This is a genomic window from Microbacterium sp. AG157 (assembly GCF_003385695.1).
Classification (GTDB): domain Bacteria; phylum Actinomycetota; class Actinomycetes; order Actinomycetales; family Microbacteriaceae; genus Microbacterium; species Microbacterium testaceum.
Map to the genome: position 1 here is coordinate 227,954 of NZ_QRDK01000004.1, position 55,643 is coordinate 283,596.

Annotated in this window: 53 protein-coding genes and 3 tRNA genes (2 of these 56 running past the window's edge); 17 read left to right on the plus strand and 39 right to left on the minus strand. The window is 69.5% G+C overall.

Going from position 1 to position 55,643, the window contains the following annotated elements; all coding sequences use genetic code 11:
- Together DEU35_RS13840 and DEU35_RS13845 are read right to left on the minus strand one after the other, a co-directional pair.
- Positions 1–1,677 carry the 5' portion of a ComEC/Rec2 family competence protein gene (locus tag DEU35_RS13840; RefSeq protein WP_116239845.1) on the minus strand. 591 nt of this gene lie to the left of the window's left edge, so the window shows 1,677 of its 2,268 coding nt (coding positions 1–1,677); it begins with the start codon at positions 1,675–1,677; its stop codon lies off the left edge, out of view.
- An 83-nt stretch (positions 1,678–1,760) separates the two neighbouring features.
- A complete protein-coding gene (locus tag DEU35_RS13845; RefSeq protein WP_309545569.1) occupies positions 1,761–2,456 on the minus strand; it encodes a helix-hairpin-helix domain-containing protein in 696 nt (231 codons plus the stop codon).
- Positions 2,457–2,564: 108 nt separating this feature from the next.
- Here DEU35_RS13845 and DEU35_RS13850 point away from each other — a divergent pair, with 108 nt between their 5' ends.
- Entirely contained in the window at positions 2,565–3,062 is a 498-nt protein-coding gene (locus DEU35_RS13850) for a DUF2087 domain-containing protein (protein WP_116239846.1), read from the plus strand.
- A 172-nt stretch (positions 3,063–3,234) separates the two neighbouring features.
- On the opposite strand, the gene leuS is transcribed toward DEU35_RS13850, so the two are convergent.
- Positions 3,235–5,808: a leucine--tRNA ligase gene (gene leuS / locus DEU35_RS13855; protein WP_220340857.1), complete on the minus strand. Its 2,574-nt coding sequence runs from the start codon at positions 5,806–5,808 to the stop codon at positions 3,235–3,237.
- Positions 5,809–5,873: 65 nt separating this feature from the next.
- Positions 5,874–7,112: an anthranilate synthase component I family protein gene (locus DEU35_RS13860; protein WP_258873568.1), complete on the minus strand. Its 1,239-nt coding sequence runs from the start codon at positions 7,110–7,112 to the stop codon at positions 5,874–5,876.
- 42 nt (positions 7,113–7,154) lie between these two features.
- Here DEU35_RS13860 and DEU35_RS13865 point away from each other — a divergent pair, with 42 nt between their 5' ends.
- The 5 genes from DEU35_RS13865 (at position 7,155) to DEU35_RS13885 (ending at position 10,758) form a co-directional block, all read left to right on the plus strand.
- Positions 7,155–7,835 (plus strand): DedA family protein, encoded by a 681-nt coding sequence (locus tag DEU35_RS13865; protein WP_103209189.1) that lies wholly within the window; start codon positions 7,155–7,157, stop codon positions 7,833–7,835.
- Positions 7,836–7,840: 5 nt separating this feature from the next.
- Positions 7,841–8,872, plus strand: a complete 1,032-nt coding sequence (locus tag DEU35_RS13870) for an App1 family protein (RefSeq protein WP_103209186.1) — start codon at positions 7,841–7,843, stop codon at positions 8,870–8,872.
- 154 nt (positions 8,873–9,026) lie between these two features.
- Positions 9,027–9,737: an SOS response-associated peptidase gene (locus DEU35_RS13875; protein WP_116239849.1), complete on the plus strand. Its 711-nt coding sequence runs from the start codon at positions 9,027–9,029 to the stop codon at positions 9,735–9,737.
- Positions 9,734–10,642 (plus strand): 3-methyladenine DNA glycosylase, encoded by a 909-nt coding sequence (locus tag DEU35_RS13880; protein WP_116239850.1) that lies wholly within the window; start codon positions 9,734–9,736, stop codon positions 10,640–10,642. Before DEU35_RS13875 ends, DEU35_RS13880 begins: the two co-directional genes overlap by 4 nt.
- Positions 10,643–10,682: 40 nt before the next feature.
- Positions 10,683–10,758: transfer RNA gene (locus DEU35_RS13885), tRNA-Ala, on the plus strand.
- A gap of 284 nt (positions 10,759–11,042) precedes the next feature.
- On the opposite strand, the gene DEU35_RS13890 is transcribed toward DEU35_RS13885, so the two are convergent.
- Positions 11,043–12,407, minus strand: coding sequence for an MFS transporter (locus tag DEU35_RS13890; protein ID WP_116239851.1), 1,365 nt, complete (start codon positions 12,405–12,407; stop codon positions 11,043–11,045).
- A 179-nt stretch (positions 12,408–12,586) separates the two neighbouring features.
- On the opposite strand from DEU35_RS13890, the gene DEU35_RS13895 reads away from it, so the two are divergent.
- From DEU35_RS13895 to DEU35_RS13905, 3 genes are read left to right on the plus strand one after another with little or no spacing between them, the layout of a single operon-like run.
- Positions 12,587–13,243, plus strand: a complete 657-nt coding sequence (locus DEU35_RS13895; RefSeq protein ID WP_103209175.1) for a response regulator transcription factor — start codon at positions 12,587–12,589, stop codon at positions 13,241–13,243.
- On the plus strand, positions 13,240–14,628 hold the full coding sequence (locus DEU35_RS13900; RefSeq protein WP_116239852.1) for a HAMP domain-containing sensor histidine kinase: 1,389 nt from the start codon (positions 13,240–13,242) through the stop codon (positions 14,626–14,628). Before DEU35_RS13895 ends, DEU35_RS13900 begins: the two co-directional genes overlap by 4 nt.
- Entirely contained in the window at positions 14,625–15,557 is a 933-nt protein-coding gene (locus DEU35_RS13905; protein ID WP_147301880.1) for a TAXI family TRAP transporter solute-binding subunit, read from the plus strand. Before DEU35_RS13900 ends, DEU35_RS13905 begins: the two co-directional genes overlap by 4 nt.
- A 6-nt stretch (positions 15,558–15,563) precedes the next feature.
- Here DEU35_RS13905 and DEU35_RS13910 read toward each other — a convergent pair whose 3' ends face one another.
- From DEU35_RS13910 to rplU, 10 genes are all read right to left on the minus strand, one after another.
- Complete coding sequence (locus tag DEU35_RS13910) at positions 15,564–16,811, minus strand: LCP family protein (protein ID WP_103209166.1); 1,248 nt, start codon at positions 16,809–16,811, stop codon at positions 15,564–15,566.
- 89 nt (positions 16,812–16,900) lie between these two features.
- Positions 16,901–17,281 carry a ribosome silencing factor gene (gene rsfS, locus DEU35_RS13915; protein ID WP_103209164.1) on the minus strand — a complete coding sequence of 127 codons (381 nt, stop codon included), beginning with the start codon at positions 17,279–17,281 and terminating at the stop codon, positions 16,901–16,903.
- The gene (locus DEU35_RS13920) at positions 17,278–18,339 is read right to left on the minus strand and encodes a hypothetical protein (RefSeq protein ID WP_116239854.1); all 1,062 of its coding nucleotides are present in this window, start codon (positions 18,337–18,339) and stop codon (positions 17,278–17,280) included. The genes rsfS and DEU35_RS13920 overlap by 4 nt, the downstream gene beginning before the upstream one ends.
- Positions 18,336–18,932 (minus strand): nicotinate-nucleotide adenylyltransferase, encoded by a 597-nt coding sequence (nadD, locus tag DEU35_RS13925; protein WP_103209159.1) that lies wholly within the window; start codon positions 18,930–18,932, stop codon positions 18,336–18,338. The genes DEU35_RS13920 and nadD overlap by 4 nt, the downstream gene beginning before the upstream one ends.
- 10 nt (positions 18,933–18,942) lie before the next feature.
- Positions 18,943–19,167: a hypothetical protein gene (locus tag DEU35_RS13930; RefSeq protein ID WP_103209158.1), complete on the minus strand. Its 225-nt coding sequence runs from the start codon at positions 19,165–19,167 to the stop codon at positions 18,943–18,945.
- Between the two features lie 50 nt (positions 19,168–19,217).
- On the minus strand, positions 19,218–20,477 hold the full coding sequence (locus DEU35_RS13935) for a glutamate-5-semialdehyde dehydrogenase (protein WP_116239855.1): 1,260 nt from the start codon (positions 20,475–20,477) through the stop codon (positions 19,218–19,220).
- Positions 20,474–21,319: a glutamate 5-kinase gene (gene proB, locus DEU35_RS13940; RefSeq protein ID WP_116239856.1), complete on the minus strand. Its 846-nt coding sequence runs from the start codon at positions 21,317–21,319 to the stop codon at positions 20,474–20,476. The genes DEU35_RS13935 and proB overlap by 4 nt, the downstream gene beginning before the upstream one ends.
- Positions 21,316–22,860, minus strand: a complete 1,545-nt coding sequence (obgE, locus tag DEU35_RS13945) for a GTPase ObgE (RefSeq protein WP_103209151.1) — start codon at positions 22,858–22,860, stop codon at positions 21,316–21,318. Before obgE ends, proB begins: the two co-directional genes overlap by 4 nt.
- Positions 22,861–22,953: 93 nt before the next feature.
- Positions 22,954–23,214 carry a 50S ribosomal protein L27 gene (gene rpmA, locus DEU35_RS13950; RefSeq protein ID WP_055836932.1) on the minus strand — a complete coding sequence of 87 codons (261 nt, stop codon included), beginning with the start codon at positions 23,212–23,214 and terminating at the stop codon, positions 22,954–22,956.
- 18 nt (positions 23,215–23,232) lie between these two features.
- Positions 23,233–23,541 (minus strand): 50S ribosomal protein L21, encoded by a 309-nt coding sequence (rplU, locus tag DEU35_RS13955; protein ID WP_055836929.1) that lies wholly within the window; start codon positions 23,539–23,541, stop codon positions 23,233–23,235.
- Positions 23,542–23,754: 213 nt separating this feature from the next.
- Here rplU and DEU35_RS13960 point away from each other — a divergent pair, with 213 nt between their 5' ends.
- Entirely contained in the window at positions 23,755–24,030 is a 276-nt protein-coding gene (locus DEU35_RS13960; protein ID WP_103209149.1) for a DUF4031 domain-containing protein, read from the plus strand.
- 71 nt (positions 24,031–24,101) lie between these two features.
- Here DEU35_RS13960 and DEU35_RS13965 read toward each other — a convergent pair whose 3' ends face one another.
- The gene (locus DEU35_RS13965; RefSeq protein ID WP_116239857.1) at positions 24,102–26,642 is read right to left on the minus strand and encodes an Rne/Rng family ribonuclease; all 2,541 of its coding nucleotides are present in this window, start codon (positions 26,640–26,642) and stop codon (positions 24,102–24,104) included.
- A gap of 319 nt (positions 26,643–26,961) precedes the next feature.
- Between DEU35_RS13965 and DEU35_RS13970 the strand changes: the two genes are divergently transcribed.
- Positions 26,962–27,324 (plus strand): hypothetical protein, encoded by a 363-nt coding sequence (locus DEU35_RS13970; RefSeq protein WP_147301881.1) that lies wholly within the window; start codon positions 26,962–26,964, stop codon positions 27,322–27,324.
- A 46-nt stretch (positions 27,325–27,370) separates the two neighbouring features.
- Complete coding sequence (locus DEU35_RS13975; RefSeq protein WP_103209142.1) at positions 27,371–27,967, plus strand: vitamin K epoxide reductase family protein; 597 nt, start codon at positions 27,371–27,373, stop codon at positions 27,965–27,967.
- A gap of 167 nt (positions 27,968–28,134) precedes the next feature.
- Here DEU35_RS13975 and ndk read toward each other — a convergent pair whose 3' ends face one another.
- The 8 genes from ndk to DEU35_RS14015 all read right to left on the minus strand — a co-directional run bounded on the left by ndk (position 28,135) and on the right by DEU35_RS14015 (position 39,082).
- Complete coding sequence (gene ndk / locus DEU35_RS13980; RefSeq protein WP_103209139.1) at positions 28,135–28,551, minus strand: nucleoside-diphosphate kinase; 417 nt, start codon at positions 28,549–28,551, stop codon at positions 28,135–28,137.
- Between the two features lie 3 nt (positions 28,552–28,554).
- Positions 28,555–28,968, minus strand: a complete 414-nt coding sequence (locus DEU35_RS13985; RefSeq protein WP_116239859.1) for a DUF4233 domain-containing protein — start codon at positions 28,966–28,968, stop codon at positions 28,555–28,557.
- Entirely contained in the window at positions 28,965–30,317 is a 1,353-nt protein-coding gene (locus DEU35_RS13990; protein WP_116239860.1) for a folylpolyglutamate synthase/dihydrofolate synthase family protein, read from the minus strand. The genes DEU35_RS13985 and DEU35_RS13990 overlap by 4 nt, the downstream gene beginning before the upstream one ends.
- On the minus strand, positions 30,314–33,751 hold the full coding sequence (ileS, locus tag DEU35_RS13995; protein ID WP_116239861.1) for an isoleucine--tRNA ligase: 3,438 nt from the start codon (positions 33,749–33,751) through the stop codon (positions 30,314–30,316). Before ileS ends, DEU35_RS13990 begins: the two co-directional genes overlap by 4 nt.
- A 337-nt stretch (positions 33,752–34,088) precedes the next feature.
- Positions 34,089–35,636, minus strand: a complete 1,548-nt coding sequence (locus tag DEU35_RS14000) for an ABC transporter ATP-binding protein (RefSeq protein WP_103209130.1) — start codon at positions 35,634–35,636, stop codon at positions 34,089–34,091.
- Positions 35,633–36,466, minus strand: coding sequence for an ABC transporter permease (locus DEU35_RS14005; RefSeq protein WP_103209129.1), 834 nt, complete (start codon positions 36,464–36,466; stop codon positions 35,633–35,635). Before DEU35_RS14005 ends, DEU35_RS14000 begins: the two co-directional genes overlap by 4 nt.
- On the minus strand, positions 36,463–37,440 hold the full coding sequence (locus DEU35_RS14010) for an ABC transporter permease (RefSeq protein WP_103209127.1): 978 nt from the start codon (positions 37,438–37,440) through the stop codon (positions 36,463–36,465). Before DEU35_RS14010 ends, DEU35_RS14005 begins: the two co-directional genes overlap by 4 nt.
- Positions 37,441–37,468: 28 nt before the next feature.
- Positions 37,469–39,082, minus strand: a complete 1,614-nt coding sequence (locus DEU35_RS14015) for an ABC transporter substrate-binding protein (RefSeq protein WP_116239862.1) — start codon at positions 39,080–39,082, stop codon at positions 37,469–37,471.
- 258 nt (positions 39,083–39,340) lie between these two features.
- Here DEU35_RS14015 and valS point away from each other — a divergent pair, with 258 nt between their 5' ends.
- Together valS and DEU35_RS14025 are read left to right on the plus strand one after the other, a co-directional pair.
- Positions 39,341–41,908: a valine--tRNA ligase gene (gene valS, locus DEU35_RS14020; RefSeq protein ID WP_116239863.1), complete on the plus strand. Its 2,568-nt coding sequence runs from the start codon at positions 39,341–39,343 to the stop codon at positions 41,906–41,908.
- Positions 41,908–42,156 carry a hypothetical protein gene (locus tag DEU35_RS14025; protein ID WP_103209121.1) on the plus strand — a complete coding sequence of 83 codons (249 nt, stop codon included), beginning with the start codon at positions 41,908–41,910 and terminating at the stop codon, positions 42,154–42,156. Before valS ends, DEU35_RS14025 begins: the two co-directional genes overlap by 1 nt.
- Before the next feature lie 220 nt (positions 42,157–42,376).
- Here DEU35_RS14025 and DEU35_RS14030 read toward each other — a convergent pair whose 3' ends face one another.
- Together DEU35_RS14030 and DEU35_RS14035 are read right to left on the minus strand one after the other, a co-directional pair.
- The gene (locus tag DEU35_RS14030) at positions 42,377–42,589 is read right to left on the minus strand and encodes a hypothetical protein (RefSeq protein ID WP_116239864.1); all 213 of its coding nucleotides are present in this window, start codon (positions 42,587–42,589) and stop codon (positions 42,377–42,379) included.
- Positions 42,586–43,182, minus strand: coding sequence for a helix-turn-helix domain-containing protein (locus DEU35_RS14035; RefSeq protein WP_116239865.1), 597 nt, complete (start codon positions 43,180–43,182; stop codon positions 42,586–42,588). The genes DEU35_RS14030 and DEU35_RS14035 overlap by 4 nt, the downstream gene beginning before the upstream one ends.
- Before the next feature lie 80 nt (positions 43,183–43,262).
- Between DEU35_RS14035 and DEU35_RS14040 the strand changes: the two genes are divergently transcribed.
- Positions 43,263–45,314, plus strand: coding sequence for a M3 family metallopeptidase (locus DEU35_RS14040; RefSeq protein WP_116239866.1), 2,052 nt, complete (start codon positions 43,263–43,265; stop codon positions 45,312–45,314).
- Positions 45,315–45,356: 42 nt separating this feature from the next.
- Here the strand turns inward: DEU35_RS14040 and DEU35_RS14045 are convergent, their stop codons facing one another.
- The 11 genes from DEU35_RS14045 to DEU35_RS14095 all read right to left on the minus strand — a co-directional run bounded on the left by DEU35_RS14045 (position 45,357) and on the right by DEU35_RS14095 (position 53,786).
- Complete coding sequence (locus DEU35_RS14045; RefSeq protein ID WP_116240068.1) at positions 45,357–45,866, minus strand: GNAT family N-acetyltransferase; 510 nt, start codon at positions 45,864–45,866, stop codon at positions 45,357–45,359.
- 22 nt (positions 45,867–45,888) lie between these two features.
- Positions 45,889–46,380: a hypothetical protein gene (locus DEU35_RS14050; RefSeq protein WP_141377785.1), complete on the minus strand. Its 492-nt coding sequence runs from the start codon at positions 46,378–46,380 to the stop codon at positions 45,889–45,891.
- 74 nt (positions 46,381–46,454) lie between these two features.
- Positions 46,455–46,745 (minus strand): WXG100 family type VII secretion target, encoded by a 291-nt coding sequence (locus DEU35_RS14055; protein WP_141377783.1) that lies wholly within the window; start codon positions 46,743–46,745, stop codon positions 46,455–46,457.
- Between the two features lie 17 nt (positions 46,746–46,762).
- Complete coding sequence (locus DEU35_RS14060) at positions 46,763–47,266, minus strand: hypothetical protein (protein ID WP_116239868.1); 504 nt, start codon at positions 47,264–47,266, stop codon at positions 46,763–46,765.
- Positions 47,266–48,462, minus strand: coding sequence for a hypothetical protein (locus tag DEU35_RS14065; RefSeq protein ID WP_116239869.1), 1,197 nt, complete (start codon positions 48,460–48,462; stop codon positions 47,266–47,268). Before DEU35_RS14065 ends, DEU35_RS14060 begins: the two co-directional genes overlap by 1 nt.
- Before the next feature lie 42 nt (positions 48,463–48,504).
- Positions 48,505–49,773, minus strand: coding sequence for an ATP-dependent Clp protease ATP-binding subunit ClpX (gene clpX / locus DEU35_RS14070; RefSeq protein WP_116239870.1), 1,269 nt, complete (start codon positions 49,771–49,773; stop codon positions 48,505–48,507).
- Between the two features lie 361 nt (positions 49,774–50,134).
- Entirely contained in the window at positions 50,135–50,797 is a 663-nt protein-coding gene (locus tag DEU35_RS14075) for an ATP-dependent Clp protease proteolytic subunit (protein WP_116239871.1), read from the minus strand.
- 23 nt (positions 50,798–50,820) lie between these two features.
- Positions 50,821–51,408, minus strand: coding sequence for an ATP-dependent Clp protease proteolytic subunit (locus tag DEU35_RS14080; RefSeq protein ID WP_174799692.1), 588 nt, complete (start codon positions 51,406–51,408; stop codon positions 50,821–50,823).
- 77 nt (positions 51,409–51,485) lie between these two features.
- A complete protein-coding gene (locus DEU35_RS14085) occupies positions 51,486–51,974 on the minus strand; it encodes a tetratricopeptide repeat protein (RefSeq protein WP_116239872.1) in 489 nt (162 codons plus the stop codon).
- A gap of 156 nt (positions 51,975–52,130) precedes the next feature.
- Positions 52,131–53,639 carry a trigger factor gene (gene tig / locus DEU35_RS14090; protein WP_116239873.1) on the minus strand — a complete coding sequence of 503 codons (1,509 nt, stop codon included), beginning with the start codon at positions 53,637–53,639 and terminating at the stop codon, positions 52,131–52,133.
- 73 nt (positions 53,640–53,712) lie between these two features.
- A tRNA-Pro gene (locus DEU35_RS14095) sits at positions 53,713–53,786 on the minus strand.
- Positions 53,787–53,979: 193 nt separating this feature from the next.
- Between DEU35_RS14095 and DEU35_RS14100 the strand changes: the two genes are divergently transcribed.
- Positions 53,980–54,053, plus strand: a tRNA-Gly gene (locus DEU35_RS14100).
- A 98-nt stretch (positions 54,054–54,151) separates the two neighbouring features.
- Here the strand turns inward: DEU35_RS14100 and DEU35_RS14105 are convergent.
- Together DEU35_RS14105 and DEU35_RS14110 are read right to left on the minus strand one after the other, a co-directional pair.
- Positions 54,152–54,511, minus strand: coding sequence for a hypothetical protein (locus DEU35_RS14105; protein WP_116239874.1), 360 nt, complete (start codon positions 54,509–54,511; stop codon positions 54,152–54,154).
- Between the two features lie 10 nt (positions 54,512–54,521).
- The gene (locus tag DEU35_RS14110) at positions 54,522–55,100 is read right to left on the minus strand and encodes a gamma carbonic anhydrase family protein (protein ID WP_116239875.1); all 579 of its coding nucleotides are present in this window, start codon (positions 55,098–55,100) and stop codon (positions 54,522–54,524) included.
- 149 nt (positions 55,101–55,249) lie between these two features.
- Between DEU35_RS14110 and DEU35_RS14115 the strand changes: the two genes are divergently transcribed.
- Positions 55,250–55,643, plus strand: partial view of an alternate-type signal peptide domain-containing protein gene (locus tag DEU35_RS14115; protein WP_103209079.1) — the 5' portion only. The gene runs 200 nt beyond the window's last position; 394 of the gene's 594 nt are visible here — the first part of the coding sequence; the start codon lies at positions 55,250–55,252; the stop codon falls past the right edge of the window.

The following is a 55,643-nucleotide window of genomic DNA, read 5'->3' on the forward strand; positions in this document are numbered from 1 at the left end:
GATCGCCGACGATCCGCCCACGTGGTCGAGATCGAAGTGCGTGAGGACGACAACGGCCAAGCGCTCCACCCCGAACGTCTGCAGGCAGTGGGTCAGAGCCTCGGGCTCCGGCCCGGTGTCGACGAGAGCCACGGCGTCCCCCGATCGCCACAGCGTCGCGTCGCCCTGGCCCACGTCGCACATCGCCACCTGCCACGCGGCAGGAACCGTGAGCGGCCCTGCCACCGTGCGCACGGCCGTCTGCCCGAGCATGAGGCCGAGCACGACGGCGACGGCGGCGGAGGCCAGAGCGGTGATTCTCGGCAGCCTTCGTGGCCGGATGACGGCGAGGCTGATGGCGGCTCCGACCGCAGCCAGCAGCGTCGCCCCGAACAGCCCGTCGGGCCACGGCAGGTTCTGCGCCGCCACCGCCGCGGTCGTGTGCGCGACGGCGGCGATCCAGGCCGCCGGCACCCAGGCGAGTGCGGTCAGCCCGTCTCGTAGCCAGGGGAACGGGGCGATACAGGCCAGTGCCCCCGCGATCGTCGCCGGGGCGGCGGCCGGGTCGGCGACGAGGTTGGCCGCGACGCCCAGCAAGGGGACGTGCGGATCGATCAGCACGATGAGCGGTCCGCAGACGAGCTGGGCCGAGGTGGGCACCGCCAGGGTCAGGGCGAGGGCGCGTGGCATCCATCGTTCCAGGCCGGTGGCCAGCGGCCGGGCGAGCACCAGCAGAGCCCCGGTGGCGGCGGCCGAGAGAGCGAAGCCGAGGGATCGGGAGAGCCACGGGTCGATCACGAGAAGAACCGTCACCGCGAGCGACAGCACCGCCACACCGATCGCGGGGCGCCCGAGCGCGAGGGCGATCATCGCCACCGTCGCCATGGCGGCGGCGCGGACGACGCTGGGCTCGGGCGTCACGAGAGCCACGAAAGCGGTCAGCACCAGCATCGCCCCCACCACCCGTGCGCCTCGGGACGCTCCGCAGAGAGCCAGCACGGCGAACGCCGCACCGACGACGATCGCGCAGTTCGTGCCAGAGACCGCGGTGAGGTGCGACAGCGACGAGGCGTTCATGGCGGCCTCGGTGGCGGGGTCGAGGCTGGAGGTGTCGCCCACGGCGAGGCCGGGGACGAGACCTGCCCCCGGCTGTGGGAGGCCCCGTGTCGAGGCCACGAGACCGTCGCGGAGCCCCTCGAAGACGGCCCACACCCCTCCCGGGGCCGAGGCGGTTTCGATCGAGCTCGCCCGCACGACGAGAGCGGCTCGATCCGCCGGGTCGGAGGGCACGGCCCGTCCGGTCAGCCGGACCTCGCTCCCCATGCTCGCATCGGCCAGCGCCGAACGTCCCTCCGGATCGACGAGGACGCGAGCGGGGATCGTGCCCGTCACGGCGAGCTTTCCCGCGCGAACGCGTGTGGCGACCGCGTCGAACCAGGCCCCGCCGTCGGGTGAACCGTCGATGCGCCCGGTGACGACGACCTCGAGCTCGAGGTGTCGTCCCCCGTCGGTCTCGAGGGCGGCGATCTGCCCCCGGGCCGGACTCGCCGACGCCACGGCCCCCGCCGTGGCAGCCGAACAGGCGAGGGCGACGGCCACGACGGCGAGGAGCGCGGTGCGTCGCCACGCGTAGAGTGCGGTGGCCGCAGACGCAGCGACGGTGAGCACCACCGAGAACACGGTGGCATCCGAGACCATCGTCGCCCCGCCCGCGGCGGCCCAAGTCGCTGCGGCGACGGAGACCGCACGAAGAGAACGTCGGCGCGCACCGGGTCGGCCCCTCACACGCGCACCAGGTCTCGAAGACCGGCGAGCATCTTCTCGCCGATCCCCGGGACCGACAGCAGATCGTCGACGCTCGTGAAACGCCCATTCGTCTTGCGCCACTCCAGGATGCGGTCGGCCATCGCCGGCCCGACGCGCGGGAGCTCGTCGAGTTGTTCGCGTGTGGCGGTGTTGAGGTCGAGAGGTCCGCTGGCGCCGCCGCCCGCACCGGAGGCGGGGGCGACGGTCTCGGCGCCGACAAGGGGAACGACGATCTGCTCGCCGTCGGCCACGGGACGCGCCAGGTTGACCGCGTCGCGCTGCGCATCGTCGGAGAAGCCTCCGGCGCGACCGATCGCATCGGCGACCCGGTCGCCGGCATCCAACCGGTACAGCCCCGGCTCACGCACCGCGCCCGCGACGTGGACGTACAGTCCCGTTCCGGCGGGCAGACCCGCGGGCGACGAAGAAGATGACGGCGTCGGTTCGACGATCTGGGCACCCGTCGCGCCCCGCAGCATGCCGATGCCGATGGTGACGGCGAAGGCGAGGAGCACCAGGACGATCACCGCCCCGATTCTGAGGCGGGCTCGAGGGGGCAGGGCGCCCATCACGGGGCCGGCGGAATCACGCTCTGCGTTGCCTGGACCCTGCTCCGTTTCGCGCGGGGCGCCCGGCGTCGCCGCGGTCGTGGAGAGGGGCCGGTCGGTCACGCCACGACGCTAGGCGAACGGTCCTCCTCCGCGTGGAGTGCAAACGCCTGCCGGTGGACAGCCACATGCATTCTTCTGATGTGGAGGACCCGCACCTAGCCTGGAGCGATGTCCCCGAACGCCTGGCGCGCGCTGGTATCCGCCCTCGCCGACGACAACGCGCGCGATATCTACGCACGGATCGTGCTGAATCAGCCCATCGAGCCGGCGCTCGACATGCTGTCGACCGGCAAACGCCGTCGCGTCGTCGATACCCTGCACACGGCCGGTCTCGTCTCGTTCGACGGTGAGGCGTGGCGCGTCGAACCCGACGTCTTCCGAAAGGCCCTCGCCGCCGCACCTCCGGTGACCCGTCCGACGGGTGTGGACCGCTTGTTCGTCGACGGCCGCCTCGCGACGTATCCCTCCCGCGTCGCCGACCGCGACGAGGTCCACGCGCGCATCGCCGAGCGCGTGCTGTCCCCCGGCGAGACGCTGAGCGAGCGCGAGATCAACGACCGGCTCGCGCAGATCGTCGACGATGTCGCTGCGATGCGCCGCTACCTCGTCGACGCGGGTCTCCTACACCGCGCGCGAGACGGCACGGTCTACTCCCGCGCCCGGTGAGCGATCCGAGAGCACCGCTCCTTGCGAACGAGCGCGACTCGCGGGATCAGCACGTGCCACAGGCGATCACCCGCCCGGCGCCGCACGCGCCAGGCGGACCTCTCCACATGCCGGATGCCACGGCCCCGCGCACTCCGCAGAGCGCCGGGGACGTGGCATCCGGAGCGAGAACCTACTTCGTCGAGAAGCTGACCACCTTCGGCGGACGCACCACCGCGCGCACGATCTCCCGCTCGCCCAGGGCGCGGACGATGCGCTCGTCGCCGCGGGCGAGGGCCTCGAGCTCGTCGGCGCCGATCTTGGCCGAGACCTCGAGCGTGCCGCGCACCTTGCCGTCGATCTGCACGACGGCGGTGACCGTGTCTTCGACGAGCAGCGTGGGGTCGGCCTGACGCCAGGTCGCGAGTCCCACGAAACCGTCGTAGCCGAGCGTCGCCCACATCTCTTCGGCGGTGTGCGGGGCGAAGAGGTCGAGGGTCATCGCGATGACCTCGGCCGCCTCGCGGACGGCGGGGTCGCTCGCGCCGGCCTTTCCGTCGATCGCCTTGCGGGTGGCATTGACGAGCTCCATCAGGCGGGCGACGACGACGTTGAACTTCGTCTGCTCGATGAGGTTCGCGGCATCCGCCAGCAGGCGATGCGTGACACGGCGGAGCGAGGAGTCGCCCTCGGCCCAGACCACGTCGGTCTCGCTGTCGACGTCGTGAGCGATACGCAGGGCGCGGGCGAGGAACTTGGCCGCACCCGTCGTCGAGACGTCGTTCCAGTCTTTGTCGTCTTCCACGGGGCCCGCGAAGGCGAGCGCGACGCGCAGGGCGTCGGCACCGTGGGCGTCGAGCTCCTCCTGGAACAGCACCAGGTTGCCCTTGCTCTTCGACATCTTCGTGCCGTCGAGGATGACCATGCCCTGGTTGATGAGGCTCGAGAACGGCTCGGTGAACTCCACCAGGCCCATGTCGAAGAGGGCCTTGGTGATGAAGCGCGCGTACAGCAGGTGCAGGATCGCGTGCTCGACGCCGCCGATGTAGAAGTCGACGGGGCCCCACTTGTTCGCCTCGCGGGCGGAGAACGCCTCGGTCTCGCTGTTCGGCGACAGGAAGCGCAGGTAGTACCACGAGCTGTCGACGAAGGTGTCCATCGTGTCGGGGTCGCGCAGCAGCGTCTGGCCCGTCTCGGGGTCGGTCACCTGCACCCAGTCGGTGGCCGCGCCGAGCGGCGAGGTTCCCTTGGGCTTGAGGTCGAGCCCCTCGACCGAGGGCAGCGTCACCGGCAGCTGGTCGGCGGGAACCGGCGTGATCGAGCCGTCCTCCCCGTGCAGCATCGGGATGGGCGTCCCCCAGTAGCGCTGACGCGAGATCAGCCAGTCGCGCAGGCGGTACGTCTTCGCGGCGCGGCCGACGCCCTTGGCTTCGAGCTCCTCGATCATGCGGGTGATCGCGTGACGCTTCGACAGCCCGTTGAGCGAGCCCGAGTTCATCATGCGACCGTCTCCGGTGAGCGCGATGCCGGTCTTGACCGGATCCAGGTCGTCGATGTCGCCGAGCGGGTCGATCGGCACGCCCTCGTCGTCGAGCTCGATGACCGGGATCGCGCCGGTGATCGGCGCTGTCGTGTCGACGACGACCTTCACGGGCAGGTCGAAGGCACGGGCGAAGTCGAGGTCGCGCTGGTCATGCGCGGGCACGGCCATGACCGCGCCGTGACCGTAGTCGGCCAAGACGTAGTCGGCGGCCCAGATGGGCAGCTTCTCGCCGTTCACCGGGTTGATCGCGTGGTGACCGAGGAACACCCCGGTCTTGGGGCGGTCGGTCGCCTGACGCTCGATGTCGGTCGCGCGCTGCACCTGAGCCAGGTATGCCTCGAACGTCTCGCGCACCCCCTGATCCGCGGATGCCGCGAGCTCGGTCGCCAGATCGGACTCGGGCGCGACGACGAAGAACGTCGCTCCGTGGAGCGTGTCGGGGCGGGTGGAGAAGACCGTGATCTTGTCGTCGCGGCCCTCGATCTCGAACTCGATGTCAGCGCCGATCGAGCGGCCGATCCAGTTGCGCTGCATCTGGATGACCTTGCTCGGCCAGAAGCCCTCGAGCTGGTTCAGATCGTCGAGCAGGCGGTCGGCGTAGTCGGTGATGCGCAGGAACCACTGCGTCAGCTTCTTCTTGACGACGACGGCGCCGCTGCGCTCGGAGGTGCCGTCGGGCAGCACCTGCTCGTTGGCGAGCACGGTCTGATCCACCGGGTCCCAGTTGACCAGGGCGTCCTTGCGGTAGGCCAGGCCCTTCTCGTACAGCTTCTGGAACAGCCACTGGTTCCATCGGTAGTACTCGGGGTCGCTGGTGTGCAGCACGCGGCTCCAGTCGAACGAGACGCCGTAGTCTTTCAGGCTCGCCTTCTGCTGCGCGATGTTGGCGTAGGTCCACTCGACGGGGTCGGCGCCGCGCTTGATGGCGGCGTTCTCTGCGGGCAGGCCGAACGAGTCCCAGCCGATCGGGTTGAGCACGTTGTAGCCGCGGTGGCGCCAGAAGCGCGCCACGATGTCGCTGTAGAGGTAATTCTCGGCGTGGCCCATGTGCAGGTCGCCCGAGGGGTAGGGGAACATCGCGAGCACGTACTTGCGGGGGCGCTTGTCATCGTCGCCCCCGGCACGGAACGGGTCTTTCTCGGCCCAAGCCTGCTGCCACTTCGCCTGGATGGCGTGGGTGTCGAAGCCCCCCTCGCGGGGGTCTGCTGCGGAGTTCTGAGACACGGGTGAAGCCAATCGTGAAGGTCGGGAGGCCGCGGGGACCAACTCCCAGGCTATCGGACCCGCCGTCACCACCCGGGCGGTACTCGGGCACCGAGAGCGGCGAGGGGCGCTCGCGCTTTGATCCCCACCTCGGCGACCTCGGATGCCGCGACCGAGCGCCACGTGATCCCGCCGCCGGCGCCGACCCAGGCGGCATCCCGCTCCACGACGACGCTCCGGATGACCATCGCGAGGTCTGCCGCCCCGTCGTCGCCGATCCAGCCGAAGGCGCCGGAGTAGATGCCGCGCTCGGCTCCCTCGAGCTCGGCGAGGATCTGCATCGCAGACCTCTTCGGAGCCCCCGTCATGCTTCCGGCCGGGAACGCGGCGTCGAGCAGCTCCGCGATCGTGGTCCCGGGCAGGAGTCGCCCCGACACCTCGCTCACGAGCTGATGCACGGTCGGATACGTCTCCACGTCGAGGAGTCGGTCGACCCCGACCGTCGACGGTTCGCAGACGCGCGACAGGTCATTGCGCATCAGGTCGACGATCATGACGTTCTCGGCCTGCTCCTTGGCATCCGCCCGCAGCTCGTCGGCGAGGGCGCGATCGCGAGCGGGATCGGCGGAACGCGGACGCGTGCCCTTGATGGGGTGGGTGTGCACGCGGCCGTCGTGCACCTCGAGGAAGCGTTCGGGAGAAGCGCTCACCAGCGTCGCGCCACCGATGCGGACGAAACCCGCGTGGTGCGAGGCGGAGGCTTGCCGCAGCCGCCGGAACACCGCGACCGCGTCGTGCTCACCCGGCACCGTGAAGCGGGTGGTGAGGCACAGCTGGTAGGCGTCGCCCTCGCGGATCCGAGCGCGGCACGCCTCGATGAGCTCGGCGTAGCGGTCGGGACTCACGCGAGCGGATGCCGTGCCCCGGTTCGCCGCGGGATCGACGGCCACGGCCGGCGGCGCGGCGGCGGCCCGTGCGGCGAGGTCGGCGTCGCCGAAGACGTGCACGCGTCGCCGGGTGTGGTCGAACGCGAGGAAGGTGTCGACACGGAGCCAGGAGTCCCGGCCCTCGTAGGAGCGCCAACCGACCCATCCGCCGCGGAACGGACCGGCGTCATCGGTCGCGTCGCCGAACGTTGCGACATCGCTCTGCAGGGCCCGGTCACCCGCGTCAAGGCGCCCGGTGCCCATCCAGCTCCACCCCGATGAGGCGTCGCGGCCGGCGTCGAGCCAGAACGCATCGCCCGCCGCAGCGAAGAGGTGCAGGAACATCGCCTCGGGGTCTTTCCACCGCGCCAGGGTGAACGGGGGAAGCGAGCGGGGCACGCTCCCAGGCTAGAGCGGTGCGGCGGGCCTAGGCTGACGGAGGTGAACGATATTCTCACGTCACTGCTCGACCTGGTCCGCGACGTCGACCCGGTGCTGCGTACCGTGGTCGCGGGCGTGGCCATGATGCTCGAGACCAGCGTGCTCGTGGGCCTCATCGTTCCGGGCGACACCATGGTGATCGTCGCGGGAACCGCCGTCGCCTCGCCGCTCGAGGGTGTCGTGCTGGCCGCGGCCATCGTCGTCGGGGCCCTGATCGGCGAGAGTTTCGGGTTCTGGCTGGGCCGTTATTTCGGTCCGCGCATCCGCGCCTCGCGCCTCGGACAGAAGCTCGGCGAACGCAACTGGGAGCGCGCCGACCGGTACCTGCGTCGGCGCGGCGGACCGGCGATCTTCCTGTCACGATTCCTGCCGGTGCTCCATTCCCTGGTGCCGCTGACGGTCGGCATGAGCGGCTACAGCTACCGTCGCTTCCTCGCGTGGACGACTCCCGCGTGCCTCGTCTGGTCGAGCCTGTACGTCACGGTGGCGGCCTCGGCCGCGGGTACCTACCGCGAGCTCTCCGACCGCATCCACTACGCGGGCTATGTCTTCGTCGGCATCCTCGTGGTCTTCTTCGTGCTGGTCTTCGTCGGCAAGAAGATCATCGAGCGCATGGAACGCCGTCACCTCGCCGATGAGGCCGCCCCCCTCGAACCGGTGGACGGTGACGTGAAAGACTGAGGGAGATGCCTCGCTCTCCTCGCGCCAAAGTGCTCTGGTTCGCCCGACTCGAGCGCCGTTTCCACCGCTGGCGCGAACGTCGAGCGCGCGCCCGCGGCCTGCGTCCGGCCGTCACCGGGTTCCCGGGGTACGGCTCCGAGGAGTGGGTACGCGTTCTCGGCCGCGTGCTGATCGCCCCGCCCATCAAGCGCACCTCCACGGGGGAGTTCGCGAGCCTGCGGGGGTGGCGCAGCTTCGCCGCCGTTCCCGTCGGCTTCGCCCAGGTCGATGTCGTCATCGACGGGGTCACGCACCGCGTCGTCGCGGACCGCGGCGGAGTGATCGACGCGAAGCTCCCCGCGACCCTCTCCCCCGGCTGGCAGACCATCACCATGTCGGTCGAGGGCAGCGAGCCCGCCGAGACACGCGTGTTCATCGTGGGCTCCGGCGTGCGGTTCGGCGTCGTCAGCGACATCGACGACACCGTCATGGTCACGCTGCTCCCGCGCCCGCTGCTCGCCGCCTGGAACTCGTTCGTCGTCGACGAGCACGCGCGCCAGCCCGTGCCGGGCATGGCCGTGATGCTCGAACGCCTCACTCGCGAGCACCCCGGTACGCCGGTGATCTACCTCTCGACCGGCGCATGGAACGTCGCACCGACCCTCACGCGCTTCATGCGCCGACATCTCTTCCCCGCGGGATCGTTCCTGCTCACCGACTGGGGCCCGACGCACGATCGCTGGTTCCGCAGCGGTCGGGAGCACAAGGAACAGAACCTCCGCCGCCTCGCCACGGAATTCCCGCAGGTGAAGTGGCTGCTGGTCGGCGACGACGGGCAGCACGACGACGCGATCTATACCGGGTTCGCCATCGAGCACCCTCAGAACGTCGCCGCGGTGGCGATCCGCAAGCTCCTCCCTGCCGAAGCGGTGCTCGCCGGTGGCCGCACCGTGGTCGACGACCACTCCGCGGCCGAGGTGCCGTGGGTGACCGAGTCCGACGGCGCGGGCCTTCTCGACCGACTCCGCAGCACGGGCGTCATCTCGAACGACGCCTGATCCCGGATGCCGCGGCGCCGGTCGCCGTGCGCCTGTTCGGCGACAAGCGCGATGGCGGTCGCACCCGGGATCGAGGTGGCGCATATCGCGAGGCCGTCCGCGGCCTCGGCCCGGCCCGCGGTCCGATGTCGGAGGGGACGCGTACGGTGGAGGCATGTGCGGTCGATTCGTCGTAGCCAACGTGGCCTCCGAGCTCGTGGGGGTGCTGCGCGTCGACGTCGAGGCCGACGAACTGCCGAAGCCCTCGTACAACATCGCTCCCACCTCGCAGGTGGCGATCGTGCTCGACTCGATCAAGAGCGAGCCACCGGTGCGCCGCCTCGAGGTGGCGCGGTGGGGCCTCATCCCCGGGTGGGCGAAAGACCGCGCAATGGGCGCGCGGGCGTTCAACGCGCGCAGCGAAGACGTCGAAGACAAGCCGATGTTCCGCAACGCGCTCATCAAGCGACGCGCCGTGATCCCGGCATCCGGGTACTACGAGTGGAAGACCACCGACGAGGGCAAGACGCCGCACTACATCCACCCCGCCGACGGGTCGCCCCTTTTCTTCGCGGGGCTCTACGAGTGGTGGAAAGACCCCGCTCTCGCCGACGACGACCCGGCGCGCTGGGTGCTGAGCTGCACGATCCTGACCCGTGACGCGATCGGGCGACTGGGATCCATCCACGACCGCATGCCGTTGTTCATGGACCCCGACTTCGCCGACGCCTGGCTCGACCCCACGACCGAGAACGTCGGAGACATCCTCGATGCGGCCATCGACGCCGCTCCCGACATGGCCGAGACCCTCGACGACCATGTGGTCTCTTCGGCGGTGGGCAACGTCCGCAACGACTCCCCCGAGCTCATCGAGCCGGTCGAGTGACGCAACTCGCGACTCACAACGTCCTGACGCGCGAAGAGTGGACGGCCGCCATCGAGGCACACGCGGCCCGAGCCGACGCGCTCACGGCTGATCACCGCGCTCGTGCGAGCCGGGCGCAGAAGCACCCGGTCGAGGACTTCCTCTTCACGTACTACTCCTACAAGCCCGCGATTCTGCGACGGTGGCACCCGGGGGCGGGCGTCCTGCTCGAGGGGGCCGGAGAGCGCTCCACGTGGCGCTGGTACCGGACCGAGGGCGCCGGAGTAGAGGTGGATGCCGAGCGTTTCCGTATCGAGAAGGGGTCGATGTACCGCGGGATCGTCAACCTGCTGCGTGCAACGCTCGACCGACCCGCACGGTTCGGATGTTTCGGGCTGCACGAGTGGGCCATGGCCTATCGCTCCGACGAGGTGCGGCACGCCGTTCCGCTGCGTCTCGGCCGCGACGGTACGGACGCGGTGGTCGACGCCCACGACCTCACGTGCACGCACTTCGACGCTTTCCGGTTCTTCACTCCCGAGGCGGTACCACTCAACCGCACACCGCTCCGACGCGAGGACCAGGCCGCGCGCGAGCAGCCCGGGTGCCTGCACGCCGGAATGGATGTCTACAAGTGGGCCGTGAAGCTCGGACCCTTGGTTCCCGGTCCGCTGCTGCTCGACGCGTTCGAGCTCGCGCGCGACATCCGCGCGCTCGATATGCAGGCCTCGCCGTACGATCTCACCGCGTGGGGCTATGCGCCGGTGCCCATCGAAACGCCCGAGGGGAAGAGCGAGTACGTTGCGCGACAGAGAGCCCTCAGCGCTCGCGCCCAGCGGTTGCGAAGGGCCGTCCTGCTCGCGGTGGCGGCATCCGACGACACGCCCGGCGGCGCCGATTTCTTGCACTCCCGATCTGTGTTGTAAGCTCATGGAGTTGCCTCAAACGGGGCGGAAAACAGAAAATGGGCCTGTGGCGCAGCTGGTAGCGCACCTGCATGGCATGCAGGGGGTCAGGGGTTCGAGTCCCCTCAGGTCCACCACAAGAGAAAGCCTCCGCTTCTGCGGGGGCTTTCGTCGTTCGGTGAGCGCTTCTCGGGCTCCCGCTGCGCACCGGATCCGGATCTTCGCATCGATAGCGGATGCAAGGGGCCGCGGCATCCGATTCTGCTGACGCGATCCGATTCAGGCGCGTTTGGTGAGCGACGCGACGCGCGAAGGGCTGGACCTCGACCCCGGATGCCGCGACCCGGCGCACGCGCGGACGATCCCCACCCCGCGTGGTGAGGGCGCCTCCCCCGACGGAAGAGGCGCCCTCACCACGGTCTCAGCGGGCCACCACCGTCTCGCGCGACTTCTGCTGCTGCGCCTCGCGCATCACCAGTTCGTCGTCGAGCCAGTTCGGTGCCTTATTGCGCAGGGCGAAGACGTACACGGCGAGAGATGCGGCGATGATGACCGTCACGTAGACGATGAACAGCGGCACCTGCTCGGCCGACTGCGCTCCGGCGTAGAGCAGCGGCGCCGTTCCGCCGAACAGCGAGTTGGCGAGGGCGTAGCCGAGCCCGACGCCCAGGGCGCGCACGTGCGTCGGAAACAGCTGCGCCTTCACGAGCGCGTTGATCGAGGTGTACCCGGTGAGGATCACGAAGCCGCCGAGGAGGATCGCGAAGGCGGCGAACTCGTTGGTCTGCTGCGGAAGCATGGTGATGAGGAACCAGGTGTACAGCACACCGCCGACGCCGAAGAAGACCAGGAGCGACTTGCGTCCGACCTTGTCGGACAGCCAGCCGCCGAGGGGCTGCATGAGCATCAGCGCGGTCAGCGCGATGAGGTTGATGACGGTGCCGGTGACGACGTCTCCCCCCGAGAAAGCGGTCTTGACGATGTTCGGCCCGGTGACCGAGTACGTGTAGAACGCGACGGTGCCGCCGGCGGTGATGGCGAAGCACAGCAGGAGAGGTCGCCAGTTGTTGACGAGAAGGTCGCGCATCGACCCGGAGTCCTTCGCGCGACCGGCCTTGGTGTCGTCGAGCACGTGCTTCTCGAGCGACTCATCCATGGTGCGACGCATCCAGAACACCGCCACCGCTGCGACGCCGCCGATGGCGAAGGCGACGCGCCAGCCCCAGGTCGAGATGGCCTCTTCGTCGAGGGTCAGCACCATGATCAGCAGTGTCGTCTGAGCGAGGACGTGTCCGCCGACGAGCGTGACGTAGTGGAACGACGAGAGGAACCCGCGGCGTCCGGGCATGGCCGCCTCGGACATGTACGTGGCACTCGTGCCGTACTCGCCGCCGGTGGCGAAGCCCTGCAGCAGGCGCGCGAACACGAGGATCACGACGGCGCCGACGCCGATCGCCTCGGCGGTGGGCGCGAACGCGATGATCAGCGAACAGAACGCCATGAGCGACACCGACACGGTCAGCGACAGGCGGCGGCCGTATCGGTCGGCGAAGCGGCCGAAGAACCACGAGCCGATCGGCCGCATGAGGAAGGTGACGGCGAAGATCGCCCACACGTAGATGGTGGAGTTCTTGTCATCGGAGCTGAAGAACTGCGACTCGAAGTACACCGCGAAGACGGAGTAGACGTAGACGTCGTACCACTCCACGAGGTTCCCGGCCGAGCCTTTGAGGGTGTTCGAGATCGAACGCCGCAGACTCGTGGGGATCGTTGTCGTCGTCGACATGAGGAATCCGATCGGTCGAGGGACGTTGGTCGTCTCGTCACCGCCGGCAGAGGAGCCTCCGGCGGCGGTGACGAGGCGTATGGGCCATCGTGGTGGCCGACGGCTCGGTCGATCGAGATCCTTACAGTGGCCTTACATTGGGCACCACGTCGACGTGGAGCCTGTGTCTACGATGGAGCATGCACGTACTCGTCGCCGAGGACGACGGCTCGGTCGCCGCGGCCCTCGTCTCGGCCCTGAGCCGCGCCGGCCACACGTGCACCCGCGTCTCGCGGGGCAGCGACGTGCTTCTGCGCCACCGCGAGGTACAGGCGGTGCTGCTGGACCTCGGCCTCGAGGACAGGGACGGGCTCGACGTGCTGCGCGATCTGCGCGACGTGAGCCAGATCCCCGTCATCGTGGTGACCGCACGCGGCGACGAGCGCTCGACGGTCCGTGCCCTTTCTCTCGGTGCCGACGACTACCTCGTCAAGCCCGTGCGCCTCCACGAACTCCTCGCCCGCCTGATCGCCGTCACGCGCCGATACAATCCCCCCGCAGAGCCGACGCGGGTAGAGACATCGGCGCTGTCGATCGACGTCGACGCGCGGCGCGTCAGCATGGCGGGCCGCGATGTCGCCCTCACGCCGAATGAATTCGGCATCCTGCTCTCGCTCGCCCGTCGGGCGGGAACCGTCGTGAGTCGCCGGGTCATCCTCGACGAGGTGTGGGGCGACGCCTACGCCGCGTCGTCGCGCTCGTTCGACGTTCACATGGGGCAGGTGCGTCAGAAGCTGCCCGATCTCACCATCACGACGGTTCGCGGCTTCGGCTACCGCCTCGAGGACGCACCGTGAGACGGCGCGTTCTGCTCCCCCTGCTCGTCTTCGGGCTCATCGCTGTGATCGCGGTGCTCATCCCGATCGCCCAGTCCATCGCCGACTCGCGCACGCAGCAGATCGCCCTGCAGCGCCAGGCGTCTCTCGATCAGGTCGTGCAGCGCGCGAGAACCGCTCTCGTGCAGGGAGGGACGTCGAGCCTGCAGGCGTACGTCGACCGCTTCCACGCCGTATACGGCGAGGCGGTGCTCGTGCTCGATGAGAAGGGAGATGCGGTCGCCTCCGCGGGCGGCCTCTCCCCCGGTCTCAACGTGCGATCCATCGCCGGAGCGGCGTCGCGGGCGATCCCACAGGTGTCGCTGCCCCGCGTCACGCCCTGGGCGCCGGACACCGCGCTGGTCGCCGTACCGGTGATCGCGGCGGGTGACCTGTCAACGGGAGTGGTGGTCCTCGAGGTCGACCTGGCGCGCGCGAAGGCCGACGTCGCGTCGGCCTGGGTGCTGGTGGTCATCGTCGGGCTGCTGCTGCTCGCCGCTCTCATGGGGGCCTCTTTGCTCTGGACGCGATGGATTCTGCGCCCCGTGCGCGCTCTCGACTCCGCCGTAGCCGCCCTCACGGCCCATCGTGAGGCGGTTCCGCTGCGGCCGACCGGGCCGCCCGAGCTGCGACGGCTCAGCCGCGCCTTCACGACCATGACCGACGAGGTCGAGAACACCCTCGAGCAGCAGCGCGGCTTCGTGGCCGACGCGTCGCACCAGTTGCGTACTCCCCTCGCCGCCATCCGGCTTCGCGTCGATTCGCTGCCCCGGGATCCGGATGCCGCGGACGACCTCGCCGCGGTCGACCACGACCTCGACCGACTCGAGCACACGGTCGAGCGCATGCTGACCCTCGCCAACGCCGAGCACCGCGCCTCGGCCTCGCGACAGGGATACGACGCCGCGCGGGACGAGGGCGCTCAGCGCGAGTGCCGGGTGTCGGCATCCGAACTCGGCGATCTGCACCGGTGGCGACTCGACGAGGCAGGCGTGATGCTCGACGCCTCGGACGACACCGTCGTCGTCGTCCCGTGCGGCCGCGCCGACCTCGAAGAGATGGTGCAGGTGCTGTTCGACAACGCCGCGAACTACGCCGGCCACGGGGCGCGCGTGCGCCTCGCCCTGCGCGAAGACGATCGGGGCGTGTCCCTGCACGTCGACGATTCGGGCGCGCACCTCGCGGACGCGGATCTCGACAGCATGGGAACACGCTTCTGGCGTGCGGGGGCCCACCGGTCATCGCCCGGCACGGGCCTGGGCCTCGCGATCGTCGCCGAGCTGATGCGCACCGCCGGCGGCAGCCTTCGCCTCGAGCGCTCACCCCTCGGCGGGCTCGGGGCCCGGCTCGAGTGGACGCGGCCGTGAGTACGCTGACCCGCCGCGCGTTCCTCTCCGTGGCTGCCGGAATGGGAGCGGCCTCGCTCGTCGCCTGCTCCACGCCCGCGACGACACCGCTGGTGCTGGGGTGCGGTGAGGCGGGCGGAAGCTACCTGGAGTTCGGTCATCTGCTGGCCGCCGCGACGCGATCGTCGAGCGTCGTGACCGTCTCGCCGCTCGCCACCGAGGGCAGCATCGACAACCTCCGCCTCCTGCAGGAACGCGCCGTAGACCTCGGGCTATCGCTGGTGGATTCGGCAGCAGATGTCGGCAACGACGTCGTCGCGATCGGGCGGGTCTACCAGAACTACCTGCAGTGCATCGTGCGCGCGGACGCGGGGATCTCGCAGGTCGCCGACCTCGCGGGGCGCACGGTCTCGCTGGGCGCCCCGGGATCCGGCGCGGCCTCGACCGCCCGACGCGTCCTCGATGCCTCGGGGGTGATCGCGGCGGCGCCGGGGCGACCGAAGACGGTGGAGCGCACGTTCCGCGAAGCCGTGGCCGACGTCGCCGCGGCGCGAATCGACGCGTTCTTCTGGTCGGGCGGTGTTCCCACCCCGCAGATCTCGGAGCTGGCGCAGCAGGTACCGGTCATGGTCATCGACACGACGCCCGCTCTCTCCGTCCTGAGTGCGCGGTTCCCCGACGTCTATGCGGCGACGACGATCCCTTCCGGCGTCTACGGCGCGGCCCGGGCGGTACCCACGATCGGCGTCGCCAACCTCCTGCTCGCCCGCGCCGATCTCGCCGACGGTCTGGCCCGTGCGCTCGTCGACGCCCTCATCGATGACGCCCCGGGCCTCGTGCCCCCCGATGCCCTCGGCATCCAGTACCTGACTCCTGCGAGCCTCATCGACACCTCGCCCCTCGCGCTGCACCCCGCGGCCGAGCGTCGGTATCGCGAGCGGTACGGCTGAACGGCCTCAGTTCACGCAGGGCACCGACCCCGCTCGCATCGGTTGCTGCGAGTCGGTGTACACCGATGACGTCGGGCTGGGCGACGCCGACGGGGCGGTCGTCGCGGGGGCGTCGGTCGCCGACGGGGCGGCACTCGTGCCGGCATCCGGGGTGGCGGCGGGCGCCGGGTGAAGCAGGGCGGCGACCTGGGCGGCGATCGCCTTCTGATCGACGATGTTCACGCTCTCGCCGTCGATTGTGCCGAAGCGCTCGACCGGCAGGGTCTGGAATGTGACGTCTCCCCCGGCGAGGCGCTGGGCGGTCGAGGCGAGGCTGAGCAGGTCGAAGCCCTTGTCGACGGCCACGTACTGCTTCGCGGTGTCGAGCAGATCCTGCAGGCGTCCGAAGTCGGTGAACGTCTGGGCATCGCGGAGCTTCAGGGCGAGCGACACCATGAAGGCCTGCTGACGGCGCGTGCGGTCGAGGTCGGTGAGAAAGACGTTCCGGTACTCGGTGTCGCGACGCTGACGCACGAAGGCCATCGCCTGCGACGCGTCGATCTGCTGCGGCCCCGCCGCGAAATCGGCACCGGAATAGGTGTCGGCCGTCGCGTGGTTCAGACACACCGAGATGGGCTGCACGGCCTGGGCGACCCGGTAGAACGCCGCCATCGTCACCTCCACGAAGTGGTCGATCGGCACGCCACCAAGGAACTGAGACACCGTCTGCATCTCCTCGGTGCGAGCGGCGTCGCGTGCCTGTTGATACGCGTCGTCTTCCGAGACACCCGCAGCCCGGAGCTCGTCGTCCTTCGCGGCGAAGGCTCGTCCGTAGGCCTCTTTGATCTTGCCCTTCTTCGTTCCGCCAGGGGCGCCCGCATAGTCGACGTAGTCGTCGCGCGGGATCGACACGGCGACCGCCTGGCCGCCGCCGGCCGGGATGTGCACGTACATCAGGACGTTCGTGTTGTAGCCGCCGACGGAGGCGTCCTCGGCATGGATCGCGTCGTAGATCTCCTGCGGGTAGGGCTTGCCGTCCTCATCCACGCGGCTGTCGAGCCCCATGATGAGGATGTTCTGCTCCCCCTCGTCCTGGGCGACCCCCGGAGCGGCGACCGGCATCACGGCATCGGAGTGATGGATGCCGCTGGCCGCCCCCGCGAGATTCACGGCGACGAACGCCACCGTACCGACGACCACCGTGGTGGCGACAGCGGCGACGATGAGCAGAAGCCGGCGACGATTGCGCCGGACGCGATGCGAGGTCGGTGACACCGCCCCAGCATGCGCCACCGCGGCTATGAATCCGGCGTATGAACGAGAACGCCCCCTGCCAGGGGCAGAGGGCGTCGACGGGGAGAACGTCAGTCGGCGGCGTGTGCCGGCGTGGGCAGCTCGATCGGAACGACCGGGCAGTCCTTCCACAGGCGCTCGAGGCCGTAGTACACGCGCTCTTCCTCGTGGAAGACGTGCACGACCAGGTCGCCGAAGTCGAGAAGGATCCAGCGGGACTCCTGGCGGCCCTCGCGACGCACGCGCTTGTGGCCGTGCTCGAGGAGCTTCTCCTCGACCTCGTCAGCGATCGCGGCGACGTTGCGCTCGTTGCGACCGGTGACGAGAAGGAAGATGTCGACGAGCGGGAGGGGCTCGGAGACGTCGAGGGCGACGATGTCATCGCCGCCCTTCGCGTCGGCGGCGAGGGCGGCGATCTGCGCCATCTCGCGACCGTTATCGGTGGCTGTCATCGGAAGACTCCTGTCGTGAAGGCGAGGCCGAGGGTGACGGCCACCGCCAGGAAGAGAGCACCGGTCGTGATGATGAGCCCGATGAGGAGCTTGCTCCCCTTCTCGGGCGCCGGCGGACGAATGATCTCGCCGGGTTGCTTGACCGTGCTGATCGCGGCACTCGCAGCGATCGGGGTGGGTGACGAGGCGGGCGGGAGCTCGCCGTCGAGGAGCACCGCGTCGGCGTCACGGCCGTCGGTGGTGCCGGGTGCGTGGCCGACCGAGCCCAGGCCTTCGGGCAGTTCGAAGGTGCCCGTGATCATGACCTCGCCGGTCGCGGTGACGGGGCCCACCAGCGGAACGCCGGTCGGGGTCTGCGACAGGATCAGCGCGTTCGGGGTCGACACGCCGCCGCTCGCGGCCGCGTTGCGTGAGAGCAACTGGTCGAACGAGTCGGGAAGGGTGACCCCGGGTGTCGCACCGTCGAGCAAGTCGGAACCGAGGGCCGGGTTCACGACCGAGGCACCGGTACCGGAGTCGGCGGCGACCGGAGCCTCCGCGGTGTCGGGGGCGGCGGGACGGAAGATCGCGGGTTGAACGGACTCGTCTTCGACCTGCGCGGCGGGCGCGGCGTTCTGGCGCGGCATCGACGACTCGAGGTCGGAGCTGATCACGGGCACCGCCGCGGTGCGGATCTTCTCCTGCGCGCGCACCTGGCGGCGGGTGAGTCCGCTGACACCGAAGTCGCCGTCGCGAAACGCGCCGTCGAACGACTCGGGGCGGAGCGCGGGAGCGAAGGACTCGTCGCGCGCGGCGACGCGCGCGGGCTCCTCCGAGACGGCGGGTCCGTGGTCGGGCGATGCCTGGTCGTCTGTGGCGTGCTCGACGGTGGGCTCCGCCACAGCGGGCTCGGAAACCCGGTCGACGACCGGCGCTTCGGGAGCTTCGACCGGTGTCTCGGCATCCGGACTCTCGCCCTGGGGCTGCGGAACGATGATGGGCGTCGCGCCGGTCTGGCGGAGCTCGCGCAGCTGACGACGGGTCAGCGCGGGAGTCTCGGGGTTCTCGGGAGTGCTCATGCTGTGCTCCGGTAGAGGTGGTGCTTCGCGATGTACTGCACGACGCCGTCGGGCACGAGGTACCACACGGGGTGGCCTCGGCGCACACGGGCGCGGCAGTCTGTGGACGAGATCGACAGGGCGGGGATCTCCAGCTGGCTCACGTTCTCGGACGGCAGGCCCTCCGTGGTGAGGACGTGACCCGGGCGAGAGACGGCGACGAAGTGCGCGAGGTCCCACAGTTCCTGGTGGTGACGCCAGCCGAGGATCTGCGCAACCGCGTCGGCGCCGGTGATGAAGAAGAACTCCGCACCCGGGCGCTGACGCTGCAGGTCACGCAAAGTATCGATCGTGTACGTGGGCCCCGCGCGATCGATGTCGACGCGGCTCACGGTGAACTGCGGATTGGATGCCGTGGCGATCACCGTCATGAGGTAGCGGTGCTCGCTCTCGGTGACGTCGTCTTTCTGCCACGGGCGACCCGTCGGCACGAAGACGACCTCGTCGAGATCGAACGATTGAGCGACCTCGCTGGCGGCGACCAGGTGACCGTGATGGATGGGATCGAACGTCCCACCCATGACCCCGATGCGAGGGGCGCGCGTCACCGACATACGGTGGGCCTCAGTGGCCGTGCGCCTCGGGGGTGGGCGTCCCGTGCTTCTGGGTGTACGCCGCAGCCTTGTGCGCGTGACGGTTCGACACGTTGCGGTATGACAGGGTCACGAGGCTCAGGGCGACGAAGGTCAGGAACGCCACGGCGCCGTACCAGAAGGTCTGGGCCTGGACGTTGCCGCCGTGGTGGGCGCCTTCTTCTGCGGCGTGGGCCAGAAGTGCGACGAAAGTCATCAGTGCTCCGATCAGAGGTCTGCGCGAGGCGCGCGTCCCATTTTAGGCGGTCAGGCGCGTACCTGGCCGTCGCCGCGCCCGAGCCACTTGGTGCTCGTCAGCTCGGCGAGGCCCATGGGTCCGCGGGCGTGAAGTTTCTGGGTCGAGATCCCGACCTCGGCGCCGAAGCCGAACTCACCCCCGTCGGTGAAGCGGGTCGAGGCGTTCACCAGCACCACGGCGGAGTCCACCTCGGCGAGGAAGCGGTCGGCCGCTTCGGGGTCGTCGGTGATGATCGACTCGGTGTGGTGCGTCGAGTACCGACGGATGTGCGCCAGCGCGTGATCGAGGTCGTCGACGACGCGGACGGCGAGGTCGAGGGTGCCGTACTCGCGCGACCAGTCGTCATCGGTCGCCGGAACGACCCGCGAGTCGTGCGCGCGCGTCTCGTCGTCGCCGTGAACGGTCACGCCGGCAAGGTCGAGGGATGCCAGCAGCTCCGGCAGCAGCCGGTCGGCCGCCGTGCGGTGCACGAGCACCGTCTCGACGGCGTTGCAGACGCTCGGGCGCTGTGTCTTGGCGTTGAGCACGATGTCGTGGGCCCAGTCAACGCGCGCGGTGGCGTCGAGGTAGATGTGCACCACCCCGGCACCGGTTTCGATGACCGGAACGGTCGACTCGGTGACGACGGTCTCGATGAGCCCGGCGCTCCCGCGCGGGACCAGGACGTCGACCAGCCCGCGGGCGTTCATGAGGGCCTTCGCCCCGTCGCGGCCGAAGTCGTCGACGCTCTGGATCGCCTCGGGGCTCACGCCCTGGCTCGCCAACGCGTCGCGCATGATTTGCACGAGCCGCGCATTGGTGCTCTGCGCCGCCGACCCGCCGCGCAGCACGACCGCATTGCCGGAGCGCAGCGCGAGCGAGGCGATGTCGACGGTGACGTTGGGACGGGCCTCGTAGATCGAGCCGACGACGCCGAAGGGCACGGCGACCTTCTCGAGCGAAAGCCCGTTGGGCAGCGTCCGACTGTCGAGCACGCGACCGACAGGGTCGGGGAGCCCGGCGACGTCGCGGACCGCGGCGGCGAGGGCCGACACGCGCTTCTCGTCGAGCCGCAGCCGATCCAACAGCGCCTCGCCGATGGCATCGTGCCGCCCTCTCTCGAGGTCGAGAGCGTTGGCCGCGACGATCTCGGTCGACGATGCCTCGAGGGCGTCGGCGATCGCGTGCAGGAGCACGCTCTTGCGCCCGGAATCGAGCAGTCCGATCTCGCGCGCGGCGTCTTTGACCAGACGCAGGCGCTCGTCGACGGAGGCGGCGATCACGGTCATGCGCTCAGTGTACCGGCGCGGGTCACGGCACCCACGGGGCCGGTCGACAGGGTCACGGGATCGGGGTGAGGGGCGAACCAGGTGCCCACCGACTCCCCCGAGAGAGCGGATGCGACGAGGTCGGCGCTCGTCACGAGCACACCCACCCCAGCGGTGGAGGCGAGCTTGGCCGCGGAGGCCTTGGTCGCCGCTCCCCCTGTGCCGACGCCGTTGACGACACCCGCGCCGAACTCGAACTCCGATAGGTCGTCGCCCCAGGCGACCTCGGTGATCGGACGCGCACCGGGCTCGCTCGGCGGCCGGGTGAAGAGTGTCTCGATGTCGCTGAGCAGGACCAGCGCATCGGCACCGATCAGCTGCGCTACGAGGGCGGCGAGCCGATCGTTGTCACCGAAGCGGATCTCGTGGGTGGCGACGGTGTCGTTCTCGTTGACGATGGGCAGGATGCCGAGACCCAGCAGCCGCTCCATGGCGCGACGCGCATTGGAGCGGTGCGTGGCGTTCTCGAGATCGCCGGCCGTGAGCAACACCTGCCCCGCGAGAAGGCCGAAACGGTCGAGCGAGGTCTGGTAGCGCCACATGAGGACGTTCTGTCCGACCGCGGCGGCGGCCTGCTGGGTTGCGAGGTCGTGAGGACGGCCTTCGAGATCCAACAGGGGGAGGGCGGTCGCGATGGCACCCGAGGACACGAGGACGACCTCGGTGCCGGCGCCGTGAGCGCGAGACAGAGCCTCGACGATGGTGTCGATGCGGTGCGCACCGTCGCCGCTGATGGACGACGACCCGACCTTCACCACGACGCGAGCGGCGCCGGGGATATCGGCGCGCGTCGTCGCGGTCACCGCTCCTCGTCCTCGAGAGAAGCCGAGGAGGACTCGCCGTCGGGCGAGATCCCCACTGCACGCGCCGCGCGTCGCTCGGCCTCGAGCTCGGCGCGGGCGTCGGCTTTGGCATCCATCCGCTCGTGATACTCGGCGCGACGCTCCGACGAGGTGCGGCGGGAGTTCTGCACGAGGCGCGGGTCGGTACCGCGCGGGGCCGTCATCAGCTCGGCGGCCGAGGTGAGGGTGGGCTCCCAGTCGAAGACGATGCCGTCGCCGGGCCCGATGACCACGGTCGCGCCCGCCACGGCACCGGCGCGGAACAAGCCGTCTTCCACGCCGAGGCGCGCGAGGCGGTCGGCGAGGTAGCCCACGGCCTCCTCGTTCTGGAAGTCGGTCTGCTGGACCCACTTGACCGGCTTGTCGCCGAGGATGCGGTACACGGGACCGTACGTGCCGCCCTCGACCTTGATCGTGAAGTCCTTCTCGGCACCGCGGGGGCGGATGACGACCCGCTCGGCGGGCGTCTGGTCGATCGTGGCCAGGCGGTGCTGCTCGACGATCTCTCCCAGCGCGAAGGTGAGCTCGCGCAGGCCCGACCGGCTGACGGTCGAGATCTCGAAGACGCGGAAACCGCGGGCCTCGAGGTCGGGGCGCACGAAGTCGGCGAGCTCGTGCGCCTCGGGGACGTCCACCTTGTTCAGGGCGATGATCTGGGGGCGGTCGAGCAGGGGAACCTGCCCCTCGGGCACCGGGTAGGCGGCGAGCTCGGCGAGGATGATGTCGAGGTCGCTCAGCGGGTCACGACCCGGGTCGAGCGTGGCGCAGTCCAGGACGTGCACGAGCGCCGTGCAGCGCTCGACGTGGCGGAGGAACTCCAGCCCCAGCCCCTTGCCTTCGCTCGCGCCCTCGATGAGGCCCGGGACGTCGGCGATGGTGTAGCGCGCGTCGCCCGCCTGCACGACGCCGAGGTTCGGGTGGAGCGTGGTGAACGGGTAGTCGGCGATCTTGGGGCGCGCGGCCGACACCGCCGCGATCAGGCTCGACTTGCCCGCCGACGGGAAGCCCACCAGCGCGACGTCGGCGACGGTCTTGAGCTCGAGGACGACGTCGCCCTCGTACCCGGGCGTGCCCAGCAGGGCGAAACCGGGAGCCTTGCGCTTCGGCGAGGCGAGGGCCGCGTTGCCGAGGCCGCCCAGACCGCCCGGGGCCGCGACGAAACGCATGCCGGGGGTGAGCATGTCGACGAGCACGTTGCCGTCGGTGTCCTTCACGACGGTTCCGAGCGGAACCGGAAGCTCCTGGTCCTCGCCGAGGGCACCCGACCGGTGGTCGCCCATGCCGAATCCGCCGTTGCCCGCGGAGCGGTGCGGCGAGTGGTGGTACGACAACAGGGTCGTGGTCTGCGGATCGGCGACGAGCACGACGTCGCCACCGCTGCCACCGTTTCCTCCGTCGGGACCGGCCAGCGGCTTGAACTTCTCACGGCGCACCGAGACGCAGCCGTTGCCGCCCTTTCCCGCACGCAGGTGCAGGGTCACGCGGTCGACGAAGGTGACCATGGCGGGTCCTTCCGGGTGTGGCCGGCGAAGCCGACTCGAAAAAAGAAGAGGGGGTGGGCAGCGCCCACCCCCTCGTGCGCCGAAGCGCGGGAATTACTCCGCTGCTGCGGTGACGATGTTGACGACCTTGCGGCCGCCCTTCGCGCCGAACTGGACCGCACCGGGTGCCAGGGCGAACAGCGTGTCGTCGCCACCGCGGCCGACGTTGGCGCCGGGGTGGAAGTGCGTGCCGCGCTGGCGGACGATGATCTCGCCGGCGAGAACGACCTGGCCGCCGAAGCGCTTCACGCCGAGGCGCTGTGCGTTGGAGTCACGACCGTTACGGGTGGAGCTTGCGCCCTTTTTGTGTGCCATCTCTGCGTCTCCTGGCTCTTACTTGATGCCGGTGATCTTGACGCGCGTGAGGTCCTGACGGTGGCCCTGGCGCTTCTTGTAGCCGGTCTTGTTCTTGAACTTCTGGATCACGATCTTCGGACCGCGCTCCTCGCCGAGCACCTCGGCCGTGACCGAGACCTTCGCGAGCTTGTCGGCGTCGGTCGTGACCGCGTCGCCGTCGACGAACAGGACGGCGGGCAGCTGGATGCTCTCGCCGATCTTCGCCTTCTGGCGGTCGAGCACGACGACCGTGCCGACCTGGACCTTCTCCTGGCGGCCGCCGGCGCGCACAACTGCGTAAACCACTTCACACCTGTTTTCGTTCGGGAGCGCGGAGCTCCGGTTGTCTGATGACGTCGGGAGGGCCTCACGGCCCAAGTCTCGGTGCGATCCGGCGAGCAAACCCGCGGGGTCACGCTCCCCACGGGAGTGGACGCGACGCACCAAGGGTCGAGTTTAGCTCACCTCACGGCATCCGGCAAAAGCATTCGACCCGCGTGTCGATCGTAGGATTCTCGGATGGCGATCCTGATCGACGACCCGCAGTGGCCCGCGCACGGACGGCTGTGGGCTCATCTCGTCAGCGACAGCGATCTCGACGAGCTCCACGCCTTCGCCGCGGCGGCCGGAATTCCCAGACGAGCATTCGACCTGGACCACTACGACGTCCCCGACGAGCGGCACGCCGATCTGGTGCGCGCGGGAGCCGAGCACGTGGGCGGTAAGGAGCTCGTGCGACGGCTGCGCGCCTCGGGACTTCGAATCACGGCGCGAGAACGGCGTCCCACACGGTGAGGGGTCACCGTCGGTCACTGCGAGCAAAGCTCTGCGACCGAAGGTGACCCCTGACGCGAGGAATCGCGGGTTCAGGACTCGGTCGACGGCTGTGCGTTCACCGGGGTGCCCGTCAGGGCCGCGGTGGTCACACGACGACGCGAGCGCCCCTGACCCGGAGCCTTGGGCTCGGGCAGGGCCTCGAGCACCGACTCGAGGAGCGCGTCCTTCTCCGTGCGCGGAGCCTTCGGCTCGCGCTTCTTGCGGGGTCGCTTCTCGCGAGCCGGCGCAGGGGCTTCGGAGACGGTTTCGCTCTTCGACTCGAGGACAGCCTCGACGGATGCCACGACCGCCGCCTCGACGACGGCAGGGTCGTCGAGGTTGGGCTTGACGGTCGATGCCGCGATCTGTGCGAGAGCGGACTTGACGCCCTCGGTGATCACGTGGGTGCCCCCTGCCTGGGCGGCCGCTCCCCCGGCGCTGTTCTGCGCGGAGGCGTTGCCGCCACCGTTGCCGTTGCTGTTCCCGTTTCCGTTCGAGGCGCCGCTGTTGCCACGGCCGCGACGGTTGGTCGAGCCGTTGCTGTTGCCGTTCGACGAGCCCGAGGGACGGTGCTTCGCCACCGGGTCGTGGTGCACGATGACGCCGCGACCGGCGCACACCTCGCACGCCTCGCTGAAGGTCTCGAGCAGGCCCAGGCCGAGTTTCTTGCGGGTCATCTGCACGAGACCGAGCGAGGTGACCTCGGCGACCTGGTGCTTCGTGCGATCGCGGCTGAGGCACTCGATGAGACGACGCAACACGAGGTCGCGGTTCGATTCGAGCACCATGTCGATGAAGTCGACGACGATGATGCCGCCGATGTCGCGCAGGCGAAGCTGGCGCACGATCTCTTCGGCAGCCTCGAGGTTGTTCTTCGTCACGGTCTCTTCGAGGTTGCCGCCCGAACCGACGAACTTGCCGGTGTTGACGTCGACGACCGTCATCGCCTCGGTGCGGTCGATCACGAGCGAGCCGCCCGACGGCAGCCAGACCTTTCGGTCGAGCGCCTTCTCGATCTGCTCGGTCACGCGGAACGCGTCGAACGGGTCCTGCTCGCCCTCGTACTTCTCGACCCGCTCGAGCAGGTCGGGGGCGACGCCCTGCAGGTACGACGAGATCGTCTGCAGTGCCTCGTCACCCTGGATGAGCATGCGCGTGAAGTCCTCGTTGAAGACATCGCGCACGATCTTCACCAGCAGGTCGGGCTCGGAGTGCAACAGGGCGGGTGCCTGGATCGTCTTGACCTGGCTCGACACGTGCTCCCACTGGGAGGTGAGGCGCTGTACGTCGAGGGTCAGCTGCTCCTCGGTAGCGCCCTCCGCGGCCGTGCGCACGATCACACCGGACGACTCGGGGAGCACCTCTTTGAGGATCTTCTTCAGGCGCGCACGCTCGGTGTCGGGAAGCTTGCGGGAGATGCCGTTCATCGTGCCGTTCGGCACGTACACGAGGTAGCGGCCCGGCAGCGAGATCTGGCTCGTCAGGCGGGCGCCCTTGTGCCCGACGGGGTCCTTCGTGACCTGCACGAGGACGCGGTCCCCCGACTTCAGGGCGAGCTCGATGCGGCGAGGCTGGTTGTTGGTCTCGACGCCGTCCCAGTCGACCTCACCGGAGTACAGCACGGCGTTGCGGCCGCGACCGATGTCGACGAACGCGGCCTCCATGCTGGGGAGCACGTTCTGCACGCGACCGAGGTAGACGTTGCCGATGAGCGAGGCGTCCTGGTTGCGTGCGACGTAATGCTCGACGAGCACGTTGTCTTCGAGGACGGCGATCTGGATACGACCGGACTTCGAGCGCACGACCATGACGCGGTCGACGGCCTCGCGACGGGCGAGGAATTCGGCCTCGGTGACGACGGGGCGACGACGCCCGGCCTCGCGACCGTCACGGCGACGCTGCTTCTTCGCCTCGAGACGCGTGGAGCCCTTGATGCGCTGCGGCTCGGTGATGACCTCGACCGCGCGCTGACGCACGGGCGGAGTGGTGGGAGCATCGGGGGCATCGTCACGGGTGTCGTTCGCTCCCCCGCGGCGGCGGTTGCGACGGCGGGCGTTGGCCGAGACGCGCTCGCTGGGGCTCTCGTCATCGCGGTCGTCGAAGTCATCGCGGATCACGACGGGCGGAAGCGCGGGCGCATAGAAGTGAAGGGCCGTCGAGACGGCGGATACGAAGTTCTCGGGAAGCAGGCCGAGCGACACGGCGGTCGGACGGGCGGGCGTCTCGGGCTCGGCGGGGGTCACGGCCTGAGCGGGAGCGACCTCGGGCTGCTCCGTCTCCGTCTCGGCGGGTGTCGAGTCCTCCGAGGCGGAATCGGATGCCGGCACCCCGGCCTCAGCGATCGGCGCGACCTCATCCGCAGTCGGAGCGGACTGCTCCGACGCGTCGACCTCAGACCGGTCGTCCGCGGCGGCGGGGATGTCCTCCACGTCGAGCACCGCGGGCGCCTCGGTGTCGTCGGCGGCCGCGTCTTCGGCATCCTGGACCGCAGCCTCTTCTTCGTCGACGACGGGGGCGACGTCGGAGGTGGCGGTGTCGGGAGAGATCGGCGTCTCGTCGGTGGGGTTCTGTTCGTCTGTCACATCGGCCATGTCGGGGTACTCCCTGGCGGACGACACCGCGCGTCGTCCGACGAAATCTCATGCGGCGCCGCACCCGGCGGGGCCGCGAACTCACTCGGTCTGCAGCCGGCCTGCGGCCCGGGCTGCGAAGGGCGGTCATCGCCCGAAGTCTTCTGGGTGATGTTCCTGCGGCGCGGCCGCGGTCACATCGGCCTTCATTATCGCACGAAGTGCCGGGAACGCCCACGACCGGCGCGATTGCCGATACCCATCGACGGAGACATTTCGCGCCGGGCGGGGCCTCGATATGGTCGAAGCTCCGGCGAAGGGGGCCAGCCGGGGAGGGATCATGGCCGCTCATCCCGCTTCGGATCGCACGTTCGCCGACAACACCGTGGGTGTCGTGACGAACGGATCGCCCATCGACTCCTTCGACATCCTGCGCGACGTTCCCGTTCATGCTTTCCCGCACCTTGCGGAGGTTGTGCCGACCCTCGACGGGAACGCGTTCGACGAGACACCGCCCAATGGGAACCGGGTGCTCATGCCCGGGCCTGCGAGTCCGCTTGACACCCACAACGACACGGCGTACGCGAACTCCGTCGCCGTATGGGAGGCGCACTATGCCGCGCGAGGCAGCGGTCCTCCCCCGGGTCTCGACCTCTTCACGGGCGAGGTCGTCGACCACAGCGTCTTCACGACTCACGAGTGAACCCGTTCAAAGCGACCCCATAGCGGCGCGGTGAGAGAATCGCGGCATGAGCGAAACCGTCATTCCCCGCCGTCCGATCGTCGTCGCGATCTGGCTGGTCTTCGCGGGGGTGGTGGGCTGGTGGGCGGCGTTCTCACTCACCATGGAGCGCTTTCATCAGCTGATGAATCCGGGGGCCGCGGCATCCTGTGACTTCAGTGTGCTGGTCCAGTGCTCCACGAACCTCGAGTCCGCGCAGGGCAGCGTGTTCGGCTTCCCCAACCCGATCATCGGGCTGGGCGCGTGGATCGCCCCCATCGTCGTCGGAATGGCGCTGCTGGCCGGTGCCCGGTTCGCACGGTGGTTCTGGGCGCTGTTCTGGCTCGGCTTCGTCTTCGCGCTGTGCTTCGTGATCTGGCTCATCGGGCAGAGTCTTTTCGTGCTGGGGACGCTGTGCCCCTGGTGCATGGTGACATGGTCGGTCGTCATCCCGTCGTTTTTCGTCGTGACGTTGCACGTGCTGCGCGAGGGGGTCATCCCCCGCCCCCGCGTGCAAGAGATCGCCGACCGTCTCATGGTCTGGGTGCCGCTCATGACCATCGTGGCTTTCGCGGTCGTCGCGGTGCTGGCGCAGGTGCGCCTGGACGTGCTGTCTCAGCTCTGAGCCGTCGGGTCGCGGCGCAGTCCGGGAAGGTTGCCCGGCCGCCACGACCATCGCGGGTCCCCTCCACGCGGGGCCGAGGCGCGCGGGGCCGGGCTTCTCGGACAGTCGGCGCACAACGACGAAGGCCGCCACCCCTCACGGGGCGGCGGCCTTCACGGCATCCGGGATCAGGCGAACCAGATGGCGAGCTCGCGCTCGGCGGACTCGACGCTGTCGGATCCGTGAACGAGATTCTGCTGCACCTTGAGGCCCCAGTCGCGGCCGAAATCGCCGCGGATGGTGCCGGGGGCGGCCGTGGTCGGATCGGTCGTGCCTGCGAGGGAGCGGAAGCCCTCGATGACGCGGTTTCCCGCAAGGCGGATGGCGACCGAGGGGCCGGACATCATGAACTCGAGCAAAGGCTCGTAGAAGGGCTTTCCCTCGTGCTCGGCGTAGTGCCGGGCGAGGGTCTCGCGGTCGGGCTCGACGAGGCGGATGTCGACGAGGGCATAGCCCTTCGCCTCGATGCGGGCGAGGATCGCGCCGGTGAGGCCGCGGGCGACGCCGTCGGGCTTGACGAGGACGAGGGTCTCTTCGGTAGCCATGGGTCAATCTCCGTTCGAGAGGTCGGGGGAAGCGGCGCGTCGGGCGTTCTGCCGGTCGAGCGCCGCTCCCTTGATCGTCGCATACGCCCACATGCCGCCGAAAATGACGGCGACGACGGCGAGGGCCGGAACGAGGAAGCCTCCGAGCAGCAGCACGACCTGCAGCCCCCACCCGGCGAACAGCGCCCAGCGGTGCCGGAGCGATCCCGATATGGCGACCATCGCGATCGCCATGACGACGCCTCCGACGATTCCCCACCACGGCTCGATACCGAGGGGCAGCACCTTGAGGCCGTAGACCACGAGGCCGCCGAGGAACACGATGATCGACTCGAAGCCGAGGACGACAGCGCCGAGAGACTCCTGGGCGCCGCGTTGACGACGGGGGCGCGGGACGCGAGATTCGCGGGGGCTCATCCCTGCCACCCGGACTTCCAGTCTTCGAGGTCGGCGAGGCGCAGGGCTTCACCGGCGAGCACGACGGACCCGGCGATGACGACGGCTCGGCGGTCCGACTCCGCAGCCCACGACCGAGCCGCGTCCGCGGCGTCTTCGAGCGTGGAGTGGACGGTGACCGGCAGCTCGGCCGCCTCGGCGATGTCGGCGATGACGTCGGGATCGGTCGCGCGGTCGCTGGCGGGGGCGGTGGCGAACACACGGGCGACCCCCGGGACGAGCGCCGACACGATGCCGGCGGCATCCTTTCCCTCGAGGATGCCGATCACGGCGCCCCACTCGTCGATGTCGAACGACTCCTCGAGTGCGGCGACGAGGGCGCGCGCGCCGTGCGGGTTGTGCGCGGCGTCGACGAAGACCGTGGGCGACGTGCCGAGGAGCTGCAGGCGACCGGGTGAGGTGGCGTTGCCGAGACCATCGGCGATCACGTCGGCCGCGAGGGGCTGCGTGCCGCCGCCGATGAGCGACTCGACCGCGGCGACCGCGAGGGCGGCGTTGGCGCCCTGATGCGCACCGTAAAGGGGGAGGTAGACCTCGGAGTACGTGCCGGCGACACCGCGGATATCGAGCTGCTGCCCGCCCACCGCGAGGGTCTGGCCCTCCAGGGCGAAACCCTCGCCGGCCACGGCGACCGTGGCCCCCTCCTTCTCGGCGCGAAGGCGGATCACCCGCAGCGCTTCCTCCGGCTGCGCGGCCGACACGACGGCGGCGCCGGGTTTGATGATCCCCGCCTTGACGGTCGCGATCTCGGCGATCGTGGAGCCGAGACGGTCGATGTGGTCGATGTCGATGGGGGCGAACACCGCGACATCGCCGTCGGCGGTGTTGGTGGAGTCCCACTCCCCGCCCATGCCGACCTCGAGCACGAGCACGTCGATCGGGGCGTCGGCGCACGCGACGAAGGCGAGCACGGTCAGCAGTTCGAAGAACGTCAGCGGCGCGTCGTCGGCCGCGGCCAGCTCGGCATCCACCATCTCGACGAACGGCTGGATCTCGTCCCACGCGTCGGCGATCGCCGCGTCGGCCACGGGCTCGCCGTCGATGAGGATCCGCTCGGTGAAGCGCTCCAGGTGCGGGCTGGTGAACAGGCCCGTACGAAGCCCCATCGCGCGCAGCAGACTCTCGATCATGCGGCTGGTCGACGTCTTGCCGTTCGTGCCCGTCACATGGATGACGCGGTATGTGCGCTGCGGGTCGGCCAGCAGTTCGAGCACGCGGCGCGTGCGCTCGACGCGCGGCTGCACCCACTGCTCGCCCTGTCGTTCGAGCAGCGCCGAGTAGACGGCATCCGCCCTGGTCCGGTCGCTCATGCGGAGGCTCCGATCCGTGCGACGGCCACCGTGACGGCACCGACGTTCGCGTAGGTCTTGGCGGCGATCACCGTCTCATATTCGGCGGGCGCGAAGTCGCCGCGCTCGATCAGGCGACCCTCGGGACCGGCGAGCACGACGGCCTCGGCGAGGGTCTCGGATGCCACGCCCGCACCGTCGAACGCCTGGGCCACGGCCTGTGCGTCGGCGTCTTCGACGAAGGTGAGCGAGAGGAAGATCCGGTCGCTCACGTCGAAACCGGCGGCCTTGCGGGTGTCCTGGATGCCGCGGATCATGTCTCGCGCCAGGCCCTCGGCCTCGAGCTCGGGGGTGGTGACGGTGTCGAGCAGCACGAAGCCGCCGCCCGCGAGCACGGCCAGCGCCTCGCCCTCGGGGCGACCCGCGGTCTCGACGACCAGGTCGTACTCGGCGGGATCGAGGGCGATGCCGCCCGCGACGACCTGTCCGTCGACCTCGCTCCAGTCGCCCTCACGGGCGGCCTTGATCGCCTGCTGCACCTGCTTGCCCAGGCGAGGTCCGGCCGCGCGCGCGTTGACCGAGAGGCGGTGCGTGATGCCGTACTCGGCGGCCGTGCCGTCTTGCAGGGCGACCTGCTCGACGCTCTTCACGTTGAGCTCCTCGCGGAGGATGTCGTCGAACTGCGCCAAGCCCACGGCATCCGGGGTCACCACCGTCAGACGCGGCAGCGGCAGGCGCACGCGCTTTCCCTCGCGCTTGCGCAGCGCGTTGGCGACGCTCGAGACCTCGCGCACGGTGTCCATCGCGGTGCGGATGTCTTCCGCGGCGGGGAACGCCGAGGCGTCGGGCCAGTCGGTCAGGTGGACGCTCCGTCCGCCCGTGAGGCCCTGCCACACGCGCTCGGTGACCAGCGGCAGCAGCGGGGCGGCGACTCGGGTCAGCGTCTCGAGCACCGTGTACAGCGTGTCGAAGGCCTCGCGGCTCGTCGGGTCGTCGGTCACGCCCACCCAGAAGCGGTCGCGCGAGCGGCGGATGTACCAGTTGGTCAGCACCTCGGCGAAGTCGCGCAGGCGCTCGGCCGCGGTCGTGGAGTCGAGTCCCTCGAGGTCGGCGGCGACGCCCTGCACGAGGTCGCCGGTCAGGGCGAGGATGTAGCGGTCGAGCACGTCGGTCGAGTCGGTGCGCCACTCGGCGGTGTAGCCGTCGGTGCCGGAGGCGTTCGCGTAGGTCGCGAAGAAATACCACGCGTTCCACAACGGCAACAGGAACTCGCGCACGCCCCCGCGGATGCCCTCCTCGGTCACGACGAGGTTGCCGCCGCGCAGCACGCTCGACGACATGAGGAACCAGCGCATGGCGTCCGAACCGTCGCGGTCGAACACCTCGCGCACGTCGGGGTAGTTGCGAAGCGACTTCGACATCTTCTGGCCGTCGTTGCCGAGCACGATGCCGTGACACGACACCCCGGTGTACGCCGGGCGGTCGAACAGCGCGGTCGAGAGCACGTGCATGACGTAGAACCAGCCGCGGGTCTGACCGATGTACTCGACGATGAAGTCGGCCGGGGCGTGCTCGTCGAACCACTCGTGATTCTCGAACGGGTAGTGCACCTGCGCGAACGGCATCGAGCCCGAATCGAACCACACGTCCAGCACGTCTTCGATACGTCGCATCGTCGACTGCCCGGTGGGGTCGTCGGGGTTCGGGCGCGTGAGGTCGTCGATGTAGGGGCGGTGCAGGTCGACCTCGCCGTCGGCGTTCACCGGCAGGCGACCGAAGTCGGCCTCCATCTCGGCGAGAGACCCGTACACGTCGACGCGCGGGTGGTTCGGGTCGTCGCTCTTCCAGACCGGGATCGGCGAGCCCCAGTAGCGGTTGCGGCTGATCGACCAGTCGCGCGCGCCCTCGAGCCACTTGCCGAACTGGCCCTCCTTGACGTTCTCGGGCACCCACGTGATCTGCTGGTTGTTCGCCAGCAGATCATCCTTGATGTCGGTCACGCGCACGAACCAGCTCGACACGGCCTTGTAGATGAGGGGGTTCCGGCAGCGCCAGCAGTGCGGGTACGAGTGCTCGTACGACGCTTCGCGCAGCAGACGCCCGCTCTGCTTGAGCATCCGGATCAGCGGACGGTTCGCGTCGAGCCACAGCTCGCCCTCGACGTCGGTCACGGCCGACAGGAACCGGCCGCCGTCATCGAGCGAGATGATCGTGGGCAGGCCCGCCGCATCCGCGAGGCGCTTGTCGTCCTCACCGTAGGCCGGCGCCTGGTGCACGATGCCGGTGCCATCGGACACGGTGACGTAGTCGTCGACGAGGATCTTCCAGGCGTTGCCGGTCCCCCACGTCTCGGCGTCGGCGTAGTAGTCGAACAGGCGGTCGTACGACACGCCCTCGAGCTCGGAGCCCAGGATCGTTCTCTGAACGGCCTCGCGGGCGGCATCCGCGCTGTCGTATCCGAGGTCTTTGGCGTAGTTCGCCAGCAGGTCCTCGGCGAGCAGGTACCGGTGCGCGACGGCCTCGAACGCCTCGTCGGGAGTGCCGTCGGGCGCGCGGTGCACGTCGGCGGCGCCGCCGGGTCCGCCCTCGATGACCGCGTACCGGATGCCGGGACCCGCCGCCAGCGCGAGGTTCGTGGGCAGCGTCCACGGCGTGGTCGTCCATGCGAGCGCTCGGACGCCGGTGAGGCCCAGCGCTTCGGCCTTCGCCCCGACGAGCGGGAAGGTCACGGTGACCGAGGGGTCCTGCCGCATCTTGTAGACGTCGTCGTCCATGCGCAGCTCGTGCGTCGACAGGGGCGTCTCGTCACGCCAGCAGTACGGCAGCACGCGGTAGCCCTCGTAGGCGAGGCCCTTGTCGTGGAGCGTCTTGAACGCCCAGAGCACGCTTTCCATGTAGGTCGTGTCGAGCGTCTTGTACCCGCGGTCGAAGTCGACCCAGCGCGCCTGGCGCGTGACGTAGTCCTGCCACTCGCGCGTGTACTCGAGCACCGACTCGCGGGCCTTCGCGTTGAAGGTGGCCACGCCCATGGCCTCGATCTCGTCCTTCTCGGTGATGCCGAGCTGCTTCATCGCCTCGAGCTCGGCGGGGAGGCCGTGCGTGTCCCACCCGAACACGCGGTCGACTTTCTTGCCGCGCATGGTCTGGAAGCGCGGGAAGACGTCTTTCGCGTACCCCGTGAGCAGATGTCCGTAGTGCGGCAGACCGTTGGCGAAGGGCGGGCCGTCGTAGAACACCCACTCTTGGGCACCCTCGCGGTTCGCGATCGAGGCGCGGAACGTGTCGTCGCTCTTCCAGAAAGCGAGCGTGTCGTCCTCGATGGCCGGAAAGCGGGGGCTCGGGACGACGGATGCCGACGACCCAGCGCTCGGGCCGGACATCGGGGTCGTGGCATCCGGTGTCGTGTTCGACGCGTCGGCGGCCGGGCCGAAGGATGAGGGGCGTGGGTAGGTCATGTCACTCCGCGGGTCGAGGTCTCCTCGCCGGGACGACCCTGTCAGGCCGCGGTACCACCCTGCATTGCGCCGTCTTCCGAGGGCGCCGCTCTCACTGCGGCTGTGACGGGCCTGCCCCGCGCGGTTCTACTCCGAGCCTGGACCCGTTTCTTCCGCGAGCTCCCCGGTGATGGCCGGATCGATGCGTGTGCACCCAGTCTACGTCAGCCGCGCGGAGCGCGGTGCGGTCGATGCCGGACCATCGAGTGTCCGAGAAACCCGGACGTAGGGCCGGTATCGTCCGGGTGTTCTGGACACTCGACCCCTCCGTTCGGGCCGCAACCCGGCGAACGCGGACTCAGGCGCCCGGCGGGCGGACACCCGCGGCCGCCAGCAGTTCCCGGGTGAACGGATGCCGCGGCGCGGCGAAGACGCACGACACGGTGCCCGAGTCCACGACGCGCCCATCCTTCATCACGATCACGTCGTCGGCGATCGCGGCCACGATGTCGAGGTCGTGCGTGACGAAGATCAACGCGAGGTCGCGCTCGCTCTGGAGGGCGAGAAGACGATCGAGGATCTTCGCGCGCACCGAGGCGTCGAGCGCCGAGACCGGCTCGTCCAAGACCAGCAGGTCGGGCGACACGGCAAGAGCACGGGCGATGGCGACGCGCTGGCGTTGTCCTCCCGACAGCTGCGCGGGCCGACGGCGGGCGAACGCCGGAGACAGCCCGACCTCCTCCAGCAGAGCGGCGACCGCCCGGCGCCGCTCTGCGCGGCGCACCCCGCCCGCGGCGACCGCCTCGGTCAGGGTACGACCGACGCTCCAACGGGGATCGAGAGCGCCCCAGGGGTTCTGCTGTACGAGCTGAACCCGGCGGCGGTCCGATCCGCGAGCCGCATCGGGCGTCCACGGGCGGCCCTCGAACGAGAGGGTGCCCGCGTCGGCCGCGGTCACACCGACCGCGAGACGCGCGAGCGTCGTCTTCCCCGACCCCGACTCCCCCACCACCGCGAGAGTGCGACCGCGGCGGACCTCGAACGACACGTCGTCGACGGCCACTCGTTCACCGAACCGCTTCGTCACGCTCCGAGCGGTGAAGAGCGGCGCGTCGGTGCGGGGGGCTCGACCGAGCGGCTCGTGGGACACCGCCGCGACGAGCTCGCGCGTGACGGGATCGCGAGGGGATGCCAGCACCTCGGCCGTGACGCCGGTCTCGACGACCCGTCCTTCGTGCATCACGACGACGCGGTCGGCCACCCGGGCGACGGCCCCCAGATCGTGGCTGATGAACACCACGGCGACGCCGTCGTCGGCGATCCGGCGTACAAGGTCGAGCACGCGGACCTGCACCGTGGCATCCAGGGCTGTGGTGGGTTCGTCGGTCACGAGGACGGCGGGCTTCGCCGAGAGAGCCGAGGCGATCAGGGCGCGCTGACGCAGCCCGCCGGAGAGCTCGTGCGGGTACTGGCGCGCGCGCTCGTCGGGCTCGGACATCGACACTCGGTCGAGGCTGTCGCGGACGCGGTCCGCGAGGGCGTCTCCGCGCACGGCGGGCTCGTGGATGCGCACCGGCTCGGCGACCTCGGCGCCCACGCGGCGCAGCGGGTCCAGCGAGACGAGAGCGTCCTGCGACACGAGGGCGATGCGCCGCCCGCGCAGGGACCGCCACTGACGCTCGGTCAGCGAACGCGCCGAGGTGCCGTCGATCTCGAGGTCGTCCACCGACCAGGACAGACCCTCGGGAACGAGCCCCAGCAGGGCGCGCGCGCTCATGGACTTGCCCGCGCCCGACTCGCCCACGATCGCGACGCACTCCCCCGGCGCGACGTCGAGATCGAGGCCGCGGACGATCGCACCTTCGGGGCCATCGACGCGCAGGCCGCGTAAACGGAGGCCGCTCACGCGCCCCGCTCCTCGGAACGCGCCCGGACGATGCGACCGATGACGCTCACGCTCACAACGGTCGCGGTGATCGCGAGGCCCGGGAACACCGCGACCCACGGGGCCTGCAGCAGGAGGTTGCGGCCCGCCGAGAGCATGAGCCCCCACTCGGCCGTGGGTTCGGTCGGACCGAGGCCCAGGAAGCTGAGGCCCGCCGCCGCGAGGATGCTCGTGCCGATACCGATGGTGGCGAGGACGCTCACGGCACCCAACACCCCGGGCAGCACGTGCCGCACATGCACGATGAGCGCGGGAACGCCGATGATGCGCGCTGCCTCGACGTGTTCGGTCGCGGCGAGGGAGCGGGTCTGCGCCCGCGCCAGCCGGATGTACACGGGCACGGCGGCGATCGTCACGGCCACGGCGATATTGGTCGGCCCCGGTCCCAGCACGGCAACCACGAGGAGGGCGACGAGAAACTCGGGAAAAGCCGAGAGGACGTCGACGACCCGCATCGCGGCGGCATCGACGCCGCGTGGGGAGACGGCCGAGAGCGAGCCCGCGATCACACCGACGAACAGAGCAAGACCGGTCGCGAGAAGGCCGATCCCCACCGATCGACCCGCGCCGAACACGACGCGCGAGTACACGTCACGCCCGCTCTGGTCGGTACCGAACCAATGCGCGGAGCTCGGCGGCTGCAGGGCGGAGCGGACGTCGGTCAGCAGCGGGTCATGTGTCGCGAGAAGATCCGGGGCGATGGCGGCGAGGGCGATGGCCGCGAGCACGGCGCCCGAGATCGATAAAGCGACGGTGCGCCCGGGCCGGGTGCGCGGAGCGAGCGCGGTCACGCGGGCACCCCCGCCCTCGCGCCCAGTGCCGGCTCGGCGACACGCAACCGCGGATCGATGAGCGGCACGACGAGATCGACCAGGGTGTTGACGACGACGAACACGAGCGCGCTCAGCAGGATGACACCGGTGATCACGGGAAGATCGCGGTCGGTGATCGCCGCGAGCGTCACCCGGCCGATGCCGGGCCGCGCGAAGACCGTCTCGACCAGCACGGCGCCGCCGAGAAGCGACCCGACGAGGTATGCGGCGAGTGTGACTCCCCCTGCTCCCGCGTGACGCAGCGTGTGGCGCAGCGTCTCGCGCCGCGGCGTTGCGCCGCGGGCGCGGACCGTCAACAAGAACGGCTCGCGCTCGGCCGCTTCGATGCCGTCCCGCAGCACTTGAGAGAGCAGAGCGGCAACCGGCAGGGCCAGGGTCACCGACGGCAGCACGAGCGACGCGGCATCCCGCCCTCCCGACACCGGGAACCAGCCGAGCTGGAACGAGAAGACGCTCAACAGCACGAGCCCCGTCCAGAACACCGGCGACGACAGGACGACGAGCTCGACGCCCGAGGCCACCGCCCGACCCCGACGCCCACGCACGAGCAGCGCCGTCGCGAGGGCCAGCAGCAGGGCGATCACGAGCGCGAGCCCCGTCAGCTGCAGGGTGGGTCCGAGCTGGCGACCGATCACCTCGGTCACGGGGAGGCGCAGCTGGTACGACTCCCCCAGATCGCCGCGCACGAGACGCCCGAGGAACGCCGCGTACTGCTCGAGCACGGGACGATCCAGGCCGAGATCGCTGCGGATCCCCGCTTTCACGGCGTCGCTCACCTGCGCCTGTGGGCCGAGCATGACGTCGACGGGGTCGCCCGGAATGATCCGGAACGCCACGAACGCGAGCGTCGCCGCGCCCCACAGGACGAGAACGACGGATGCCACGATCCCGCCGAGGCGCCTCAGCAGGGCGCGCGAGCGAGAACGTGGCATCCGACCAGTCTGTCCGAAACGCGGCGGCTCAGCCGACGGAAGCCGTCGCGAAGAGCGGGCGACCGTAGAGGTCGAACGTCAGACCCGACACCTTCGGGGTGACGGCGCTGATCAGCGCGGGACTGTACAGCGGCACGATCGCCGCCTGCTGGGCGTTCCACTGCTGCACCTGTGCGTAGATCGCGTTACGGGCGGCCGGGTCGGTCGTCGAGGCGGCCTGCTCGAGCAGAGCGTCCATGGCCGGGTCGCTCACTTGCGAGGCGTTCTGGAAGCCGCCGGTCGCCAGGTGACTGCGCAGCAGATCGGCGTCGACGCCCGAGAAGCCCCAGTCGGTGACGTCGTAGGTCTTCGGGCCGTACTGCTCGTTGTAGGCGCCGGGCTCCAGCACCTCGCGCTGCAGGTCGAAGCCGACGGCTTTGAGGTCGCTCTGCACGGCGTTGGCCAGTGCCGCACGATCGTCGGGCACCGGGGTCCACGCGATCCAGCGCGCGGTGAGGCGCTGACCGTTCTTGGTCCGGATGCCGTCGGCATCGCGCCCCGTCCAGCCCGCCTCGTCGAGGAGGGCGTTGGCGGCTTCCTGATCGAACGGCCACGTCTGCTCGAGGCTCGCGTCGTACCCGGGAGTGGTGGCTCCCAGAATGCTCCAGGCGCGGGGGTACTGGCCGTAGAAGATCTCCTGCACGGCGGTGTCGACGTCGATCGCCTTCGAGAACGCCTGGCGCACCTTCTGGTCGGCGAAGACGCCGTACTTCTCGTTGAGGAAGAGCGAGTATGGCAGTCCGGGGTACGCGATGGACTCGACGGTGTCGTCGGACGGGACCTGCGCGACGAGGTTCGGCGGAAGGTTGGTCACGACGTCGGCCTGTCCGCTCGACAGAGCACCGAGACGCACCGAGGCCTCGGGGAGGATGTCGACGCGGAGGGTCTTGAACGCCGGCTTTCCGCCGCCATCGGGGCCCCAGGCGTAGTCGTCGTTGCGGGTGTAGACGATGTCCTGGTCGGGCGTGTATTCGGTGAGCTCGAAGGGACCCGTGCCGACGGTGACGTCGGGGCCGCCGGCCTTGAGCTGGTCGGCCTTCGTCGACAGCACCGCGGGCGAGTAGAAGCCGAGTAGAGCCGTACTGGCTGCCTGCAGGAACGGCGCGTAGGGCTGGGTGAAGCGCACGCGGACGGTGTGCTCGTCGACCACGTCGGTACCCGCATACAGGTCGCCGCCGAGCATGCTCGCCGCCTGCGCCGAGGCCGTGTCGGGGTTGGCGATGCGGTCGAAATTCGCCTTGACCGCGGCGGCGTCGAAGACCGTGCCGTCATGGAAGGTCACGTCGGTGCGCAGGTGGAAGAGGTAGCTCGCGCCGCCGTCCTCGACCTCCCAGGACTCGGCGAGCCACGGCGAGAACGTGCCGTCCGCCTCCTGGAACACCAGCGAATCGAGCACGGCTCGCTGCACCATGGCGGAGACGTCGAGCTGGCTGGTCTGCGGGTCCATGTGACCGGCCGACAGGTTCGCGCCCTCGATCGCCCAGACCACCTCGCCGTCGCCCGAGGCGGCGGGATCGGACCCCGCGCACGCCGAGAGCGAGAGGGCGGCGACGGCCGCCACAGCGACCGCCGAGAGCACGCGGCGCGAAAGCGAAGAAGGCATGGGGAAACCTCGGAATCTCTGGTGGGAAGGCTTTCAGCTTACCGGGGTTCCTGTACCCGGTGCGGAAAGTCACCGGTCGATCGCGCGCTGACAGCGAGCGGGGGCGGGTCCGCGCCCCGCCTGCGAAGACCTGACGCTCATCCGCATCTGCGAGGGCGCGCCACGACGCGCGCTCCCGCGAGACCCCCGGTATCGTGGATGCCACACCCATCAGGCACGCTCACACAGTGCCGCCCATATCGCTCGAGGAGTACCCCTATGGCCACCATTCCCGACAAGCCCGCCCTGGAAGGCCTCGAGCAGAAGTGGGATGCCGCGTGGAACGAGCGCGGCACGTACGTCTTCGACCGGATCCGCGCCGCCGAGGCGGGTCGACAGGGCGTCTACTCCGTGGACACCCCTCCCCCCACGGCATCCGGAAGCCTCCACATCGGCCACGTGTTCTCGTTCACGCACACCGACGTGAAGGTGCGCTTCGAGCGCATGCGCGGAAAGACTGTGTTCTACCCGATGGGCTGGGACGACAACGGCCTGCCGACCGAGCGCCGCGTGCAGAACTACTACGGCGTGCGCTGCGACCCCTCGCTCCCCTACGACGCCGACTTCACCCCGCCGTTCGCGGGCGGCGACAACAAGAGCAGCAAGGCCGCCGATCAGGTGCCCATCAGCCGCCGCAACTTCATCGAGCTGTGCGAGCAGCTCACGATCGAAGACGAGAAGCAGTTCGAAGACCTGTTCCGCGAGCTGGGCCTGAGCGTCGACTGGACGCAGACCTACCGCACGATCTCCGACGACTCGATCCGCACGAGCCAGCTGGCGTTCCTGCGCAACATCGAGCGCGGCGAGGCGTACCAGTCGATGGCGCCGACGCTGTGGGACGTGGACTTCCGCTCCGCGATCGCGCAGGCCGAGCTCGAGGACCGCGACCAGCCCGCCGCGTACCATCGCGTGGGCTTCGCCAAGACCGACGGCTCGGGCGACGTGTTCATCGAGACCACCCGTCCCGAGCTGCTGCCTGCCTGCGTGGCGCTCGTGGCAAACCCCGACGACGATCGCTATCAGCCGCTATTCGGCACGACCGTGCGCACTCCTCTGTTCGACGTCGAGGTGCCAGTGCTCGCGCACCCCCTCGCGCAGAAGGACAAGGGATCGGGCATCGCCATGATCTGCACCTTCGGCGACGTGACCGACATCATCTGGTGGCGCGAGCTCGACCTGCCGAACCGCACGATCATCGGCAAAGACGGGCGGATCGTGGCCGAGGCTCCCGACGTGATCGTGACGGATGCCGCGAAGGCGGCCTACGACGAGCTCGCGGGCAAGACCGTGTTCAGCGCCAAGAAGCGCATCGTCGAGCTGCTGCAGGAGTCCGGCGCCATGGAGGGCGCTCCCAAGCCCTTCACCCACCCCGTGAAGTTCTTCGAGAAGGGCGACCGGCCGCTCGAGATCGTGTCGACGCGCCAGTGGTACATCCGCAACGGCGCACGCGACGCCGAGCTGCGCGAGCGCCTCATCTCGCTCGGTCGTGAGATGGCGTGGCATCCCGACTTCATGCGCGTGCGCTTCGAGAACTGGACCAGCGGCCTCACCGGCGACTGGCTCGTGTCGCGTCAGCGCTTCTTCGGCGTGCCGATCCCGGTCTGGTACGGCCTCGACGACAGCGGTGAGCGCGACTACTCGCGCGTGCTGACGCCCGACCTCGCGGCGCTGCCCGTCGACCCGACGGTGGATGTGCCCCCGGGCTACACCGAGGACCAGCGGGGCGTTCCCGGCGGCTTCGATGCCGAGCGCGACATCCTCGACACGTGGGCGACGTCGTCGCTCACCCCCCAGTTGGCCGGCGGCTGGCAGCGCGACGAGGAGCTGTGGAACCTCGTCGCTCCGTTCGACCTGCGCCCGCAGGGACAGGACATCATCCGCACCTGGCTCTTCTCGACCATGTTGCGCAGCACCCTCGAAGACGACCGGAGCCCCTGGTCGGATGCCGCCATCTCGGGGTTCATCGTCGACCCCGACCGCAAGAAGATGTCGAAGTCGAAGGGCAACGTCGTCACGCCCGCCGACATTCTCAAGCAGCACGGCTCCGACGCCGTGCGCTATTGGTCGGCGTCGAGCCGCCTCGGCACCGACGCGGCGTTCGACCCGCAGAACCCCACCCAGGTGAAGATCGGTCGGCGCCTCGCGATCAAGCTGCTGAACGCGGCGAAGTTCGTGCTGTCGTTCCCCGTGCCCGAGGGTGCCGAGGTGACGCACGCGCTCGACGCGTCGATGCTCGCGACGCTGGATGCCGTCGTGCGCGACGCCACCGCCGCGTTCGAGGCCTACGATCATGCGCGGGCGCTCGAGATCACCGAGTCGTTCTTCTGGACCTTCTGCGACGACTATCTCGAGCTGGTCAAGGAGCGCGCGTACGACCAGACCGACGTGGGCCAGGCTTCGGCGGCCCTGGCGCTGCGCACGGCCCTGTCGACGCTGGTGCGCCTCTTCGCGCCCGTGCTGTCGTTCGCGTCCGAAGAGGTGTGGTCGTGGTTCGAAGAGGGCTCGGTGCACACCGCCGCGTGGCCCGAGCCGCTCGGCATCGAGGGTGACCCGGCCGTGCTCACCGCCGTGAGCGCCGCGCTGATCGGCATCCGTCGCGCCAAGACCGAGGCGAAGGCCTCGCAGAAGACCAAGGTCGCCTCGCTCACCGTGTCGGGCCCGCACCTCGAGGCGCTGCGCCTCGCCGAGGGCGACCTGCGCGCCGTGGGCCGGATCGAGACGATCTCGTTCGCCGAGGCCGACACCACCACCGTGACCGACATCGTGTTCGCACCCCAGGAGGCCTGATGCAACTCGGAACCCGTTGGACCGCCCGCGAGCAGCCGCCGAAGGCTGTGCCCGAGGCGCTGCACGCGCAGATCGCCGCCGTCGAGGCCGCGCTCAACCCCGATGGCCTCAGCGCCCCCGCGCCGCGGTGGACGTTGACGTTCCTCGAGGGGCGCCCCGTCGCCGAGCTCGACACCGGGGTCGTCGTGTCCCAGGATGCCGCGGGCGAGGTCGTCGTGCGCTACGACGACGACGCCGAGTTCGCCTGAGTCGAATCGCTCACGACCGCGAAGAGCCCGCCGACGCCCTCACGGGTCGGCGGGCTCGATCCGTGAGGGCCGGGGACGGCATCTCCGCACGGCGAGGGGTCCGGGGCGGAGGAGAATCGGGCTGCGGAGGACGAATCCGCTCGATGAGTGCTCCGCCGGCAGAATCTCCTCCCCGAACGCGCGGGCGAGCCTCCGGTCTCTCGCGCCGAGGTCGCCCGACCTACCGGGGCAGCAGGTACCGTGCGACGTCGTCCGACATCGCGCGGGATGCCGCGAGCCCAGCGCGACGAGCCGGCTCGGTCTCGAGGCGTGCGACACGTCGACTCATGCGGCGCTCCGCGATGGTCGCCATGGCCTGGGCGCCCACGAGGAGGGCGTTCTCGAGGGGCGTCGGCCGGGCGGAGACGGCGATGGTCTGCGTGATGGCGCTCATGCGGAGCCCCTCTCGGTCGGAAGCGGAAAGATGTCGTTGCGGATCGTGACGGGGCGCACGCCTTCGCCGGTCTGATCGCGGTACCGCGCCACGGTCTCGTCGACGAGCGCGTGGATACGCCTGACGAGGTCCTGCGACTGCTCCGCGGTCAACCGGGCGGTCGCGGTCGAGATGATCGCGGCATCCCGCCACTCCTCGGCCTCGGCCCACCCGTGATTCGCGAAGTGCATGAGCTGTTGGTGGCGCAGCGTGAGTGTCTCGGACTGCACGGCCTCCATCACGGCTCGCCCCGCGGGGGTGTTCTGCATCTCGGGATTCGTGAGCGTCACCATTCCGGCGGGGCGCTCCCACCATCGCTCGCGCGCGGTCCCCCGCCCGGCCACCTCGCGGATGAGATCGTGTCGAGCCAGAGCCCGGAGGTGATAGCTCGTCGATCCGGTCGACTCTCCCGTGAGTTCGGCGAGGCTGCTCGCCGTCTGGGGGCCGTACTGGCTGAGGATGTCGTAGAGCCGCACCCGCAGGGGATGCGCGAGCGCGCGAAGCGCTCCCGCGTCCAGAACCCGCTCGGGGTGGGGTGTCGGCTGATCGGGCATGAATACAAAGATACCTTTGCAAACGTCTATCTGCAATGACATCTTTGCATGCGTCGAGAGACGGGCCATAGGCTGGAGAGATGTCGGATGCCGTGAACAATCCCCTCCTCGCGCCGCCCTCGCTCCCCTACGACCTGCCGCCCTACGGCAGCATCGCCGTCGAGCACTACCTCCCCGCGTTCCACGCCGCCTTCGCGGCGCAACGGGCCGAGGTCGACGGGATCACCGCTCAGACCGCGGAGCCCACCTTCGAGAACACGCTCATCCGCCTGGAGCGCAGCGGCGAACTGCTCGACCGCGTCGCTCGCACGTTCTACACCGTGGCATCCGCTGACGGCACTCCCGAGATCCAGGCCGTTGAAGAGGAGCTCGCTCCCCTGATGTCGGCGCACCGCGACGCGATCCAGCTCGATGCCGATCTGTTCGCCCGTATCGCCGCCGTGCACGCGCAGCTCGACGACCTCGACCTCGACGCCGAGAGCCGCTACCTCGTCGAGCGGTACCACCGCGAGATGTCGCTGGCCGGCGCCGGTCTCGACGACGCGCAGAAGCGGACGCTCACCGAGCTCAACCAGCGCTTGTCGGTGCTGACGACCACGTTCGAGAAGAACCTGCTCGCCGACACCAACGAGCTCGCGGTGGTGTTCGACTCCGCCGACGAGCTCGACGGATTGAGCGAGGGCGAGCTCTCGGCGGCGGCGCAGGCGGCCACGAGCCGCGGTCTCGACGGGCGCTATGTCGTAAATCTCACGCTGTACACCGGTCACCCTCTGCTCGCGTCGCTGACGAACCGAGAGAGCCGCCGCCGTCTGCTCGAGGCCTCGCGCTCCCGCGCCACGCGCGGCAACGACAACGACAACCGCGCGGTCCTCCGCGAGATCGTGCGCCTGCGGGCCGAGCGCGCCGCGATGCTCGGCTATCCCTCGCACGCCGCCGCCGTCCTCGCCGACCAGACGGCGGGGTCTCCGGATGCCGCGCGCGACCTGCTCCGCCGACTCTCCACCCCCGCTGCCGCCAACGCGCGCGCCGAGCAAGAGGCTCTGCAGAGGATCGCCGAGGCTGACGGCATCCGGATCGAAGCCCACGACTGGGCGTTCTACACCGAGAAGGTCCGCGCCGAGCGGTACGACCTCGATCAGGCGGCTCTGCGTCCGTGGTTCGAGGCAGAGCGGGTGCTGCGCGACGGCGTGTTCTTCGCGGCCGAGAAGCTTTACGGCATCCGCATGACCGAACGCCACGACCTGCAGGGCTATCACCCCGACGTTCGCGTCTTCGAGGTGCACAACGCCGACGGCAGCGAGCTCGGCCTGTTCCTGCTCGACCTGTACACGCGCGACAGCAAGCGCGGCGGCGCGTGGATGAACTCGATCGTCACGCAGTCGGCCCTCCGCGGCACGGCCCCCGTCGTGGTCAACAACCTGAACGTGAACAAGCCCGCCCCGGGCACCCCGACACTGCTGACCCTGGATGAGGTCACCACCCTCTTCCACGAGTTCGGGCACGCCCTGCACGGCCTGTTCGCCACCGTGACCTACCCGCACTTCGGCGGAACGGCCGTCTACCGCGACTTCGTCGAGTTCCCCAGCCAGGTGAACGAGATGTGGATCCTGTGGCCCGAGATCCTGACCAACTACGCGCGGCACATCGACACCGACGCACCGCTGCCGGCCGATGTCGTCGAGCGTCTGCACGCCTCCGAGGCGTTCAACCAGGGCTTCGCGACGAGCGAGTATCTCGCGGCCTCGTGGATCGATCAGGCGTGGCACGGACTGTCGGTCGCCGAGGCGTCGGCCGACATCGACGTCGCAGCGTTCGAAGCGGAGGCCCTCGCGGACATCGGGCTCGACAACCCCGCCGTCCCCACCCGCTACGCCTCGACGTACTTCGCCCACGTGTTCTCCGGCGGCTACAGCGCCGGGTACTACTCCTACATCTGGAGCGAGGTGCTCGACGCCGACACCGTGGAGTGGTTCCGCGAGAACGGCGGGCTCACTCGCGAGAACGGCGACCGTTTCCGCCAGCGCCTTCTGGGCGTCGGCGGGTCCGGCGATCCCCTGGCCGCATACCGCGACTTCCGAGGCCGGGATGCCGAGATCCGGCCGTTGCTGGAACGTCGCGGACTCGCGGGCTGAGCTCGGTGTGCCCGGCCGCTCTCGGCGTCCGGGCACGCGGGCTCACACCGCGTACTTGAAGCCGACGTGCGAGTCGGCGAAACCGAGTCGCGTGTAGAACCGGTGGGCGTCCACGCGGGCGGCGTCGGAGGTCAGCTGCACGAGGGCCGCGCCGGTCGCGGGTGCGGCGACGTGCATCACCCAGCGCATCACCGCGCTACCGATCCCACCGGAACGCACACTCGAAGACACCCTGACCGCCTCGACGAGCAGCCGGGTGGCCCCCTGACGCGCCATACCGGGGATGACGGTGAGTTGCAGGGTGCCGATCACCTCCCCCGCCGCATCGTCGACGACCATCAGATCGTTCAAGGGCGCCTCGAGGACGCTCCGCAATGCGGTGGCGTACGTTCCTTCGTCCGCAGCGTCGCCGCGATCGCCGCGCGCCGCACTGACGGGGTCATCTGACAGGAGCGCCATCAACGCGGGCAGGTCGGTCGGCTTCGCCCGGCGGACGGTCACCTCGCCGATGCGCGCGGTCACCGTCGTGGGCAGATCGAGGTTGGAGAGCACGCTCTCCATCCTGCCCTGCGCGTCAGCGCCAGCCGAGCACCTCGCGCACGACGGCTTGCGACGCCGGTGAACCGTCGTTCTTGATGGAGAGCAGCTTCTCGCTGGAGACGAGGGCCCCCGACGCTCCGTACGCGTCCGAAAGGCCCTGAACCGCCTGACGGACGAGAGGCGCCGCGTCATTGCGATCGGCACCGCCGCGCACCGAATAGTGGGGGTAGACGAGCAACTCGGTCCCGTCGGCCGTCCGTCGCGCACAGGCGACGACCACGGTCGGAGTCGCTCCTCTCCAGAACTTGGGGAAGAACTCCAAGCCCGTCCCCTCCGCGAAGAACTCGACGACTCCGCGCTTCCACGACTTCGCCACGTCGCCGAGGCGGACGTCATGGGCGGTCCACTCCGAGCCGCTCTCCCGGATCGCGGTGGCGAAGGCGTCGCCTCCGTCGGAGAATCCCGCCGCGATGAGCGCATCTGTGGCGCGGCGGACAGCCGAGGCGGGCTCGTCACGAACGAGCATCCGCGCCCCACCCCGCGTCAGTCCGTTCCATCTGACGGGACCGACGTGGGCGTCTTCTCCGGATCCGCGCATGATCACAGCGACCACGCCCTCCCCACGGCGTCATCGGCTTCGCGGTAGGCCTGGGCCGCCGTCCGAGCCGCGTCGGCGGCGGCGCGGCCGACATCGGCCAAGCGGTTCATCTCGGAGAGCCAGGCCCCCTGCTTGGCGGCGTACGCGTCAGCCGCGTCGCCCTGCCACCCCCCGAGAAGGGTGTTTCGTGCAGAGGCGAGCGTCGCAGTTTCGGCGGCGGTGCGCTGAACGGCGGCATCGATGGACGAGGCCGTCTCTACGAGCCGATCGGGCTTGATCGAAAAGGACGTCATGCGCGCGGACTCTCCCTTCACATGTCGCGACGCGCGAGTTCGAGCGCGTCACGGATCTTGGCGAGAGCTTCGGTGTAGCGCTCGTGCGATTGGCGGACGGCGGCGTCGAACTCAGCGTCGGGTGAGGGACGATCGTCGTCCTCCGTGACGTCGTCGTCGACTTCGTCCCACGAGTCACGCAGTGCGCGGAGATTCTCGGATGACATCTTCCGCAGAGCCTGGGCAGCAGAAGTCTGGTCCTCGCCGCGGAAGACCGCTTCGAGGCTGGTCTCACCGAGGTCGATACGCGACTGCACGGTGCGCCACTCCGCGCCCATCTCGCCGGCGCGAGCACGGGCGGCACGATGCTCGTCGGCCTTTCGGCGCTCCTCGGCCTCGATCGCGGCGCGCGCGTTCTCGCGCTCGTCGTCTTCGCGGAGAAGCCGTGCGAAGGTCTCCGCCATCGTGCGGAAGTCGCCGACCAGCCGATCGTCGTCGGGGCCGGGAAGGTGATCCATCATCGGGTCGTCGATGCGCGCCATCAGACTCGCGCCGCCGCTCCGCGCGCCAGGCCCTCGTACAGATCGGCCATGCGCATCGCACTGTCGGTCATCGTGCCGATGTTTCCGACCATCCCCGAAACGAGGTCGTAGATCATGTTGATCCACTTGTACGCCCACCGCGCATCTTGAATCAGGTCGTACACCGCGATTCCCGCTTCGACGGCCGCTACGAGCCAGCCCGCCACGGGAACCGCAGCTTCGGCCGCGATCCGCAGGAGCTTCTGCGCGAGACGGTCGAGGATCTTCAGGATCTTGCCGACAGCTTCTTTGCACAACAGGATCAGCACCTTGATCGCCGTCGCCACGGTGCCCGCGGGTCCGGCCACGACGGTGTGGGCCTGCGACATCACGCCGGCCGCTGCGACGAACGCCTCGGAGCCCTTGCCGGTCCACGACGCGAGGGGCGGGAGAAGCCCCATCGCGTTCTGACCGATCGCGCTCATGGCATCGCCCGCGTGCGTCCAAGCGAACTGCGCCTCGCGCATGCGCTCCCAGTCGCCCGAGAAGGGCTTCGTCACCTCTTCGAGGAGCGAGTAGCCGACGAGCTCTTCGAAGAGCCAGTCCACTCCGCCGAAGATCGGACCCGCCTTCCAACGGATGCTCTCGATCTCGGGATCCTCTCCCTGGGGTCGAGGGAGGAAGGAGCGCACGTCCTGCTTCTCGGTGACCGTTCGAGACGCGGACAGTCCGTCTCCCACGCGGTCGGAGATTCCCGATGCCGTCCCGTCGGCCCACTCGACGGCCGAGTAGCCGTCCCAGAAGGCTTGATTGAACAGGTTCCCGTCGGGCTCGCCGTAGCGACTCGACGCCCCGCCCTGCGCAGCGCCGAGAGTCGGCGCGGTGCCCGGCGAAGAGGGCGGCGTGTCGACGCCGAGCGACGCGGCGACCTGAGCGATCGCATCGTGCGCCGTCTGCTCGGCAGCGCGATACGCGGCGACCGTCTCGCCCATCCGCTCGGTGCCGATGCCGAAGGCCTGCGACGACATGTCGGCGACGCGCTTTCCCACGTCGACGATGCCGTCGCTGATCGGCTGGAACAGCTGCAGGATGAGGCCCAGCTCTCCCGCATTCAGGCGGGCGTACGTTTCGAGGTGTTCCCCGATCGCCTGCCCGTGTCCGGCTTGCCTCTCCAGCACCTGCTGCGCAAGCGACAGCTGGTCGGTATCGACATCCATTCGGTCCCCCCGGTCCGTAGGTGAAGGTGTGAGCGAAGCGGGTTACGCGCTCCGTCGCTTCTGTGCCAGCACGATGGTCGGCTGCGCGCGGTCTTCGACGGCCGCGCGCGTAATGACGACCTTAGCGATGTCGTCGGCCGAGGGCACGTCGAACATGATCGGGCCCAGGACGTCTTCGAGGATCGCGCGCAGACCGCGCGCGCCGGTCTTCCGCAAGACGGCGAGGTCGGCGATCGCGCGCAGCGCGTCCTCTTCGAACTCGAGCTGCACACCGTCGAGCTCGAACATGCGCTGGTACTGCTTGACCAGCGCATTTCGCGGTGCCGTGAGGATCTCCATCAACGCGTCCTGGTCGAGGGGCGAGACGGATGCCACGACGGGCAGGCGACCGATGAACTCGGGGATCAGGCCGAACTTGTGAAGATCCTCGGGCAGGGCCTCGCTGAACAGGTCGGGCGCGTCTTCCTTGCGCTGCAGCGGAGCGCCGAAACCGACTCCGTGCTTGCCGACGCGTGCCGAGATGATCTCTTCGAGGCCTGCGAAGGCACCGGCCACGATGAACAGGACGTTCGTCGTGTCGATCTGAATGAACTCCTGGTGCGGGTGCTTGCGGCCGCCCTGCGGCGGAACCGAAGCGACCGTTCCCTCGAGGATCTTCAGCAGCGCCTGCTGCACGCCCTCGCCCGACACGTCGCGCGTGATCGAAGGGTTCTCGGCCTTGCGGGCGATCTTGTCGACCTCGTCGATGTAGATGATGCCGGTCTCGGCACGCTTGACGTCGAAGTCGGCGGCCTGCAAGAGCTTCAGCAGGATGTTCTCGACGTCTTCACCGACGTAGCCGGCCTCGGTGAGGGCGGTGGCATCGGCGACCGCGAAGGGGACGTTGAGGCGCTTCGCGAGGGTCTGAGCGAGGTAGGTCTTGCCGCAACCGGTGGGCCCGAGCAGCAGGATGTTGCTCTTGGCGATGTCGATCTCTTCGGCGCGCTGCTCCGCGGGCTGAAGGGTGCCGTGCGAGCGCACGCGCTTGTAGTGGTTGTAGACGGCGACGGCGAGGGCGCGCTTGGCGGCCTCTTGCCCGACGACGTACTCCTCGAGGAACGAGAAGATCTCGCGCGGCTTCGGCAGGTCGAACTCGGCGACCTCGCCGGCCGACGATTCGGCCATGCGCTCTTCGATGATCTCGTTGCAGAGCTCGACGCACTCGTCGCAGATGTAGACGCCCGGACCGGCGATCAGCTGCTGCACCTGCTTCTGGCTCTTGCCGCAGAAGGAGCACTTGAACAGGTCGGCGCTCTCACCGATACGTGCCATGGCCGGTTCCTCCCGTCACCCGGCCCCCGCCGGTGTGTTACCCGAGCCTAACCCGAGCCCGGGTGATCCAAGGGCATTCGCGCGCGCGGCGGTGTCGTGATCGCCCACGGCGGACTCCCGGCATCCGCTCTCCCACCCTGTCGTCGCGAACGTCGAGCTGCAGCGATGGCCACCCCGCCGCGGCGGCAGGCGGCGCCGAGACGGCATCTCGCTGACGAGTCCGTCGCATGGTGACGCCGGTTCGTCAGCCGGCTGCAATCTCGCGATCCGCGGTGCCCGCTGACCACGACGCCCCCCCCACGCACGACGACGCCCCGCAGACCGAAACGGGTCTGCGGGGCGTCGTCGCGTCGCGAGGGCGTCAGGCGGTGAGCGCCGCCGGGGTGCGCTTGCGGGTCGTGAGCACCTGGTCGACGATGCCGTACTCCGCCGCTTCGGCGGCCGAGAGGATCTTGTCGCGGTCGATGTCCTTATTGACCTTGGCGACGTCCTGACCGGTGTGGCGCGCCATGGTCTCTTCGAGCCAGGTGCGCATACGGAGGATCTCCTGCGCCTGGATCTCGATGTCGGACGCCTGACCGTGACCGGCCTCGCCCATGGCGGGCTGGTGGATCAAGATGCGGGCGTTCGGCAGGGCGAGGCGCTTGCCGGGAGCACCGGCGGCGAGCAGGACGGATGCCGCGGACGCGGCCTGTCCGAGCACGACCGTCTGGATCTGCGGCGAAACGTACTGCATCGTGTCGTAGATCGCCGTCATGGCCGTGAACGAGCCACCGGGCGAGTTGATGTACATGATGATGTCGCGGTCGGGGTCCTGCGACTCGAGGACGAGAAGCTGGGCCATGACGTCGTCGGCCGAGGCGTCGTCGACCTGCACGCCGAGGAAGATCACGCGGTCTTCGAAGAGCTTGTTGTAGGGGTCTTGACGCTTGTAGCCGTAGGCCGTGCGCTCCTCGAACTGAGGAAGGACGTAGCGGCTCGACGGCATGTGGGCTGCGGCGCCGCCGAAAGTGGGGATGTTCATGTCGGTGTCCTTTTCCTGTCGCCTCAGACCGCCGCGGTTCCGCCGCCGCCGGTGACGTCGGTGGCGTGTTCGCGCATGTGGTCGACGAAGCCGTACTCCAGGGCCTCTTGGGCGGTGAACCAGCGGTCGCGGTCACCGTCGGCGTTGATCTGCTCGACGCTCTTGCCGGTCTGGGCCGCGGTGATCTCGGCCAGACGACGCTTCATGTCGAGGATGAGCTGCGCCTGCGTCTGGATGTCGCTCGACGTTCCGCCGAAGCCTCCGTGCGGCTGGTGCAGCAGCACGCGGGCGTTGGGCGTGATGTACCGCTTGCCCTTGGTGCCGCTGGTGAGCAGGAGCTGCCCCATCGAGGCTGCCATGCCGATGCCGACGGTCACGATGTCGTTCGGCACGAACTGCATGGTGTCGTAGATCGCCATACCGGCCGTGATGGAGCCGCCGGGCGAGTTGATGTAGAGGTAGATGTCCTTCTGCGGGTCTTCTGCGGCAAGCAGCAGGATCTTGGCGCAGATCTCGTTGGCGTTGTCGTCACGCACCTCGGAACCGAGCCAGATGATGCGGTCCTTGAGCAGTCTGTCGAAGACGCTCGTTGCCATAAGGGGTTCGGGCATGTGTGCTCCTCTTCCGTGATCTGAAATGAATCTACCGGCGCGTTCCGGGGCGGGATGCCGTGTTCGCCGCGGGCGGATCAGCGCGGTTCCTCGGCGATTTCTCGCGCGTATCCGGTCACGGAACGGGTATAGCGCGGCAGGTGCGGGGCGAGGGCTTGAAGAGCAACGGATGCCGCTCGCTCGGGCATTCCGCTCGACACGAGGGCGAGGGCGTAGAAGGCGGCCGCCGCGTCGTGAAGGTCGCCGTGGGGTTCGCGCTCGTACTCGACTCGGAGCATCTCGAGCGCCTCCTCCGTCTTGCCGAGGTTGCGGATCGTGCTCGCGAGCTGGATCGTCGCCCGGGTGCGGCGCTCGTCGTCGAGCCCGATCTCCAGGGCGCGACGGTAGAGCTGCTCGGCCTCGTCCTCGACGCCGGCGGAGTCACGCGCCCCGGCTCGCTCGAACAGCGCGACGGCGTCTTCCGCGGGCCGCTCGGCAGCCAGCGCGTCAATGCGTTCGATCACGGCCTCGGGGCTGAGCGCCTCGTCGGCCCAGACGGCATCCACTCGACTTTGCCAGTCGTTCATCTCACGTGCTCTCTCTCGGGTTGGGTGTCCACAACACCCGGATATTTCTGAAACGTCTCCGGGTGTTCTGGACACTCGACACGCCGCAGCGGCGTGCGCGGCATCCGGGAACGGAAAAGGGGGCGGATGCCACGGCATCCGCCCCCTCGTCTCGACTTACTCGCTGTCTGCGGCCTCGTCATCGGCCTTCTTCTTCGCGGGCGCGCGCTTCTTGGCCGGAGCCTTCGCGGGCGCCTCGTCGGCGGGAGCCTCGTCAGCGGCGGGCTCCTCCGTCGCCTTCTTCTTGGCGGGCGCGCGCTTCTTGGCCGGAGCCTTGACGGGGGCTTCCTCGGCGGCGGGAGCCTCGGCGGCCTCCTCGTCGTCGTCGCCCTCGACGGGCTCTTCGCCCTCGACGGCGACGAAGCCGGTCAGGTCGACGGGCTTGCCCTCGGTGTCGACCACGGTGACCTTGCCGAGCGCGATGGCCAGGGCCTTGTTGCGGGCGACCTCACCGACGAGCGCGGGCAGCTGGTTGCCCTGCTGCAGGGCGTTGACGAAGTCCTGCGGCGCCATGTTGTACTGCGCAGCCGACTGGATGAGGTACTGGGTCAGCTCGTCCTGCGACACCTGGACGTTGGCGTCTTCGGCGATCTTGTCGAGAACCATCTGCGTGCGGAACTGCTTCTCGCTCGCCTCGGTGACCTCGGCGCGGTGCTCATCGTCTTCGAGGCGGTTCTCGCCCTCGAGGTGCTGGTGCACCTCGTCTTCGATGAGCTGCGGCGGAACAGGGATCTCGACGGCCTCGAGGAGCGCCTCGATGAACTTGTCGCGCGCGGCGGAGCCCTGCGTGAAGACGGACTGCTGCGACACGCGCTCGCTGAGCGACTCGCGGAGCTCGGCGATGGTGTCGAACTCCGACGCCATCTGAGCGAAGTCGTCGTCGGCCTCGGGAAGCTCGCGCTCCTTGACGGCGGTGATGGTGACCGAGACCTCGGCCTCCTCGCCAGCGTGCTCGCCGCCGACCAGCTTCGAGCGGAACGTGGTCTGCTCGTCGGCCGTGAGCGACTCGATGGCCTCGTCGATGCCCTCGAGCAGTTCGCCCGAGCCGATCTCGTACGAGACGCCCTCGGCGCGGTCGATCTCGTTGCCGTCGATGGTGGCGACGAGATCGAGCTCGACGAAGTCACCGGTCTTGGCGGGACGGTCGACCGTGATGAGCGTGCCGAAGCGGGCGCGCAGGCGGTCGAGCTCGGCGTCGATGCCGACCTCGTCGACCTCGGCGGCGTCGACCGTCACCGTGATCGAGTCGTAGGCGGGCAGGTCGAACTCGGGACGCACGTCGACCTCGACGTCGACGATGAGGTCGCCGGAGAAGTCCTTCAGCTCGGGGAGCTCGACGATCTCGGCGTTGGGGCGGCCGATCACGCGCAGCTCGTTGGCCTCGACGGCCTCGCGGTAGAAGCCGTCCAGGCCCTCGTTGACGGCGTGCTCGATGACGGCGCCGCGGCCCATGCGCTGGTCGATGATCGGCGCGGGCACCTTGCCCTTGCGGAAGCCGGGAATCTGCACGTCGCGGGCGATGTGCTCGTAGGCGTGGGCGATGCTCGGCTTGAGCTCGTCGGGCGAAACCGTGATGTGGAGCTTGACCCGGGTGGGGCTGAGCTTCTCGACGGTGCTGTTGACCATGCGGTTCGTTCTCCTCGTGTGGCCCGCGCGCACGCGGGGGCCGGCTAGGCCTGTGGTCTGTGGGGCCGTGACGTCGGGGCGACAGGATTTGAACCTGCGGCCTCCCGCTCCCAAAGCGGGCGCTCTACCAAGCTGAGCTACGCCCCGGGGCGGCGCGCGGTACGCGCCGACGAAACGACCGCTGAAAGTCTAGTCGATCGGCCTGGCTGCACCGATTTCGCCGCCGCTCTTGCGCGAGAGGGCCGATGGATGCCGACTCCCCGCGTTCGCGAGGCGCCTCGAGGTGTCGTAGAGTGGGTGTCGTCCGACTTCCCGGTTCCTCCGAAATCCGCGGAAATTCGGGGCTGTAGCTTAGTGGTAAAGCCTCTGTCTTCCAAACAGATGATGCGAGTTCGATTCTCGTCAGCCCCTCCACCTTCTGTTCGAGCCGATCCCATCGCATCGCGCATCACTGCCCGACGGCCTGCGCCTCGTCGGCAATGCGCTCGGGTTCGGCCGCTGCCGACGTCGGTTCAGGGGTCGAGCTCCCTCGCGAACGACTCCGGCAGAACCAGGTTGTCGCTCGCGCCCGCGAAGAAGCTCGCGACCTGCGCGGGTCGGTACCCGGCGATGCCGCAGCCCACCTCGGTCACGAGGAAGCTCAACTCGGCATGCTCCGCGGCGAAGGCGACGAAGCGCCGCGCCTGCTGCTCGAACACCTCGAGTCCCGACATCGTGTCGATCCCGTACGACTGTCCCTGCAGGCCTTCGCCCTGACCCCAGATCGCGCCGAAGCGGTCCATCGCGAACCGCGCCGCGCCCCCGCCGTGCGCCCCCGAGGAGTTCGAACCGAAGACGAAGATCTCATTCGGGGCGAGCGAGGTGATGTGCATGCGCGCAGTGTCACGCGCCCGAGCGGTCTCGTTCCGCCGGGGCTGCGGCATCCTGAATCTGGCGTGCCGAGCCGTGGCGCTCGACGTGCGCGAGGTACGTCTGCGCGTTGCGGAGGATCTTCGCCCGCTCCTCCGGCGTGAGCGCACGCCTCACCTTCGCGGGGACACCCGCGACCAGCGACCCCTCGGGAATGACGGTGCCCTCGAGCACGACCGCTCCCCCGGCGATCAGGCATCCAGGACCGATCTCGGCGCCTGACAGGACGACGCTGCCCATACCGATCAACGAGCCGTCACCGATCGTGCAGCCGTGCACGACGGCATTGTGACCGACCGACACGTCGGTTCCGATCGTGACCGGACGCCCGGCATCGACGTGGACCGACACGTTGTCCTGCAGATTGCTGCGTGCGCCGAGGACGATGCGCGCGCTGTCGCCGCGCACGACGGCGTTGTACCAGACGCTGGCCCGTTCGCCGAGAGTGACATCTCCGATGATGCGCGCACCGGACGCCACGAACGCGGTGTCGTGCACGCTCGGGGCGGCTCCACTGAGGGCGAGAACAGAGGCGTCGGGCGCGATCGGCATGAGCCCGAGGCTAGCCGCTACCGAGAAGCGCTGGGGCACTACCGAGCGCGGGCAAACACCGTAGCTCCGGCCTGCGGATCAGTAGCGGCGATCACGACCACGACTCGTAGTTTCGGTCCCACCACAGCCGCATCGCCCTTGGAGACCTCATGTCGCAGTCGACCGCACCAGCTGCCCGCATCCGCGCCGAGCGCCCGGCCCGGCGACACCGCCGCACCAAGGCGATTCTCGCGATCGCGGCCGGCACCGCCCTGCTTCTCGGCGGGGGCGGAACATACGCATTCTGGACTACGCAGACCGCGTTGACCGCGGGGACCGTGAGCTCCGGAAACCTCGCCCTGTCGCTCGGCACGGGCTCCTGGAGCCTCAAGGGCGTCCTCGGGCAGGCGACGTCGGTTTCGAACCTCACCAACGTCAAGATCGTCCCCGGCGACGTCCTCACGCTCACGCAGCCGGTGACCGTCACCCTCGTCGGCGACACCCTGGCCGCCGACCTCGCGGTCACCCAGGGCGCCAGCTTCGTCACGGGTCCCGCAGCCCCGT

Coding starts and splice junctions, on each gene's coding strand:
- DEU35_RS13850 (WP_116239846.1), top strand. CDS start 2,565: ATGTCCCCGAACGCCTGGCGCGCGCTGGTATCCGCCCTCGCCGACGAC.
- DEU35_RS13870 (WP_103209186.1), top strand. CDS start 7,841: ATGCCTCGCTCTCCTCGCGCCAAAGTGCTCTGGTTCGCCCGACTCGAG.
- DEU35_RS13875 (WP_116239849.1), top strand. CDS start 9,027: ATGTGCGGTCGATTCGTCGTAGCCAACGTGGCCTCCGAGCTCGTGGGG.
- DEU35_RS13890 (WP_116239851.1), bottom strand. CDS start 12,407: ATGTCGACGACGACAACGATCCCCACGAGTCTGCGGCGTTCGATCTCG.
- DEU35_RS13895 (WP_103209175.1), top strand. CDS start 12,587: ATGCACGTACTCGTCGCCGAGGACGACGGCTCGGTCGCCGCGGCCCTC.
- rsfS (WP_103209164.1), bottom strand. CDS start 17,281: ATGACAGCCACCGATAACGGTCGCGAGATGGCGCAGATCGCCGCCCTC.
- DEU35_RS13920 (WP_116239854.1), bottom strand. CDS start 18,339: ATGAGCACTCCCGAGAACCCCGAGACTCCCGCGCTGACCCGTCGTCAG.
- nadD (WP_103209159.1), bottom strand. CDS start 18,932: ATGTCGGTGACGCGCGCCCCTCGCATCGGGGTCATGGGTGGGACGTTC.
- DEU35_RS13930 (WP_103209158.1), bottom strand. CDS start 19,167: ATGACTTTCGTCGCACTTCTGGCCCACGCCGCAGAAGAAGGCGCCCAC.
- DEU35_RS13935 (WP_116239855.1), bottom strand. CDS start 20,477: ATGACCGTGATCGCCGCCTCCGTCGACGAGCGCCTGCGTCTGGTCAAA.
- obgE (WP_103209151.1), bottom strand. CDS start 22,860: ATGGTCACCTTCGTCGACCGCGTGACCCTGCACCTGCGTGCGGGAAAG.
- rpmA (WP_055836932.1), bottom strand. CDS start 23,214: ATGGCACACAAAAAGGGCGCAAGCTCCACCCGTAACGGTCGTGACTCC.
- DEU35_RS13960 (WP_103209149.1), top strand. CDS start 23,755: ATGGCGATCCTGATCGACGACCCGCAGTGGCCCGCGCACGGACGGCTG.
- DEU35_RS13965 (WP_116239857.1), bottom strand. CDS start 26,642: ATGGCCGATGTGACAGACGAACAGAACCCCACCGACGAGACGCCGATC.
- DEU35_RS13970 (WP_147301881.1), top strand. CDS start 26,962: ATGGCCGCTCATCCCGCTTCGGATCGCACGTTCGCCGACAACACCGTG.
- DEU35_RS13975 (WP_103209142.1), top strand. CDS start 27,371: ATGAGCGAAACCGTCATTCCCCGCCGTCCGATCGTCGTCGCGATCTGG.
- ndk (WP_103209139.1), bottom strand. CDS start 28,551: ATGGCTACCGAAGAGACCCTCGTCCTCGTCAAGCCCGACGGCGTCGCC.
- DEU35_RS13985 (WP_116239859.1), bottom strand. CDS start 28,968: ATGAGCCCCCGCGAATCTCGCGTCCCGCGCCCCCGTCGTCAACGCGGC.
- DEU35_RS13990 (WP_116239860.1), bottom strand. CDS start 30,317: ATGAGCGACCGGACCAGGGCGGATGCCGTCTACTCGGCGCTGCTCGAA.
- ileS (WP_116239861.1), bottom strand. CDS start 33,751: ATGACCTACCCACGCCCCTCATCCTTCGGCCCGGCCGCCGACGCGTCG.
- DEU35_RS14010 (WP_103209127.1), bottom strand. CDS start 37,440: ATGCCACGTTCTCGCTCGCGCGCCCTGCTGAGGCGCCTCGGCGGGATC.
- DEU35_RS14015 (WP_116239862.1), bottom strand. CDS start 39,082: ATGCCTTCTTCGCTTTCGCGCCGCGTGCTCTCGGCGGTCGCTGTGGCG.
- valS (WP_116239863.1), top strand. CDS start 39,341: ATGGCCACCATTCCCGACAAGCCCGCCCTGGAAGGCCTCGAGCAGAAG.
- DEU35_RS14025 (WP_103209121.1), top strand. CDS start 41,908: ATGCAACTCGGAACCCGTTGGACCGCCCGCGAGCAGCCGCCGAAGGCT.
- DEU35_RS14030 (WP_116239864.1), bottom strand. CDS start 42,589: ATGAGCGCCATCACGCAGACCATCGCCGTCTCCGCCCGGCCGACGCCC.
- DEU35_RS14035 (WP_116239865.1), bottom strand. CDS start 43,182: ATGCCCGATCAGCCGACACCCCACCCCGAGCGGGTTCTGGACGCGGGA.
- DEU35_RS14040 (WP_116239866.1), top strand. CDS start 43,263: ATGTCGGATGCCGTGAACAATCCCCTCCTCGCGCCGCCCTCGCTCCCC.
- DEU35_RS14050 (WP_141377785.1), bottom strand. CDS start 46,380: ATGCTCGTTCGTGACGAGCCCGCCTCGGCTGTCCGCCGCGCCACAGAT.
- DEU35_RS14055 (WP_141377783.1), bottom strand. CDS start 46,745: ATGACGTCCTTTTCGATCAAGCCCGATCGGCTCGTAGAGACGGCCTCG.
- DEU35_RS14060 (WP_116239868.1), bottom strand. CDS start 47,266: ATGGCGCGCATCGACGACCCGATGATGGATCACCTTCCCGGCCCCGAC.
- DEU35_RS14065 (WP_116239869.1), bottom strand. CDS start 48,462: ATGGATGTCGATACCGACCAGCTGTCGCTTGCGCAGCAGGTGCTGGAG.
- clpX (WP_116239870.1), bottom strand. CDS start 49,773: ATGGCACGTATCGGTGAGAGCGCCGACCTGTTCAAGTGCTCCTTCTGC.
- DEU35_RS14075 (WP_116239871.1), bottom strand. CDS start 50,797: ATGAACATCCCCACTTTCGGCGGCGCCGCAGCCCACATGCCGTCGAGC.
- DEU35_RS14080 (WP_174799692.1), bottom strand. CDS start 51,408: ATGCCCGAACCCCTTATGGCAACGAGCGTCTTCGACAGACTGCTCAAG.
- DEU35_RS14085 (WP_116239872.1), bottom strand. CDS start 51,974: ATGAACGACTGGCAAAGTCGAGTGGATGCCGTCTGGGCCGACGAGGCG.
- tig (WP_116239873.1), bottom strand. CDS start 53,639: ATGGTCAACAGCACCGTCGAGAAGCTCAGCCCCACCCGGGTCAAGCTC.
- DEU35_RS14105 (WP_116239874.1), bottom strand. CDS start 54,511: ATGCACATCACCTCGCTCGCCCCGAATGAGATCTTCGTCTTCGGTTCG.
- DEU35_RS14110 (WP_116239875.1), bottom strand. CDS start 55,100: ATGCCGATCGCGCCCGACGCCTCTGTTCTCGCCCTCAGTGGAGCCGCC.